This is a genomic window from Psychrobacter sp. CX5, assembly GCF_057621535.2.
In genome coordinates, this window is record NZ_JBYEIT020000002.1 from 1 (window position 1) to 54,886 (window position 54,886).

65 protein-coding genes and 2 CRISPR repeat arrays are annotated in these 54,886 nt (G+C 35.4%); of the genes, 38 read left to right on the top strand and 27 right to left on the bottom strand.

The window, feature by feature from the left end:
- Nucleotides 1–5 precede the first annotated feature (5 nt).
- The 15 genes from AC21OG_RS12305 to AC21OG_RS12375 all read left to right on the top strand — a co-directional run bounded on the left by AC21OG_RS12305 (nt 6) and on the right by AC21OG_RS12375 (nt 13,960).
- The gene (locus AC21OG_RS12305) at nt 6–536 is read left to right on the top strand and encodes a hypothetical protein (protein ID WP_491185095.1); all 531 of its coding nucleotides are present in this window, start codon (nt 6–8) and stop codon (nt 534–536) included.
- A gap of 46 nt (nt 537–582) precedes the next feature.
- Entirely contained in the window at nt 583–1,341 is a 759-nt protein-coding gene (locus tag AC21OG_RS12310) for a lytic transglycosylase domain-containing protein (protein WP_487378395.1), read from the top strand.
- 11 nt (nt 1,342–1,352) lie between these two features.
- On the top strand, nt 1,353–1,682 hold the full coding sequence (locus AC21OG_RS12315) for a TrbC/VirB2 family protein (RefSeq protein WP_487378394.1): 330 nt from the start codon (nt 1,353–1,355) through the stop codon (nt 1,680–1,682).
- A 34-nt stretch (nt 1,683–1,716) separates the two neighbouring features.
- Nucleotides 1,717–2,040, top strand: coding sequence for a VirB3 family type IV secretion system protein (locus AC21OG_RS12320; protein ID WP_487378393.1), 324 nt, complete (start codon nt 1,717–1,719; stop codon nt 2,038–2,040).
- A gap of 11 nt (nt 2,041–2,051) precedes the next feature.
- Entirely contained in the window at nt 2,052–4,511 is a 2,460-nt protein-coding gene (locus AC21OG_RS12325) for a VirB4 family type IV secretion/conjugal transfer ATPase (RefSeq protein ID WP_487378392.1), read from the top strand.
- A 39-nt stretch (nt 4,512–4,550) separates the two neighbouring features.
- Nucleotides 4,551–5,237: a type IV secretion system protein gene (locus AC21OG_RS12330; protein WP_487378391.1), complete on the top strand. Its 687-nt coding sequence runs from the start codon at nt 4,551–4,553 to the stop codon at nt 5,235–5,237.
- Nucleotides 5,228–5,467 carry an EexN family lipoprotein gene (locus AC21OG_RS12335; protein ID WP_487378390.1) on the top strand — a complete coding sequence of 80 codons (240 nt, stop codon included), beginning with the start codon at nt 5,228–5,230 and terminating at the stop codon, nt 5,465–5,467. The genes AC21OG_RS12330 and AC21OG_RS12335 overlap by 10 nt, the downstream gene beginning before the upstream one ends.
- Nucleotides 5,468–5,482: 15 nt before the next feature.
- Nucleotides 5,483–6,625 carry a TrbL/VirB6 family protein gene (locus tag AC21OG_RS12340; RefSeq protein WP_487378389.1) on the top strand — a complete coding sequence of 381 codons (1,143 nt, stop codon included), beginning with the start codon at nt 5,483–5,485 and terminating at the stop codon, nt 6,623–6,625.
- 40 nt (nt 6,626–6,665) lie between these two features.
- Nucleotides 6,666–6,896, top strand: coding sequence for a hypothetical protein (locus AC21OG_RS12345; RefSeq protein WP_487378388.1), 231 nt, complete (start codon nt 6,666–6,668; stop codon nt 6,894–6,896).
- Nucleotides 6,883–7,602, top strand: a complete 720-nt coding sequence (locus tag AC21OG_RS12350) for a VirB8 family type IV secretion system protein (RefSeq protein ID WP_487378387.1) — start codon at nt 6,883–6,885, stop codon at nt 7,600–7,602. Before AC21OG_RS12345 ends, AC21OG_RS12350 begins: the two co-directional genes overlap by 14 nt.
- On the top strand, nt 7,599–8,417 hold the full coding sequence (locus tag AC21OG_RS12355; protein WP_487378386.1) for a TrbG/VirB9 family P-type conjugative transfer protein: 819 nt from the start codon (nt 7,599–7,601) through the stop codon (nt 8,415–8,417). The genes AC21OG_RS12350 and AC21OG_RS12355 overlap by 4 nt, the downstream gene beginning before the upstream one ends.
- Nucleotides 8,418–9,794 carry a type IV secretion system protein VirB10 gene (gene virB10 / locus AC21OG_RS12360; RefSeq protein WP_487378385.1) on the top strand — a complete coding sequence of 459 codons (1,377 nt, stop codon included), beginning with the start codon at nt 8,418–8,420 and terminating at the stop codon, nt 9,792–9,794.
- 8 nt (nt 9,795–9,802) lie between these two features.
- Nucleotides 9,803–10,834, top strand: a complete 1,032-nt coding sequence (virB11, locus tag AC21OG_RS12365) for a P-type DNA transfer ATPase VirB11 (protein WP_487378384.1) — start codon at nt 9,803–9,805, stop codon at nt 10,832–10,834.
- A 10-nt stretch (nt 10,835–10,844) separates the two neighbouring features.
- Nucleotides 10,845–11,663: a hypothetical protein gene (locus AC21OG_RS12370; protein WP_487378383.1), complete on the top strand. Its 819-nt coding sequence runs from the start codon at nt 10,845–10,847 to the stop codon at nt 11,661–11,663.
- Between the two features lie 86 nt (nt 11,664–11,749).
- Complete coding sequence (locus AC21OG_RS12375) at nt 11,750–13,960, top strand: DNA topoisomerase 3 (RefSeq protein WP_487378382.1); 2,211 nt, start codon at nt 11,750–11,752, stop codon at nt 13,958–13,960.
- Between the two features lie 335 nt (nt 13,961–14,295).
- Nucleotides 14,296–14,923: a CRISPR direct-repeat array (repeat unit 28 nt; unit sequence TTTCTAAGCCACCTGTGCGGTGGTTAAC).
- A gap of 75 nt (nt 14,924–14,998) precedes the next feature.
- Here AC21OG_RS12375 and AC21OG_RS12380 read toward each other — a convergent pair.
- Complete coding sequence (locus AC21OG_RS12380) at nt 14,999–15,691, bottom strand: recombinase family protein (RefSeq protein WP_487378381.1); 693 nt, start codon at nt 15,689–15,691, stop codon at nt 14,999–15,001.
- Between the two features lie 182 nt (nt 15,692–15,873).
- On the opposite strand from AC21OG_RS12380, the gene AC21OG_RS12385 reads away from it, so the two are divergent.
- On the top strand, nt 15,874–16,134 hold the full coding sequence (locus AC21OG_RS12385; RefSeq protein ID WP_487378380.1) for a hypothetical protein: 261 nt from the start codon (nt 15,874–15,876) through the stop codon (nt 16,132–16,134).
- A 26-nt stretch (nt 16,135–16,160) separates the two neighbouring features.
- Complete coding sequence (locus AC21OG_RS12390; protein WP_487378379.1) at nt 16,161–16,436, top strand: HNH endonuclease; 276 nt, start codon at nt 16,161–16,163, stop codon at nt 16,434–16,436.
- A gap of 27 nt (nt 16,437–16,463) precedes the next feature.
- Here AC21OG_RS12390 and AC21OG_RS12395 read toward each other — a convergent pair whose 3' ends face one another.
- From AC21OG_RS12395 to AC21OG_RS12425, 7 genes are all read right to left on the bottom strand, one after another.
- The gene (locus tag AC21OG_RS12395) at nt 16,464–17,630 is read right to left on the bottom strand and encodes a zeta toxin family protein (RefSeq protein WP_487378378.1); all 1,167 of its coding nucleotides are present in this window, start codon (nt 17,628–17,630) and stop codon (nt 16,464–16,466) included.
- Between the two features lie 12 nt (nt 17,631–17,642).
- Nucleotides 17,643–17,891, bottom strand: a complete 249-nt coding sequence (locus AC21OG_RS12400; protein ID WP_487378377.1) for a hypothetical protein — start codon at nt 17,889–17,891, stop codon at nt 17,643–17,645.
- Nucleotides 17,892–17,947: 56 nt separating this feature from the next.
- Nucleotides 17,948–18,118 (bottom strand): hypothetical protein, encoded by a 171-nt coding sequence (locus tag AC21OG_RS12405; RefSeq protein WP_487378376.1) that lies wholly within the window; start codon nt 18,116–18,118, stop codon nt 17,948–17,950.
- Entirely contained in the window at nt 18,115–18,477 is a 363-nt protein-coding gene (locus tag AC21OG_RS12410; RefSeq protein WP_487378375.1) for a hypothetical protein, read from the bottom strand. The genes AC21OG_RS12405 and AC21OG_RS12410 overlap by 4 nt, the downstream gene beginning before the upstream one ends.
- A gap of 69 nt (nt 18,478–18,546) precedes the next feature.
- Complete coding sequence (gene mobF, locus AC21OG_RS12415) at nt 18,547–21,942, bottom strand: MobF family relaxase (RefSeq protein WP_487378374.1); 3,396 nt, start codon at nt 21,940–21,942, stop codon at nt 18,547–18,549.
- Nucleotides 21,939–23,519, bottom strand: a complete 1,581-nt coding sequence (locus AC21OG_RS12420; protein ID WP_487378373.1) for a type IV secretion system DNA-binding domain-containing protein — start codon at nt 23,517–23,519, stop codon at nt 21,939–21,941. Before AC21OG_RS12420 ends, mobF begins: the two co-directional genes overlap by 4 nt.
- 2 nt (nt 23,520–23,521) lie before the next feature.
- Nucleotides 23,522–23,896: a hypothetical protein gene (locus AC21OG_RS12425; protein ID WP_487378372.1), complete on the bottom strand. Its 375-nt coding sequence runs from the start codon at nt 23,894–23,896 to the stop codon at nt 23,522–23,524.
- Between the two features lie 467 nt (nt 23,897–24,363).
- Here AC21OG_RS12425 and AC21OG_RS12430 point away from each other — a divergent pair, with 467 nt between their 5' ends.
- From AC21OG_RS12430 to AC21OG_RS12440, 3 genes are all read left to right on the top strand, one after another.
- Complete coding sequence (locus AC21OG_RS12430; protein ID WP_487378371.1) at nt 24,364–24,753, top strand: hypothetical protein; 390 nt, start codon at nt 24,364–24,366, stop codon at nt 24,751–24,753.
- Nucleotides 24,754–24,764: 11 nt separating this feature from the next.
- Nucleotides 24,765–25,487, top strand: a complete 723-nt coding sequence (gene stbB / locus AC21OG_RS12435) for a StbB family protein (protein ID WP_487378370.1) — start codon at nt 24,765–24,767, stop codon at nt 25,485–25,487.
- 83 nt (nt 25,488–25,570) lie between these two features.
- A complete protein-coding gene (locus AC21OG_RS12440) occupies nt 25,571–25,960 on the top strand; it encodes a hypothetical protein (protein WP_487378369.1) in 390 nt (129 codons plus the stop codon).
- Between the two features lie 5 nt (nt 25,961–25,965).
- Here AC21OG_RS12440 and AC21OG_RS12445 read toward each other — a convergent pair whose 3' ends face one another.
- The 13 genes from AC21OG_RS12445 to AC21OG_RS12505 form a co-directional block, all read right to left on the bottom strand.
- Nucleotides 25,966–26,238, bottom strand: a complete 273-nt coding sequence (locus tag AC21OG_RS12445; RefSeq protein WP_487378368.1) for a CppA family protein — start codon at nt 26,236–26,238, stop codon at nt 25,966–25,968.
- A gap of 192 nt (nt 26,239–26,430) precedes the next feature.
- Nucleotides 26,431–26,949 carry a hypothetical protein gene (locus AC21OG_RS12450; RefSeq protein ID WP_487378367.1) on the bottom strand — a complete coding sequence of 173 codons (519 nt, stop codon included), beginning with the start codon at nt 26,947–26,949 and terminating at the stop codon, nt 26,431–26,433.
- A 9-nt stretch (nt 26,950–26,958) separates the two neighbouring features.
- The gene (locus AC21OG_RS12455) at nt 26,959–27,384 is read right to left on the bottom strand and encodes a hypothetical protein (RefSeq protein ID WP_487378366.1); all 426 of its coding nucleotides are present in this window, start codon (nt 27,382–27,384) and stop codon (nt 26,959–26,961) included.
- A gap of 2 nt (nt 27,385–27,386) precedes the next feature.
- Nucleotides 27,387–27,932: a helix-turn-helix domain-containing protein gene (locus tag AC21OG_RS12460; RefSeq protein WP_487378365.1), complete on the bottom strand. Its 546-nt coding sequence runs from the start codon at nt 27,930–27,932 to the stop codon at nt 27,387–27,389.
- Nucleotides 27,933–27,935: 3 nt separating this feature from the next.
- Nucleotides 27,936–28,202: a hypothetical protein gene (locus AC21OG_RS12465; protein ID WP_487378364.1), complete on the bottom strand. Its 267-nt coding sequence runs from the start codon at nt 28,200–28,202 to the stop codon at nt 27,936–27,938.
- An 81-nt stretch (nt 28,203–28,283) separates the two neighbouring features.
- A complete protein-coding gene (locus AC21OG_RS12470) occupies nt 28,284–28,805 on the bottom strand; it encodes an antirestriction protein (RefSeq protein WP_487378363.1) in 522 nt (173 codons plus the stop codon).
- 195 nt (nt 28,806–29,000) lie between these two features.
- The gene (locus tag AC21OG_RS12475) at nt 29,001–29,234 is read right to left on the bottom strand and encodes a hypothetical protein (protein WP_487378362.1); all 234 of its coding nucleotides are present in this window, start codon (nt 29,232–29,234) and stop codon (nt 29,001–29,003) included.
- Between the two features lie 17 nt (nt 29,235–29,251).
- Nucleotides 29,252–29,572, bottom strand: a complete 321-nt coding sequence (locus AC21OG_RS12480) for a hypothetical protein (protein WP_491185093.1) — start codon at nt 29,570–29,572, stop codon at nt 29,252–29,254.
- A 197-nt stretch (nt 29,573–29,769) separates the two neighbouring features.
- Nucleotides 29,770–29,946: a hypothetical protein gene (locus tag AC21OG_RS12485; RefSeq protein ID WP_487378360.1), complete on the bottom strand. Its 177-nt coding sequence runs from the start codon at nt 29,944–29,946 to the stop codon at nt 29,770–29,772.
- Nucleotides 29,947–30,028: 82 nt separating this feature from the next.
- Nucleotides 30,029–30,913 (bottom strand): hypothetical protein, encoded by an 885-nt coding sequence (locus tag AC21OG_RS12490; RefSeq protein ID WP_487378359.1) that lies wholly within the window; start codon nt 30,911–30,913, stop codon nt 30,029–30,031.
- Nucleotides 30,914–31,131: 218 nt separating this feature from the next.
- Nucleotides 31,132–31,677: an antirestriction protein ArdA gene (locus tag AC21OG_RS12495; protein WP_487378358.1), complete on the bottom strand. Its 546-nt coding sequence runs from the start codon at nt 31,675–31,677 to the stop codon at nt 31,132–31,134.
- A 197-nt stretch (nt 31,678–31,874) separates the two neighbouring features.
- Nucleotides 31,875–32,384: a molecular chaperone DnaJ gene (locus AC21OG_RS12500; protein WP_487378357.1), complete on the bottom strand. Its 510-nt coding sequence runs from the start codon at nt 32,382–32,384 to the stop codon at nt 31,875–31,877.
- Between the two features lie 1,005 nt (nt 32,385–33,389).
- A complete protein-coding gene (locus tag AC21OG_RS12505) occupies nt 33,390–34,337 on the bottom strand; it encodes a replication initiation protein (RefSeq protein WP_487378398.1) in 948 nt (315 codons plus the stop codon).
- Nucleotides 34,338–35,101: 764 nt separating this feature from the next.
- Between AC21OG_RS12505 and AC21OG_RS12510 the strand changes: the two genes are divergently transcribed.
- The 16 genes from AC21OG_RS12510 to AC21OG_RS12585 all read left to right on the top strand — a co-directional run bounded on the left by AC21OG_RS12510 (nt 35,102) and on the right by AC21OG_RS12585 (nt 49,465).
- The gene (locus tag AC21OG_RS12510; RefSeq protein ID WP_487378397.1) at nt 35,102–35,413 is read left to right on the top strand and encodes a hypothetical protein; all 312 of its coding nucleotides are present in this window, start codon (nt 35,102–35,104) and stop codon (nt 35,411–35,413) included.
- 10 nt (nt 35,414–35,423) lie between these two features.
- Complete coding sequence (locus AC21OG_RS12515; protein ID WP_487378396.1) at nt 35,424–36,041, top strand: hypothetical protein; 618 nt, start codon at nt 35,424–35,426, stop codon at nt 36,039–36,041.
- A gap of 46 nt (nt 36,042–36,087) precedes the next feature.
- On the top strand, nt 36,088–36,846 hold the full coding sequence (locus tag AC21OG_RS12520; protein ID WP_487378395.1) for a lytic transglycosylase domain-containing protein: 759 nt from the start codon (nt 36,088–36,090) through the stop codon (nt 36,844–36,846).
- Nucleotides 36,847–36,857: 11 nt separating this feature from the next.
- The gene (locus tag AC21OG_RS12525) at nt 36,858–37,187 is read left to right on the top strand and encodes a TrbC/VirB2 family protein (RefSeq protein WP_487378394.1); all 330 of its coding nucleotides are present in this window, start codon (nt 36,858–36,860) and stop codon (nt 37,185–37,187) included.
- 34 nt (nt 37,188–37,221) lie between these two features.
- Nucleotides 37,222–37,545, top strand: coding sequence for a VirB3 family type IV secretion system protein (locus tag AC21OG_RS12530; RefSeq protein WP_487378393.1), 324 nt, complete (start codon nt 37,222–37,224; stop codon nt 37,543–37,545).
- An 11-nt stretch (nt 37,546–37,556) separates the two neighbouring features.
- Complete coding sequence (locus AC21OG_RS12535) at nt 37,557–40,016, top strand: VirB4 family type IV secretion/conjugal transfer ATPase (RefSeq protein ID WP_487378392.1); 2,460 nt, start codon at nt 37,557–37,559, stop codon at nt 40,014–40,016.
- Nucleotides 40,017–40,055: 39 nt separating this feature from the next.
- Nucleotides 40,056–40,742, top strand: a complete 687-nt coding sequence (locus tag AC21OG_RS12540; RefSeq protein ID WP_487378391.1) for a type IV secretion system protein — start codon at nt 40,056–40,058, stop codon at nt 40,740–40,742.
- On the top strand, nt 40,733–40,972 hold the full coding sequence (locus AC21OG_RS12545) for an EexN family lipoprotein (protein WP_487378390.1): 240 nt from the start codon (nt 40,733–40,735) through the stop codon (nt 40,970–40,972). The genes AC21OG_RS12540 and AC21OG_RS12545 overlap by 10 nt, the downstream gene beginning before the upstream one ends.
- 15 nt (nt 40,973–40,987) lie before the next feature.
- Nucleotides 40,988–42,130 carry a TrbL/VirB6 family protein gene (locus tag AC21OG_RS12550; protein ID WP_487378389.1) on the top strand — a complete coding sequence of 381 codons (1,143 nt, stop codon included), beginning with the start codon at nt 40,988–40,990 and terminating at the stop codon, nt 42,128–42,130.
- Nucleotides 42,131–42,170: 40 nt separating this feature from the next.
- The gene (locus AC21OG_RS12555; RefSeq protein ID WP_487378388.1) at nt 42,171–42,401 is read left to right on the top strand and encodes a hypothetical protein; all 231 of its coding nucleotides are present in this window, start codon (nt 42,171–42,173) and stop codon (nt 42,399–42,401) included.
- Nucleotides 42,388–43,107, top strand: a complete 720-nt coding sequence (locus AC21OG_RS12560; RefSeq protein ID WP_487378387.1) for a VirB8 family type IV secretion system protein — start codon at nt 42,388–42,390, stop codon at nt 43,105–43,107. The genes AC21OG_RS12555 and AC21OG_RS12560 overlap by 14 nt, the downstream gene beginning before the upstream one ends.
- Nucleotides 43,104–43,922, top strand: a complete 819-nt coding sequence (locus AC21OG_RS12565) for a TrbG/VirB9 family P-type conjugative transfer protein (protein ID WP_487378386.1) — start codon at nt 43,104–43,106, stop codon at nt 43,920–43,922. Before AC21OG_RS12560 ends, AC21OG_RS12565 begins: the two co-directional genes overlap by 4 nt.
- Nucleotides 43,923–45,299, top strand: coding sequence for a type IV secretion system protein VirB10 (gene virB10 / locus AC21OG_RS12570; protein WP_487378385.1), 1,377 nt, complete (start codon nt 43,923–43,925; stop codon nt 45,297–45,299).
- 8 nt (nt 45,300–45,307) lie between these two features.
- Nucleotides 45,308–46,339, top strand: coding sequence for a P-type DNA transfer ATPase VirB11 (gene virB11, locus AC21OG_RS12575; RefSeq protein WP_487378384.1), 1,032 nt, complete (start codon nt 45,308–45,310; stop codon nt 46,337–46,339).
- 10 nt (nt 46,340–46,349) lie between these two features.
- Entirely contained in the window at nt 46,350–47,168 is an 819-nt protein-coding gene (locus AC21OG_RS12580) for a hypothetical protein (RefSeq protein WP_487378383.1), read from the top strand.
- An 86-nt stretch (nt 47,169–47,254) separates the two neighbouring features.
- A complete protein-coding gene (locus AC21OG_RS12585; RefSeq protein ID WP_487378382.1) occupies nt 47,255–49,465 on the top strand; it encodes a DNA topoisomerase 3 in 2,211 nt (736 codons plus the stop codon).
- A gap of 335 nt (nt 49,466–49,800) precedes the next feature.
- Nucleotides 49,801–50,428: a CRISPR direct-repeat array (repeat unit 28 nt; unit sequence TTTCTAAGCCACCTGTGCGGTGGTTAAC).
- 75 nt (nt 50,429–50,503) lie between these two features.
- Here the strand turns inward: AC21OG_RS12585 and AC21OG_RS12590 are convergent.
- A complete protein-coding gene (locus AC21OG_RS12590) occupies nt 50,504–51,196 on the bottom strand; it encodes a recombinase family protein (RefSeq protein ID WP_487378381.1) in 693 nt (230 codons plus the stop codon).
- Nucleotides 51,197–51,378: 182 nt separating this feature from the next.
- On the opposite strand from AC21OG_RS12590, the gene AC21OG_RS12595 reads away from it, so the two are divergent.
- A complete protein-coding gene (locus tag AC21OG_RS12595; protein ID WP_487378380.1) occupies nt 51,379–51,639 on the top strand; it encodes a hypothetical protein in 261 nt (86 codons plus the stop codon).
- A gap of 26 nt (nt 51,640–51,665) precedes the next feature.
- The gene (locus AC21OG_RS12600; RefSeq protein ID WP_487378379.1) at nt 51,666–51,941 is read left to right on the top strand and encodes an HNH endonuclease; all 276 of its coding nucleotides are present in this window, start codon (nt 51,666–51,668) and stop codon (nt 51,939–51,941) included.
- 27 nt (nt 51,942–51,968) lie between these two features.
- Here the strand turns inward: AC21OG_RS12600 and AC21OG_RS12605 are convergent, their stop codons facing one another.
- The 5 genes from AC21OG_RS12605 to AC21OG_RS12625 all read right to left on the bottom strand — a co-directional run bounded on the left by AC21OG_RS12605 (nt 51,969) and on the right by AC21OG_RS12625 (nt 54,747).
- Nucleotides 51,969–53,135 carry a zeta toxin family protein gene (locus AC21OG_RS12605; RefSeq protein ID WP_487378378.1) on the bottom strand — a complete coding sequence of 389 codons (1,167 nt, stop codon included), beginning with the start codon at nt 53,133–53,135 and terminating at the stop codon, nt 51,969–51,971.
- Nucleotides 53,136–53,147: 12 nt separating this feature from the next.
- Nucleotides 53,148–53,396, bottom strand: coding sequence for a hypothetical protein (locus AC21OG_RS12610; protein WP_487378377.1), 249 nt, complete (start codon nt 53,394–53,396; stop codon nt 53,148–53,150).
- A gap of 56 nt (nt 53,397–53,452) precedes the next feature.
- Nucleotides 53,453–53,623 carry a hypothetical protein gene (locus AC21OG_RS12615; protein ID WP_487378376.1) on the bottom strand — a complete coding sequence of 57 codons (171 nt, stop codon included), beginning with the start codon at nt 53,621–53,623 and terminating at the stop codon, nt 53,453–53,455.
- Nucleotides 53,620–53,982, bottom strand: coding sequence for a hypothetical protein (locus AC21OG_RS12620; protein WP_487378375.1), 363 nt, complete (start codon nt 53,980–53,982; stop codon nt 53,620–53,622). Before AC21OG_RS12620 ends, AC21OG_RS12615 begins: the two co-directional genes overlap by 4 nt.
- 69 nt (nt 53,983–54,051) lie before the next feature.
- Nucleotides 54,052–54,747, bottom strand: coding sequence for an ATP-binding domain-containing protein (locus tag AC21OG_RS12625; RefSeq protein WP_491185094.1), 696 nt, complete (start codon nt 54,745–54,747; stop codon nt 54,052–54,054).
- Between the last annotated feature and the right edge of the window lie 139 nt (nt 54,748–54,886).

Genomic DNA, 54,886 nt, shown 5'->3' on the forward strand with positions numbered 1-54,886 from the left:
TTTGTATGGGTGCTCCTAACCCAATGGGGATTAGTGAGTGTGCTCCAACTGTAAAAGAAGTTATGCGAGATTTAAGCAGAGGTAAAGGCTTGCCGACTTGTAAACTGTCGGATGGTCGAGACTCTAAAAGCGAAGGTAGTTTTGTTACATACCGCCGAGCAAATTTAACGCCTGATTGCCCTAGTGGTTATAGACAAGGACGTAACAATGTTCTTTATCATAATGGCGTAAAACCTGCCAATTTAAACAGAAGAGTACGGGTAAATGGTGGGGTCATGTCTGAATTAGTTGACGATGATGATAGAGGGTTTTTATTTCTTGGCGATCGTTACAAAGCTAGAGCCTGTGTAAAAGGTAACTCTAATGGTTCTATACCTGCTTATTCATACAGTAAAAGGGTAGGCGGTGAAATAGAAAGAATTAATGTACCTCGTCAAGAATGGTATGACAATACAATGTTGATGACACCTGACGGTGCTAAATATGAATTTACGATGCACATTGATAACGCACCATACTCTAAGCATCGTTTTTAAAGGGCTGTTTTTTAAAGAGCTATTTAATTAAATAAGGGGCGGTTAGATGATTGAATTTTATGCACTTGCACAACAATGTGCTCCCAATCTTGAAAAAGAGGTAGTAGCATCTATTGCACGTACTGAGTCGTCTTTTAATCCTTTCGCTATTGGTGTGGTTGATGGTTCTATACGGCAACCAACAAATCTAAATGAAGCGATCAGGGCAGTACGTAAATTAAAAAGCCAGGGCAAAAATTACAGTGTTGGCTTAATGCAAGTGAATAAAGTAAATTTCAATCATTACAACTTAAATGAAAGCAATATGTTTGATCCTTGTACTAACATTAGAGTTGGTGCAAGCATATTCAACAATTGTTTTAAACGTGCTAACGCTACTTTTGGACAAAAATATAGCTATGACGGTAAATTGCGATTAGCTATGTCTTGTTACTATTCAGGTAATTTCAAAACTGGCTTTAGAGCAGATTTTGTTGGTCAACCTCCTTATGTTACTAAAGTATTTAATCATCTGATTGGCTATCGCAATAGCCAATCCCCACTGCCTGTACCACGTCAATTACCGCTACCTGTACCACCAAGCAAAACTCAACCTATCATTGCACAGCAAGCATTGCCTCAAGATGGGTTGGCTTTAGCTGATTATGCAGAGTCGTTACAAGTAAAAGCGGTAAGTAGTGACATTCCAGTTAACGATTTAGCAGAAGCTAAATTGATAGAAAGATCCCAAGAGGATGTTCAACCCAAAGTGTTTAATGGCGATGTGTTTACACAGCCATTAACTGATGTTTTTAATTCAATATAGTGAGGTTTTAAATGTTAAATTCTGTTGCAACTTACGGTAACGTAAACCAGTTACAAATGAAAAAGTTTTTTTCTATTGCTTTGATGATAGCAGTTGCTATTACGCTTTTAATGATGCCAGATTTTGCCTATGCGGCAGGTGGGTTATCTAGAGCACAAAGTGGCATGGAAAAGTTTCAAGAAGCAATTTTACCAGTTCTACGTGTGGGTTGTGTAATCGCATTTATTTTAGCAGGTGCAGGTTACATGGCAGGGTTTCTTGATAAATCCTGGTTCGTTAAAGCGGTTGTAGGAATTATCATAATTGGTTCAGCCAACGAGATTGTAGGTTTGATTTGGTAATCAGTTATTAATAACTAATTTGAGGTATCTAAGGATGTATGATTTATACAAAGGTGCAACAAGACCGCCCATGTTATTTGGTGTACCTACAGTAGCTTTAATGTGGGCGTTCATTGGGGTAGGACTATTATCAACTCTAATTAGTATTTTTGTATGGATCATATTTCCTTTTGTTTTTGTAGTAATGCGAATGATTGCTAAAAAAGATGATCAAGCCTTTAGGCAATGGGGATTGTGGCTAGATACAAAGAAAAGATGTAATACCAAAGTTAAAAGATTTTGGGGGGGGACGAGTTATACACCCTTAAAGTTAAAAAACGAATGGAAGTCTTGGTCAAGTAAAACTATTAAAAAATAACGGGGTTTATTGTGGATTTAACTATACCTGATTTTATTAAAAAAGAACGTAGCATAGCCCAACAGATACCATTTTCGCATCATGTTACAGATAATATTATCGCAACAAAAAACGGTGATTACGTTTCTGTTATTAAATTAGTTGGTCGTGCTCATATATCGGCAGATATTGAGGAAGTTAACAGATGGGTGCGTGATCTTAATACCAATATGAGATCTATACCTGGTCAAGATATGGAACACGTTAGTTTTTGGACTCATGTTGTAAGGCGTAAAGAGCGTCAAGTTGATCCTAAACTGTATGATAATGTGTTTTGTAAGCAAGTATCTGATAAGTACTCCAATGTGTTTAAACGTACTAGCTTGATGGTAAACGAGATATATATCACTATTTGCTATCGTCCAATTATAGATAAAACAACTGGTTTTTTTGCCAGGTTTGAAAAAACAAAACTAAATGAGCGTATAGAGCAACAAGAAGCCTATATCCAAAAATTAGTAGATATTGTTGATTTGCTTATTTCAGGTTTGCGTATGTATGAGCCTACTCGTATAGGCGTTTATGAGCATAAAGGCAGACGCTTTTGTCAAATGCTAGAGCTTTTTTCTTACCTCGTAACTCACGAACAAAAAAGAGTACCAGTTACTAGAGAGAATTATTATAACTACCTATCAACTGAACGCTTGGTTTTTTCAGAACATGGTGAGATTGGTGAGATACGCCATACTCAAAATTCTGAATTTTTTGGCATGATAGAGATTAAAGAGTACGACAATATTACTGTACCAGGTCACTTTAATCTTTTATTACAAGCTGATTGTGAAATGGTTATTACTCAATCATTCACTATTTTATCAAAAGTAGCTTCACTCGGATTTTTGAAGCGTCATAAAAAGCATTTAATTGACTCTGAAGATGTGGCCGTTTCTCAAGTTGAGCAAATGGATCACGCCCTAGATCAATTGGCATCAGGTTCTTTTGTCATGGGTGAACACCACATGACAGTATGCCTTTACGATAAGTCGCCTAGTGCAGTTAGAAATAGCCTACAGTACATTTCTACGGATCTTACCGAAGTTGGGATCATTCCCACTTATGTTGATTTAGCATTAGAAGCAGGGTTTTTTGCACAGTTACCTGGTAACTTCTCTTATAGAACACGCCCTGCCCCTATCACTTCTTTGAATTTTTGGTCGTTTAATAGCTTGCATAATCACATGACAGGTAAGTTAGACGGTAATCCTTGGGGTCAAGCGATCACGATGTTTAAATCGCTTTCAGGGTCGCCTTATTTCTTCAATTTTCATTTAAGCCCAAAATACGAAAATTCACTATTTAAAAAATATGACGGTAATACCTTAGTGCTTGGTAAAACTGGTGCAGGTAAAACGACGTTATGTTCGTTTATGTTGGCACAAGCAATGAGCATACCTAATTTGCGTGTCGTTGCTTTTGATAAAGACTATGGTATGGAAGTGTTTGTTAGGGCAGTAGGGGGGTGCTATTTACCTCTTAAACTAGGTGAACCAACTGGCTTTAATCCTCTTAAATTAGAAGATACGGCTGAAAACCGTAAATTTATTAAGCGGTGGTTGTATAACTTACTTGAAGATGATGGGTATGGTATTAGTTTTAATGATGAACAGGAATTAAATAAAGCAATTACAATCATCTTTAATCATGAATATGAAAATAGACGTTTAGCTATTTTCAAGCAAGGCTTGCCTAATCCAATTACAGGTGATGATGAAAGACCAACGGTTAAACAGCGTCTTGATAAATGGTGTGAGGGTGGTGAGTATGGATGGGTTTTTGATAATCCTGAAGATACATTAGATGTTACTAAATACCGTGTTTATGGCTTTGATGTTACTGATTTTTTAGATGTTCCTGAATTAAGATCATCTATTGTCATGTATTTAACATACAGAACACAACAGCTATTAAATGGTGAACCGTTTATATATTTCTTCGATGAATTTTGGAAGTTAATACAGGATGAATACTTTCAAAACCTATTTAAAAACAAGTTAAAAACAATTCGTAAAGAGGGTGGGCTTTGTGTTTTTGCGTCACAAGAGCCACACGATGCTTTAAGTAGTCCAGTTGCTAAGACGATCGTTAGCCAATGTGCTACTAAGATTTTACTTGAAAATCCGACAGCAGATTATGAAGATTATGTGGACGGATTAAAATTAACTGAAACAGAATTTGAGTTAGTTAAAAACATTCCAGGTAAATCATATCAATTTTTAGTTAAGCAGGGTGGTAATGATGTTGATACTAATCAATCATCAATGCTTAAATTCCACTTGCCTAATTTTGATCGTGAAATGTTAGTGCTATCGGGAACGCCTGATAATGCTGAATTAGTTAGAGAAATAATTGAGCGTATCGGTTCTGATAATCCTAATGATTGGCTACCCATCTTTTATGAAGAGCATGGGTATAGTATGAGCGAAAGCGGTTAGCTAACCGTTAATTTTTAACTTAATCGAGAGGTGTAATTCATGAAAACTTTAAAAAATAAATTGCTTGTTGCTACGCTTTCATCAGCGTTACTTGCTCCAACTGCTTTAATCAGTACGGCAAGTTATGGGGCAGGTGTGCCAGTTTTTGATGCTTCTTCATTTGCTAGACAGCTACAACAGTTACAACAAGCTAAGCAACAATACGATCAAGCGGTAGCTCAATACAAACAATTCCGCGGTGATCGGGATATTGGCAGATTATTTAATCAGTACGGTAAATACCTACCTGCTGAAATGCAAGGCATGTATCAAGATTACCAAAGTGGTAACTGGGCAGGTATGGCAGACAAAATTGCTCAATTAGAGCAACAGCAACGTTTAACAGGCTCACAAAAGCAGATTTTAGAGCAGTTGGCTAATTCGCAACGTATGTCAACAATGCAAAATAAAATTAAGCTAGATGATATGTTTGCAAAAAGTACACAACGCTTTGAGCAAATTCAGCGAATGGCTAATTCTGTAGATTTGCAAAATGATCCAAAAGCGGCGGCCGATTTACTTAATCGTATTCAAGTTGAAAATGCGATGTTGCAGTTACAAACTAATCAGCTTCAGATGGTTAGCATGATGCGTCAAGCTGAAAAAGAAATGGAACAGCAACAAAGACTTGATCATGCTCGTAAATTTAATTCAACTGGTGGTAAACAAGTTCACCAATGGCAGTAATGGATATGAAAAAATTATTTTTATTGGGTTTGTTTGTTTTTTTAAGTGGATGCGACAACCAAGAGACTTATACAGTTGATTATCTGATTGAAAATCAAGAAACATTAGATCAAGTTCTTGAGCAGTGTAAAGAGAACGAACAATCAGTTATTAATTGTGAAAATGCTCATAAAGCCAGTTCGATTATCTTTAATTCAACTGGTGGTAAACAAGTTCACCAATGGCAATAGGTAGCAGGGGTAGTTATGGCAGGTTATAGCGGTGCAGTTCCAAAGTTTTTATCAAAAGCGTTTGAGCGTATAGATAATGCTTTGTCAATTTTCGCTGAAAATTTTTCAGCGAACATAGCTACTGAAATTGCTCCCCTGGTCGTGGGGGGGCTAACCTTAACTTTTATTGTCATGGGTATTATGGCAGTTTATGGGATGCTCGATAGACCATTCAAAGAATTAGCCTGGCGTATGTTATGGGCTTCTGTGATTATGTCAATGGCTTTAACGTCTGCAATGTATCAAACATATATCATAGATTCTTTACTAACGTTACCTGATGACCTTGTTGCATCTTTAATGAGTGGTGCGATACAAGGTAGTAATGTTGCAACTGGTCAAAATGCGGCCGAAGCTATCGAAAGTTTATTTAGCCTGGGAACATACAATGCAGGTCAATACTTTAATGAGGGTGAAGTTGGTTTAACTGGTGTAAATCTTGCTCCCTATATTTATGGTTCGCTTGTTTTTATTGGTACTTTACTTTGCTGTGTTGTAGGTACGATTTGGTTATTTGTCGCAAAAGTTGTTTTAGCTTTGATGCTTGGGGTCGGGCCGATCTTCATAGCGTGTTTAATTTGGAAGCCAACGCAACAATTCTTTTGGTCGTGGGTCGGTCAAATTATTAACACTATTTTAACTACCATTTTTGTACTTGCCGTTTTCTCAATCTTTGCAGGATTTTTTCAAGACAACCTTACTGCTTTGGAAATTACTCAAGAGAGCGAGGGTTTTATTGATAGTGCAACGTTTGCATTTATCGGTGTCTTATGTATGGCTGTATTGATCACTATACCTCAATATGTCTCACAGTTAACAGCGGGGGCAGGTGGTGCGGTTGGTACTGCTATGGGTAAAATTGCAGGCGCAGGTGCAGGGGCGGTTGCAGGTGGTGCTATTGGTGCAACAGCAGGTGTAGCAGGTGGTGCTAGAGCAGGTATAGCAGGTAAATCTGCGGTAGATAAATACAAACAGGCTCGTAGCGGTGGCCAGGGCAAAATTGCTTCTGCTAGAGGGGCAAGGCATGAATTTAATAAATCACGTCAAGAAATGAAACAGGGTTATCCAGACTATTACCGCCAACAATCATCTAACCATAGAAACCCTGATAAAAAATAGATAATCCATTTTAACTTAACATTTAATAAGGTAGAAGTTTATGAAAAATCTTCTAATAGGTTCGCTTTGCCTATCGTTTTTAGTTGGTTGCCAAACGTACCCAAAAAAACCTAATCAGGTGAGTAGTTGGTCTAAGCGTGTTGTGGTAAATAAATCAGTACCCATCGAGTTACAACCGTATGAATTACCTGAAGTGGTCGAGTATGTATCACAAAGCGAAGATGTACCAACGCTGATAATCGTAAAAAAAGGGGTCGATGATGCTAAATAAGATGAAAAAAAATAAATCTAGTGATGTATCTAGTCATGATAAGAATGAGTGGAACGCTTATTTAGCAGGTACTCGTGGGCTTGAACGTGATTATATGCAAGAGATTGTAAATTCACGTTCTACATGGCGTAAAGTTGGGCTTGTCTGTTTCACTTTTGCGATCTTAACTGTGTTGTATCATCAATTTATGCCCGTAACACACCAAGAGCCTTTTGTATTAAGAGTTGATAATACTACTGGTGCGGTTGAAACTGTATCAACGCTAAATGAGCAAGAGAAGTCTTACGGTGAGGTTGTCGATGAATACTTTATAGCACAGTATGTTAGAAGTTATGAAAGTTATAACTATCAAAATATTCAATCTGATTATGACAAAGTAACACTAATGAGTAGTGATCAGGTAGCTATGCAATATCAAGATATTTACGATCCGTCTAAAGGTACTGCTCGTGATGAATTGCTTGGCAGAACTGGGATGCGTGAAGTTAATATTATTTCGGTCGTGCCTGATATTGAAAATTCATTAGCTACTATACGTTTTGAGACTAGAACCACGGATAGCAATGGTTCATCTTTTGTTGAAAATTGGATAGCTACTTTAACCTATGAGTATGTTCAAGCCAGTATTGATGATGATATTCGTTTAATCAATCCTTTAGGTTTTGTCGTCACTTCATATCGAGTGGATAAGGAAAATATATCATGATAAAACGGACTTTTTTAATTGCAAGTTTATTTGCCCCTTGTGTCGGATATTCAGCCCAATTACCACTATCGGCAGGATTTGACGAAAGGATCACTACAGTTACTTATAATCAACATGATGTTGTTGAGTTGGCCGTTAAGCCAGGGGTAGTAACTCAAGTTGTATTCGGTGATGGTGAAGAGTATGAAGCTCATGCTATCGGTGATAGTGAAGCCTGGCATATCGGTCATTTTAAAAACTATTTGTTTTTAAAACCTGCTCAACCTTTGGGTACTACTAATTTAAGCGTTGTTACTAACAAGCATAATTATATGTTTAAGGTAAATTTCGTCGATGAAAGTGTCAACATAGAAGATATGTATCAAGTCGAGTTTACTTATCCAAATGAAGAGCATGAGCAAGAAAAAATTGCCAAAGCTAAAAAGGTTGTAGAAGAAAGATTAGATGGGGCTTATACCACTAAGATCTACAATCTTAATTACAGTATGAAAGGTGATTACACAATAGCACCTAACCATGTTTACGATGATGGAACATTCACATACTTTAAGTTTATGGGTAACGTAGATCTACCTGCTATTTATAATGTTAATCCTGATGGTTCTGATGGTTATGGTACAGAACAAATGGTTAATAAAACAATAGAGGGTAATGGTAACGGCACGGTTGTTATGCACAAAACAGGCTACCAGTGGCGTTTAAGATTAGGCGAACAAGTTTTAGATATTTATAACGATAGTGTGAGACGTGGTGCGACTAATACGACTGGAACAATTTCGCCAAACGTTGAACGTGTTGTAGTGGGGGAAGAGTAAATGAGTAATAATCGTGATAATGACAACTTTGTACCTTTTGACTCTGACGATGAAGTTTATCAAAGTGAATACGATGATACTATCGTACAACCTGAAGCTGATGAAGAGACGTTAGATGACGTTAGAGGTGAAAGCGAGTTATCTAAGCAAAAAAAGATAACTAAACGTGGTCAAAAAGCAATCGTTTTTGTACTGTTACTGTTTGGATCAATCGTAGCAACTGCTATGGTTGGTTACTTAATGTTTTTTAAAGATGCTGATGATACTGAAATAAAAGACGAGACACAAGCATCATTTCAACGACCTGAACAGCGTGATTTTGGTCGTGAATATGTGGAACAAGATGTAGGTGAATATGATCCTTTATCAACAATTAATGCTGATGATGATAGTTTGATTGTAGAAGATAATGAGCCTGATACTTCAGGTATAGCAGGAACATCTTCACCTGAACCCACATTTACTACGGTAGAGCCACCTCCTGAACCTTATGTTCAAGAAAGGGTTGTAGAGCCACCACCGTATGAACAACCTCAACAATCTTTTGGTATGACTCCCAATGAACCCATCGAAGTTGAAGAGCCTCCAACTCCTGAAGAGTTAAGAAAACAGCGGATTTATTCAGCAGGATTTAGTTTACCTGGTTCAAATATTGGTAGTAATTCAAGTAGTGATACTTCAGGTGTAGCAGGACGTTCTAATGATAATGGTAATGATAATAACGATCCATTAGCTACTAAATTATCCCCTGCAACCTTGTCTGCTTCTTCAGCGGTAAAAATGAATGATCGAGATATGATGCTTACCAAAGGTAATATGATAGATTGTGTCCTCGATACTAAATTTGATAGTACAGTAATTGGCATGATGAGTTGTACCGTTACTCGCAATATTTACAGTGCTACCGGTCGAGTGGTTTTAATTGATCGAGGCAGTAAAATTACTGGTGAGTATAAAGGTGGGTTGCAACAAGGTCAAAGTAGAGTGTTTGTATTGTGGAATAGAATTGAAACACCAAAGGGCGTTATTATTGACATAAATAGCCCTGGGGCAGGTTCTTTAGGTGAAGCAGGTCATACAGGGCGTGTCGATAGTAAGTTTTGGAAGCGTTTCGGTGGTGCTATGCTTATTTCATTAGTTGACGATCTAGGCGAAGCATTGAGTGAAAGAATTGCTAACAGAACCATTGGTGGTGACAATACTAACATTCAATTAGAAGAGACTTCTAAGTCGGCAAGCGAAGTAACAGCGTCAATTTTAGAAGAGACTATGAATATTAAACCGTCACTGATTAAACATCAGGGCGATAGAATTAGTATATATGTTGCTCGTGATGTTTATTTTGGCAATGTTTACGATCTTAAACCAACAGAATAGGCGATAGTATGTTAGATAGAAGTAATGATCATGAAGCATTAACAGTTAATTTAATGTTAAAGCCATTAACGCCTTATCTTGATGATAAAAACGTAACTGAAATTACCATTAATGAACCTGGTTATATATGGACTAAAGGTGCTGATAATTGGAAGCGATTTAGTGTAGATGAATTGACCCAAGAGCATATCAACTCATTAATCACTGCGGTTTTTGCTTTTAATAATATGAGAGAAGTACCTATCGGTTCATTGCTTATGCCTGATGGCAGTCGTTGCCAGGTACTAAGACAACCTGCAACTTTGGATCATCAAGTATCTTTTACTATTCGTAAGCATAGTGATACGGTTTTTACTTTAGAGCAGTTGGCTAACACAGGTTCATTTACTAATTGGGTTGACAAAAGTTTTAATACTAATCCTGCAAGTTATATAGATGTTGATGGAATAACCGATAAAGATAAAGAACTTGTGCAACTAAAAGCTGACGGTAAAATCGAAGAGTTTTTAGAAAAATGTGTGCTGTATCATAAGAATATTGTGATAGCAGGTAAAACAGGTTCAGGTAAGACTACTTTTGCAAAGGGTTTAATTCTAAAAATCCCAAGTGATGAACGTATTGTAACGATTGAAGATGTACATGAATTACATTTACCTAATCACCCAAACCATCTTCACATGATGTTTGGGGCATCTAAAGGCCGTATATCGCCTTTTGATGCGTTAATGGCATGTATGCGTATTAGTCCTGACAGAATACTCTTAGCAGAGCTTCGAGGGGCTGAAACGTGGGAATATTTAATGAGTTTAAACACTGGTCATCCAGGGGGAATAACGACAGTACACGCTAACAGTGCAGTACATACTTTTGATCGTATTTCAGGGCTTATTAAATCTTCTGAAGTTGGTAAAACGGTAGATCTTGAAGCTATTAAAATGATTTTATATTCCACCGTTGATGTTGTTCTTTACTTTGATCGTCGCAAACTCAAAGAGGTTTTTTTTGATCCTTTATATGTCAAAAATTTATTAAAAGTGTAAGAGGTTAATTATGAAAAATATGGATATTGGTAACGAAAAAAAATTAACTCGTGACGAGTGGGATAAGCAAAGACTTGAGTTTAAAGAAAGTTTATCTAAAGATTATGAATTGAGTGATAAACAAGTACATATCATTATGAAAAAAACTCCATCTAAATCAGATTGGGAAGCTGATATAGAGAGTTTTAAGGACGAACATTATACTGATAATGGTGTAGAAATTGAAAAAAAAGAAGTAGGTAAGATTTTGGGGCAATTGTCTGAAGAGTATGAAGATAGTATGAAGTTTGATAATGATCCTGATATGCCTGGTGATGAAATAAAACCTACTGGTTGGCAATTAGAAGAGCAGGTTAGAGGTAGAATTAAACATCAAGAGTTTGAGGCTGTTTCTTCTAACGCATCTCTTTATGTAGCTAACAATGATGGCAATGAAAAGGAAGCCGAAAAAGAGATTATTAAAGATCTCAATAAAATAATTGAAGAAAGAGGGTTGGGGGGGCAACCTGTGGTTTCAAATGAAGTTTATAAGAAGCATAAAGAATTATCTGAAGATGGTCAAACTGAGATAGCTAAACCTGGTCGCACGTATTCAGGCAATATTGTTGATGTTGGTGAAGATGTCACTATTCAAAAAACTAAAACTGGTAAATTTGTTATTCATGAAACTGAAAACCTACCAGGCATACAAGAAAACGACGAAAAGGGTTTTAGTAAGATTAGATATGATAGTGGTGGTAAAGGCGACATTCTGCAAAAGAGTAATGATCATGAAATCGGTAAACAGAAAGAACTTGAGAAAAAACAAGAAAACGAATTGAATTACTAGGTCTATCGTCGCACGTAATTATTTATTTAACATTACAACCGTATTGACCTTTCAATACGGTTTTTTTAACTTTATAAGGTATGAAGATGAGACTATTTATAGCTGAAAAACCTGAATTAGCCAGGGCAATATGTGAGGGTTTAGGGGGCGGATTTGACAAAAAAGATGGATACTATATTAAAGGTGATGACTGTGTAGCTTATTGTTTCGGTCACATGCTGACTCTTTATAATCCTAAAGATTATGATCCTAAGTATGCTACATGGTCATTATCTGACTTACCTTTTAATTTTAAACCTGTTAAATACAAATGTGATCCTGATAAGCAGAAGCAAGTTAATACAATAAAAGAGTTGCTTGATAAAGCAGATGAAGTTGTTAATGCAGGTGATCCAGATGATGAAGGTCAATATTTAGTTGATGAGTTGTTAAGGTATTTCAATAATACAAAGCCTGTTAAAAGGATTTTAATTAATGATAATACTACTAAACTTGTGCGAAAAGCACTCGATAATATGAAGCCAAACAGTGAATATGAACACTTGGGATTTAGAGCTGAAGCACGTTCTATAGCTGATCAGACTTTCGGTTATAATTTATCCAGGGCTTACACTATAAAATCTCAACAAAGCGGTGGGCAGGGGGTTCTTTCGATTGGTCGAGTTCAAACGCCTGTACTTGGTTTAATTGTTAGGCGTGATCGAGAAAATCAGGAACATAAAAAAACTTACTTCTATACTGTAACGGCTGATTTTACGATTGATGATGTTAAATTTACTGCTAAATATCAGCCTAGCGAGGCTGATACAGTTAATGATAAAGGTAATCTAAGTAGTGAAGAGGTAGCCAAAAGAATAGTTGAGGGATGCGAGGGTCAACAAGCTACGATTATAAATATCAAGACTTCTGAAAAATCTAAATCGCCTCCGTTGCCGTATAACCTAATTAAATTACAACAAGATGCCTCAAGAAAATTTGGTTTAAAATCTGATAAAACTCTAGCTATCACCCAAAGTTTGAGAGAGAAACATAAACTTATTACATACAATAGAAGTGATTGCCAATATTTAAGTGATGAACAGTTTGAAAATTCAGAAGAGGTTTTAAACGCAATTTCTTCTACTGCTGATATTCTAAAAGGTGCAATTAGTAATTGTGACGCTTCAATTAAAGGGCGTGTTTTTAATAGCAGTAAAGTAAGTGCTCACCATGCAATTATACCAACTGATACAATCGCTAATATTAATAACCTAAGCGAAGATGAAAAGAATATTTATCTTTTAATTGCTAGATCATACCTGGCACAGTTCTACCCTAATTATGTTTATGATAGTACCGTTATAGAATTAGATGTTAATGGTTATAAATTTAAAGTTTCCTCTAAGGTCGATAAAAATCAGGGTTGGAAGCCTTTATATAAAAATGATATTGGTAATGATGAAACTGAAGAGGATAAAGAAACAGTAAATTTAGATTTAAGGAATTTAAGCCAGTCTATGAATGGGCTATGTAGTAACGCATCTTATGCTACTAAAGAAACTAAGCCACCTAGTCTATACACTGAAGCTACCCTTTTACGTGAATTAACCAGGGTTGCCAATCATGTTAAAGATCCTCAATTGGCTAAAGTGTTACGTGCTAAAGATAAAGGTAAAGAAGATGAACATGGGGGTATTGGTACTTCAGCAACCAGGCACACGATTTTAAAAACGTTATTTGATAGAGGGTATATTACAGAACATAAAAAGAAAATCGTTAGTACGAAGCTAGGGCAAAATCTTTATGACACGCTCGATGATGTTATTCGTTATCCTGATATGACAGCGATTTGGCATGAAAAACAATTAGAAATTAAGACTATAGAGGATGTTTATAATTTTGTTGACCAGGTAGTTAAAGATGCCATAGCACCTGAAGTAGATAGATTGAAAAATACTACTCTTGAAATTGCTGAAGTACATAAATGCCCTAGTTGTAGTCGTCCATTAAGGCGTATTAAGGGGTCTAAAGGCTATTTTTGGGGGTGTAGTGGCTATAACGACGAAGATAATCCGTGTAAGCAGACAATGGCCGATAAAGGCGGTAAACCAGTTGCTAAGGGGGTGAGTAAGAAAAAACGCAATATGCAAACCAAAACAGATCATTCTTGTAAGTCGTGCGGTAAACCCCTGGTTCATCATAAAGGCACGTCGCCTAAGACAAAAAAGAAATATAGCTTTTTTGGGTGTAGCGATTACCCAAACTGTAAGCAAACATATCTTGAAAAAAACGGTAAGCCTGTATTTGATAAGGAGTAATAAAAATGCTTGGTTTTTTACTAATCTTACTGGTTGTAATTCTTGTCGTTTTAATTTCAGCTATCATGTTCCTTAATAATAATACTGATAGCAATGTTGTTGATAATAAGGGTGAGAAAAATGCTAAAATTAATAATTAAATATCAAGCTAACTTAATGTAAGGAATAGATTATGATAGTTAAATTAGTTTCTAATCAAGGGGCAGGATGGCCTAGCACGACTGGTAATCCATCTGGTGGTGGACGTGATAATAATCCGCCTGGAACTGGTGGTCGTAACAAATAGTTTTAATCAAAAATCCGATTGCTAAGTGATCGGATTTTTTGTTGTCGCTTTTCTAAGCCACCTGTGCGGTGGTTAACTCTAAGAACAATATAATATTTTTTGTTCAAAATTTCTAAGCCACCTGTGCGGTGGTTAACCGTTTTCAATCGCTTTAGCAGTTTCAGCATTATTTCTAAGCCACCTGTGCGGTGGTTAACTAATACGAGCAATAAAACCACCAACTATATATTTTCTAAGCCACCTGTGCGGTGGTTAACGGTGCTTTTTCTGATTTGTGGGAAGGTATTAATTTCTAAGCCACCTGTGCGGTGGTTAACAGCTTTTAGGGGATATATCGCAACGTGATGGTTTTCTAAGCCACCTGTGCGGTGGTTAACAAATGCCCCCAACGAAGGTTATTGTTGTATTTTTTCTAAGCCACCTGTGCGGTGGTTAACACTTATGAACCTAAGGATAAGATTCAGCTTTTTTTCTAAGCCACCTGTGCGGTGGTTAACGGCGAATACTATGCGAACATTGAGGGTTTAAATTTCTAAGCCACCTGTGCGGTGGTTAACCTAGCTAACTATGACGTTTTGACTACTTTGGCTTTCTAAGCCACCTGTGCGGTGGTTAACCCTATTTCAACCATAAGCGTATGCTCCAGTTTTTTCTAAGCCACCTGTGCGGTGGTTAACAAGACGGTTATTGTCTTAAAGCCTTATTTAAAAAGGGCTTTGGATGATTATAATCATAAAACCCTTTTTTCTCAATTACTCATTTAATATATCGTGATAGACTGGGAATTTTAAGGCAAGATCTTCGTTAAGTTTTTCTTGTTCCTGGGCTTCATTCCATTTCTTAGCTTTAGAAATTGTCCTCGAACTACATCCAAGTAACTCAATAATTTCTTTATAAGTATGCCCTGCCTTAGTTAACTTCACAATTGATTTATATAGCTTAACATCGGTTTTACGACCTTTAAATTTACCTTGTTTTTTTGCCTTTTTAATTCCTTGAGCTTGTCTTTCTCTTCTTTGTTCATAGTCTCGTCTTGCAAATGAAGCTAACATATCCAATAGTAAGTCATTAATAGCAGATAAGATTCTTTGGTCAAACTCATTACCACTTTGATTATAAGTTTGACTCCATGTTGTAGGTACGTTAACTGCGACAATGCGTAATTTTTTTTCACGTATTTTATCTTTTAGCTTTTGCCAATCAGAATTATTTAACCTGCTTAATCTGTCTATATCTTCAATCAACAGTATGTCATTTTCTTGACTATCATTTAACAATCTAACTAATTCAGGTCGGTCAAGTGTTGCCCCTGATTTATTTTCAGCATAAAAGGTACAGATATTTAGATTATGCTCTTCTGCAAATTTGATCAACGTTTCTCTTGCTCTATTAACATCTTGCTCATTTGTAGAGGCTCTTAAATAGGCTCGTGTGAAATAATTCATTATTTAATCCTATTTTAATTTGCTATATACTTTACTTTAACTATAATAAGTAAAGTGCTTTACTTTAAGTGCAAACTACAAGGTAAAGTATGTGTTATATAGTATATATAACACTTTACTATAAGGGTACTTAAAATAAAGCGGTCAAAATATAGATTGTTATTATAAAAAAAGGGTTAATTATGAGTAAGACTAAAAATAATGGATTTGTTAAATTGACAAATGAAGATTTAGAAACGGCCAAAATTAATGGTTTTCAGGACTACTTGTATGGTGCTGAAGTTGGCGATTATGTTTATGATGATAACGAGATGTTAGTAAGTTACTCTTGTGTTAATAATTGGCTAGCGACTACTTCGCCTGATTGTGATAGTTATAAAAAATGGGATAATGTATTGGATAGACTCGATGAGTTAAATAATACAACATACGGCTGTAAATAAAAAAGGTATATAAAAAGCAGGTATTAATGAAAACAAAGACACTATATTTGCGTGAGGGCGGTAAATGCTTTTACTGTAGAAATCAGATTAAACCAAGTAACGCATCAATTGAGCATATTATACCCAAAAGTAGCGGTGGTAATGACTCTTCAAGCAATCTAGTTTTAACCTGCAAAATGCTAAACAGTATATTAGGAAATTTAGGCGTAAAAGACAAAATGCAAATAATACTAAACCAGGTAGATCAAAACGGCGGTTTTAAATGCCCTATGAAAAGAAAGTTTACAGAACAAATTAAATAATTAAAAAAAAGGGTCGCAACCCTTTTTCTATTTTTCTAAGCCCATATCGTGAGTTTTGACTAATTTCTTATTATGTTCATTATTTAAGTGTGAGCTTAATAGCTCCACTTTCATATTGTTATCGTATTTAACTTTTAGATTTTGCCCTATTAAGTTTGTCTTTATCTTTTCATTAAGGTGTTCAGTTTGATGAACATATCCGCTACCGCTATTGTTTTGTTGTAAGGCTTTACCATTGTCACTAACGGCCGTAAATGTTCCTGAATACGTGCGACCAGGTTTGACTGCCTGAAGATCCTTTATTTTAAGATTGTGGTTTGCTTCAGCTTTTTTAATGCCCTCTTCTGCCACCTTAGCTATACCAGGTTCAGTTACGGTTGCCTCTCTTTGTTCCATCTTAAACTTAACTCTTTGCCACCCTTGGGCTAAATCTTTTTTTTCTAGGTGGCTAAGTTCTCGCTCTCTTTCGTTAATAAGTGTTTCATGTGCCTGGGGCTTGTTTTTCCATTCCCCATTTACTAATTTATTATCATAAATAGGCTCAACATATTTGTTGTATAAAACAATTCTATCTACTGTTTTTTCATCTTCGACAGACTTTACCGTATCAGCCAGACCTCTATAAGAATTTTCTTGAAAAGTATCATCAACATAGCGACCACCTTTTTCAGCCCCTCCTCCATCTTCATACCTTGAATGTACTCTCATTCTGCTTGTATCTAAATCACTGGCTAATACATGAAGTTCTATATTATAATCCTTACCCTCTTCGGCTACTCTGTTTTTAATTGCTCTGATGCCGTCGGGTGTCCTCGATGTTTGATCAAACAAGACGTTAGCGTTTTTTTCAAAAGCTGAATCTCTAACTTTGTTACCAATACGAGCACCTGCTTGATGGTTGAGACTACTTGCTATTTCAGGGTAACGCTCTTTAATTTCTTCATTTTTAGGGTGTTGGTGTCGATAACGGTCTGCATCGACTACAGCTATATCATTGTTAAAACGCTCTAATTGCTGTCTTGCTATACCGCCCTTACCTGCACCTGCTTGACCACCAGTAAAGATAATTGTGGGCTTATCGGGGCTACTAAGATGACTAATTTCTTTTTCAATAACGTCTTTAGCTATAACTTCAATTTCATCATCTGAAACTTTATATTTTTCTATCAGGTCTTGCTTTTGCTTCTCATTCATATTTTTGCCTTATTAAAGGTTGCTAATGAATTTGTCTATATCACTTTTAAGCGTTCCTGCTTGTTCCGCAAGTTCATTTAAAGAGAATTTATTGAGGTTATTTCTATTTGCTAATAACGTGTCTAATTTCTGATCAAGTTTATTAAAAGTATCACTTCCCTTTTTATGTTTACGACGTTCTGTATATAACTTGCCAATTACTGCGTTATAAACATCTTCGGTTGCCTCATATTCTGTAGATAATGTTCTTTGAGTTGACATAATATATATTACCTTTTGTGATTTAAATTGATTAGATGAAAATTGATTAGATGAATTTAATCGAATAATTTGCCCTGGCCGTTTTTTTTAACATAATCTCGCATGAAGTCTCTAACTAATACCGTCATTGTACGATCATTATCTTTGGCCGTTTTTTTAAAGGCTTCGTACAGATTAGGTTCTGTCGCTACAGTTAGCACCTTGTCTTTGTTTTTTTTCTTGCTCATAAGTTACCTCTATGTTTTGTCGTAAGATCATTAAAATGTTCAATTGCTGAAAAATGAACGCCTATACCAATTACAAAAGCAATAACTCCAATGACGATTTTAGGGGCGAGGCCTCCAAAAATAGATCCTATCAAAAATCCCATAAAGCCCCACCCTAAAACCATCAAAAAAGAAAATGCAATAGATAAGTAGGCATTAGATATAAATAAAGTTAAGAACAATAATACACCTCCCCCCACGTACCAGGATTTAAAATACACGCCCAAGAACATAGAGGTTATAATAATCTCTATGGATATTATGAAAAATGAGCCTGTATTTACTTGTGATTGGGCTATTCCCTGTCTAACTTTTGACATTTCACACCTCCTTACCTGTTTATATAGTACCAGTAAAAAACTATTAAATAAATAGTTTTTTACTGTAAATTACATTTCCAATTCTTGCTCCTTGCGTTCATATTGATGATTGTTACGTTTACTGTAATTTACATTTGTTTTATTCGATTTTTGATTAGGTGAGGTCAACTCATAAGCACTATGTTTTTCAGCACCTTTAGAAATTGCAGACGGCAATTTTTTTGTATTATCTGTCAATACAATAGCACTGTTTCTTGCCCTACTGACGGCCACATAGTAAAGCTCTTTTGATGTGGTTTTACTTTTCGTATCAATATTAATAAGTACGTTATTAACTGTCGTTCCCTGGCTACTATGAACAGTCGATGAATAATCATAATCAAGATGATTTTTATCTTTTGTATTGAATTGAAAAGCTTCACCAGTCTTATCATCTTTAGCTAAAATCGTATTTTTATTAACTTTCTCAACGATTAATTTATCCCCTGTTACTGTTCCCAATTCTTTATCACCTTTGGTTACTGTTAACTTATCACCTTTACTAACTTCAAATTGGCGAGACTCATAAGTAGCTAATTTCTCTCTTGTTGGATTGATTTTTACTTGTTTGCCGTTACTATCTTCGGCAAGAAGTTCATTTTTATCTTTGCCAATAACCGTATAAATCTGACCTTTTTTTAATTCTTTGCTTCTTGGGTTTGTTTGTATTTCAACTTGTTGACCCTCTTTATAGTATCGTGCGTGTTTCATTTCAGCTTGAGACATATCAACTCGTTTTAATTGCTCCGATATAACACCTTGACCTTTTAGCCCAATCCGATCTCTAATTTGATCATTGATATAATCTTTATCAGCGTTTGTACCAGTGACAATAAGCGTATTATCTCTTTCTGTTTGATCGTATTCCATATACTTATCTACAAGTCGATCAAGTCTCTTTGATTTGTCTCTTATTTCATATACGGATTTACCTAAAGTTTTTATGGATTTTTCAGCCTGGCTTAGTGATGCCTGGTGTACTGCTTTTTTTAGTTGTTCGTCTTTTTGTCGCTGAATTTCATCTATCGTAGCTGTCTGCATACCTTTAGCCTGCAATAGATCAAACGGTTTACCTGCGTTGATAGCTTTTGTTTGTTGCGTGTCACCTAATAGAACCACCTTACAGTTTTTATCTTCAGCAAGTTGAAGTATTTTCTCTGCATCTTTGTTAGCTAATACCCCTGCTTCATCAATGACAATTAGATCTTGTTCAGATATTTCATCTTGCAAGGATTGACTATTTAATAATTTAGCTACAGTATGAGCATCATGACCATCTTCACGTAACCCCTTAACTTGTTTGCCGTAAGGTGCAAATACATGAACGCCACTACCTGCTTTCTCTACTTGAGGTAATACCTGGGATAAGGTGTAGCTTTTACCAACCCCTGCATAACCTTGTATGCCAATTACCCTATCTTTAGTTGTCATGATTAAACTTGCTGACTCTTTTTGACCTTTATTTAAAGTCGTTTCTTCTAAAATTGCTTCAGCATTTTCTTGATCATAGTATGAGTTAGTAGCTTCTTTACCCTCGTTCATTATTCTAAGTATATTATTTTCACTTCTTAGATCATGCTTGGTTACATAGCGTTCCTCTAAGGCTATCAAACGACCCTCTTTAATACCTTTTTCAATAGTTTGTTGGGCTACCTCTTCAGATATTTTATTATCCTTATCTATTGAGTTAACCCACTCCTTAATAGTTTTGGCTGTGCCCTCCCCTCTATCATCAGCAGTTTTGTATAGAGGTTCTGCTTTGACAATATCACCTGTTTCTATGTATTTATCTAAAAGCGTTTCGGCATCATCTGATCCAATTTCACCCATTCCTTTTTTTAAGGCTTCCCTTATAATTTCATCCCTGGTTAAGTCAACTCTTTTATCAGTTAGATGACTAACAACATGAGACATGAGTTTATTACCATTAAATTCATTATTAGGTTCATTAAAAGTTTGTCCTGGTTCAAGATCTAAGCCTAATTGCTCGGCAACTTCCCCCCATCTTTCAGTTAGTTCAGTAGTTGGTGCTTCATACTCAAGCATATCTTTAAGGCTCTCTTTCTCTTTGCCTTTATTATCTTGTAGAGTGTCGTACTGACGCTCGTTGATTGTTTGAGTGTCATTTAAGTTTGTTATTTCATTTTGATGTTTGGGCTTATCACCAGGCTTACCAAACTGCTTGTCGAATTTATCTATTTCTGTTCCATCTGTTCTGCTATGTAAATTCCGTCGCAATCCAAAAATTGTAGAGGCTCTTTGCTTGTATAACTGAAGCTGTGCGTTATCCTGCAATAACATCTTACCTCGTCGGGCAATACTTGCCACATTGAAGCTAGACAATTCATGCAACTTGTCGTCTTTGGCATTTTCTCGCTGTCTAGTTCCTGAAGTGATGGGCTTATCGTTTGACTGACTTGCCCCATGATCTCTTGTTGCTCTTGTATATCTATTAATTCCTGTGTACTCTCTTTCTTGCTCATGGTCTAACTCCTTATCCTTTGTTTTTAGTACCTTTTCAGGCATTAATACATTTTCTAAACCTAGTTTTTTGGCCGTTATAGCCCATTTTTCTTGAATAGTGGATTTATCAATTAGCCTTTTTCTTTGTTTAGTAACAAAGTTAGCCATTTGTCGCTCTTCTTTGGTGGCAGTCTCACGACTTAACCCACGTTCAGCTAGAACCTTTTCAATTTGTTGAGAACGTGTGCTAAATTGCATAATTTGCTCACGGCTGATATGAGCAAGATCAAATGTGCCATTATCATTAATTCTAATATCGTAGCCTAGATCTTTAACTTTCTTAGCTAGATTTGTTTGGTAGGCTTGACTTGCTTCAGGGATTTTTTTTACTAGCTTATCGTTATGTAAAGCACGATAAGCCCCATCCCCTCTTTTGGTGATATTGAGTATTACTGAATGTGTATGTAAATGAGGATCATTGTTGCGATTAGTATCATGACGGAACATAGCAACCGCTATATTGTTAGTGTTTTCAACTCTAGTGCTACCTTTAACTTTTTTTCTCGCTTGAGCATTACCCTCAACCATAGCTAAAGACTCTCTAACGGCTTCATGGTGGGCTTCTATGAGTCGTTTATCCCCTGCTACTAATGCTTGTATGCTTACTGACTTTGGGGCATTAAAGGTAAGATCCATACCAAGACGATCATTAGCATTTTTCTTTTTAAAGCTAGAGTCTCTTAATGTATCGCCTTTATACTTACCCTCTAACAATTGCGTGAAATCGTCCTTTTCTACATGCCCCTCTAGCCCTAAATCAGTCGCCAGGCTACCATACCATTCAGATGGTTGCTTTTCTCTAGTATAGTAATCGTCCTTTTCTTCTTGATAATAGCTATCAATAGCTTTAGTTACACTAGCGTCACCTGCATCTTTGCGTGTAATCGGTTTGGGTGAAATCATAAATCAATATCTACAAACGGTTGATTGTATTCTTTATAAGACACGTATTTTGATTTAAAACGGCATAAAGGGTAATCACCTGCAAAAGATAAAATGCCCTCCAAGTTTGGTAATGATGATATTTCCGACGGCATGATGACTCTTTCACGTAATACTTGCTCACTCCTCGATGTACTCATACCGCCTTTATTACCGCCACTGGTTTTATTCTTGCTTTCTCTGATAACCTCATGTTCCCCTAACGCCTTACTCATTGCTTCAGAAGTTTCAGGATCAGCACTTGAGCCACCCATAACAATTAATGATCTAAAACAACTCATGATAATAGTTGCTCCCTCACGACCATATATTTTGATTAATTGTGAAACTGACTGAATACCTGCAACTACTCTTAATCCATTTTTACGACCTTTAGTTAAAGCATCTTCAAGGCTTGCAATGTTATCTAAACTGGCTAATTCGTCTAAAAATAGCCATATTCTGCGTTCCTTATCTTCAGGTAAAGATAAGATAGATGAACAAATAATATCAATCCATGCACTAATTATTGGTTTTAATGCCTCTTTTTGAGCCTCTTTCCAGGTGATATATATATTACCTGTACCGTTCTCTAAAAAATCCCTTAAAGAAAAATCCCCCTGGGGCATATCTTTAAAAATTGGCAGTCTTTTAGATAAAATAAATCTAGCTGATCCTAATGCTTTATCACTACCCTCTACAAACATACTTTCTGCGTCTGTTCCTGCTAAGAATTTTTTTAACTTGCCAACTTCTTCAACAGTTGCTAGGTGGGCTACCTCTTCCATAGTGGGATTTTCACCGCCACTATTTCTTTTAAGGGTTTTCATAATTGACTCAAGGATGACACGGCCGTAACCGTTCCATTCTTCGGATGACCCATCAGATGAACGAGGAACGATTGATAGTGTGTAATTTCTATAATCATAGTTATCTCTAATTTCATTAAAAACTGACCATCCTGTAGTACGTTTATCAAATGGGTTTAATAATATATCGCCCTTTTTACCAAACTTACTAAACATATCGCCATTAGGATCTACAATTACCATTCTATCCCCTGCTTTGGGTCTATCTTTAGCTATTGCTTTTTTTGCACGTTCAACAATACCGTTGATCATTTCACGTAATGTTACTGACTTACCTGCACCAGTTGAACCATTTAATAGAAAATGAAGATTTTCTATATCAGTTGGTATAGGCACTTCTGATATTGTTATTTGATCTTTTTTCCTATCTTTAGTCATGCCTATTAACTTATTTTTAGATACTATTTTTGTTCCCCTAAGAAACTTCTTAAAACTTTGCCCTTTAAAACCTTGTTCATCAAATAATCCTAGCAATTTACACAAAAGAAAAGTTAGCGGTATAGATAGGATAAATAACCCTAATAATCGCCAATCCGCCCCTTTTGCCGTTTCCATTACTGCATACTGAAAAAAACCTAATCTATTCTCTTCAGGTATGTGATGTAAGTTGCTTAATGCAATGAACCAAACTAAACACGGTAAGGTCATCATAAGTAAAATAAATATCAAAAATTTCTGTGGTTTCGTCATAGCTATCTTTCCCATGTTTTAAATATATCTAAACCTAAAGCACTTACTTTTTTCTGTGCTGAAGATAATTTACCAGGTTGTGCGATCTCTCTTAATATCATTAATATTTCAATAATTGCTGAATTATTGATGTTTGGTTGTGGGGTAACTTCTGATGAATTTGTCTGTTTGTTGTCCTGCTTTAGTTCGGTCAACATAACTATAATATCTGACAAATCAGACTGCATCATTTTTACGTCTGTTGTTAGTTGGTTTGCTTCATCCTCAATCTTATCTTTTAAATACAAGCCGACGCTAGTACCCTTTTCTGAAGCTAAAGCCTCCAATTTTAAGTAAGTTTCGGTATTAACTCTAAAAGATATTGTTTCGCTTGCCATAAAATCACCTGTTTACAGTTTGTAAACTAATTATATCAAGTAATTAGTAGCTTGTAATGCTTTTTTGTTTGCGTTTAGCAAACAGCACGAAAGCCCCAAAATACGACTGAATAGGCGTATTTTGGGGCTTTCGTGGCATCCCTTTAGGGTGCGTATGGTGTAGTCATAATTTGCTTTTTAATTATGACTGCTTTTAGTGGTTGAAAGGGCTTTATCTTTCAACCATAGTGGCTATTTTTTTAAAAAAATAGCCATAAGAGCGTTACAACTCACCGTTGTTAGCATAACGTTAGCATAACGTTAGCAAGTAGTTAGCAAGTAGTTAGCAAAAAGTTAGTAAAATAATTTGACTTGCCCTAAAATATGGCATAAGATAGCAAAAAGTTAGCAATTAGTTAGCAATTAGTTAGCAATATTATTTATTACGTGCTATTATCCGAATGAAGCACTAAGCGAGGTAAAAATGAATGATTAGAAAAAAGAAAATAGCAAGGTTTCGTGAATTGTATGACTACATTAGCGATCTGTTAGAGTCTTATAGTTATGATGACGTTTCCAAAATTTTACTAGATAAAAAGGGTTTAGATTTAACACCTGGTACGCTCAAAAATTATGTCTATCGTCATCGTCAAAAACTAGCAAAAACTCAATCGGTTGAAAATATCATCGACAATACGCACGACCAAACCGCATCAAATATTAGTAACTCAAACTTAAAAGTAGAGCCTAAAGATAGTTCTTTAGGTGATACGCAAAACGAAGATGACGACTCTAACCAGGATCTACAATCTATTGATTTAGATACTGCGTTAGAGAAACTAAAACGTAAAGAGTCAAATAAGACAATTCTTGATTAAGGATATTAAACATGACCAAAGCAAAAGAAAATAAAGCACCTGAACAATTAAAAATTGCCGTTTTAAATTATGCAGGTGGGGTTGGTAAAACAACTGTAGTCAATAACTTACTAAAACCACGTATGCAAGACACACCTGTTATTGCTATTGAAACTATTAACGACGGTGGCGATACCCAATTCAAAATTAAGGGTAAAGAATACGGTATGCTTCAGGATGAATTATTGATAAATGATAAGTTGATTATTGATATTGGGGCTTCTAACATTGAAGAGACAATGCGAATGATGGCACAGTATAAAGGTAGTCATGAAGATTTTAATTATTTTGTTTTGCCTGTCGTTCCCGATGGTAAAGAGCAGATTGATACAGCATCAGCTATTACCGCTTTATTAAAAATGGGCGTATCATCTAAAAAAATTAAGATAGTATTCAATAAGGTTGATGACATTGATACTATGGATGAAGATTTTGACTCAATTATTGAGTTTTTGCAGACTGTTAAGATACCTGTACCCAAAACTGGTATTGAAAAAAATGAAGTCTATGACGAATTAAGACACCGTAAACAATCTATATCTGAATTATTGGGTATGTCGGATTTACGAGATCAGTTACGCCAGGCTAAAGACCGTAGCGAGAAAAAATCAATTGCTAACCTTATCGGATTACAGCGATTGGCAGTTACTGCTAACGACAATCTAAATGATGTTTTTGAAGATCTAAATTTTTAATATCACGCCCTGCGGGGCGTGATATGCCCCAAGTTTTGCGAAACTTGGGGCGGTTCTCTTAATTTTTTATAGGAATAATAATTGTGGCAAACGACAAGACTTTAAAAGAAGCTATGATCTCTCACGCCTTAGAAGAAATAGACGCAACTTTGGTACGCATCGAAAAATTATCAAAAGAGGTTGGGGGTTTATCTGAAACCTTACCTACTTACTTTGAAGAGGCGAGTAATCAGGTGGCAGATAACATTCAACATGCCGTTACATCTGATATAACTAGGGCACAAGATAGGCTTAAAAGTGTTCATAAAGAGGTTAGTGATAACGTAGAGATACAACGTAAATTAAACGTGCATTTGTTGCGTTTAAATGAGTCGCTAAAGGATAGCGACCCAATGAAAAATAATCTGATTATGTTTGCTTCAGCTTTTTTGGGGGGTTTTATAGCAGTCATGTTAGGGATGCTACTCGGTTAATGCTTTCAATCTTTTCGTATTTTCATAACTTTAGCCAACATCTCTAACCCTTGCTCGATAGGCATTATATTTTGAGGATCAGGCAGATTTTTTGGTATCTCAATTTTTAATATTTTTGCAATATTTGATACATAAGGACGTTTACCATTTAATTTTTGTATAGCATACTCGATAGACTTTTCGCCCCGATGTTTAGCGATATAGTCATACTCGATGCGATCTCTATCAGTTATTATAATAACCCCTATTTCATTGGTATTAGGTTTGTCGTTACTCATGGTTTTAATTCCTAAAGTTGGCTAAATCCTATCTTTGCCAGTGAACCCCCTGGCTTTGGGGCAGTGATTACCTTAATCACTTTATGCTTATAATTATATTATATACGTTATATATTGTCAATAGTTTAAACCTAGTTTTTTAATAGTTTTTACATAGTTTTACAATTCACTAGGGAATAAAAAAGACCGTCCTTAGACAGCCTTTTTTATACAGTTAACACTTTTTATATGCACTTGGTAAGCCATCCCCTCTAATCGCTCTTTAAAATCGGCTTTGATAAATCCACTATCAAACATGGCATCTATATATCCGTAAAAGTAGTCTAACTCCTTATCTTCAAACTCTCTATGATTTTTAGATAGTAGCTCGATAACAGACAGGGCAGGGGAACATAGAATATTAGAAACATAATTGTAAACCGCCTCATACTGCTCTTGTTCTACCAATGCTCGAAGTATCGAGTTTTCACAATCAAAGCGTAAATGATAACAGTTAAGATTAATATCTTTAACGAATAATCCTACATAGTCATTTTTCTTGAACTGTAATTGCATCATAGCGGTAACAGGATGCAAATTTGCATCTAAAGAATAAAGCCAATGCTTTTTAAGACTTAGATCAATATTGCCGTTATCATGATTAATGATATTGGGTTCAAACTTGCACTCTTGTTCTACGCTATTTTTTGGGTATGTAAAAAAAAGTTTCATGTATCACCTCTAATTAATATTTTTAAGAACAGCTATCTCATAATTAAGTTTGGCAACCTTATATAATTCATAAAACTTATAACCTCCAAAACACAGAATAATTATAATTGTAAGCCTGGTGTATTCTTTAACATCACCTATACCTAATAGACCAAAAATAGCCATAACTTTAGCGATAACAAATAGACCAATGGCAACGGTAGAGTAAACTAATCGTTCACGGATGTAGTATTCACTGCCTTTAATGCCAGTAATACCAATATGCTTTAAATCAGTGATAGCTTTCTTCTGTTCGCTAGGTGAAAGAGAATTTAGCTTATTGAAATACAAAGCCAATTTTTTATGAAGATGACGGCTCTTTTGCTTTTTTTTATGAGCAAACCAACCAAAAAATACGGTTGCTATAACCAGTACGATTTGTAATAAGACTTGCATAATCAATCCTTATTAAACAGTGTAATTAATGGCGTATTGACCTGAAGAGGTGAAAATACTGCTTGAGACAAAAAGTAGTTTGCTCTCATTTCTAACGAAAAATAAGGATGATTATTAGTTATTAACAAGAAAAGCGTATAAGTTTGGGTACTAGGGTTCTGCCGTTCCTTTTCATACCAACTAATCAAATTACCGCTTGTCAACTTTAGATGATTAGCTACGCTACGCTGTGTCATGCCTGATTGCTTACGAATAGTTTTAAAAGTATCACCCCCCTGATGTTCAATAGGTAGTTTATAAAGCGACTCTTTGCCTTTAAGCCTATACTTAGGATGGTTGCCACTTAAAAGTAAAAACAAGCTATATGTTCGTGGATCTATATCGCAACCTGTGGTTTCAATACGGCTAATCGTTTCTTGGTCACTTAGACCTAAAAAATTAGCAACGTTTTCTTGCGTATCAAATTCTTTACGTAAACCAATGAATTGATTAGTATCAGGCGTAACAACAATATCACGATACGCTTTAAATTTAGTTGGCTTTTTCATAATTTATATCCTTTTGAAAATAATTTTAGTGACTCTCATTTCTTCTAAAGTAAAATTCATCTTTTTTGCTAATAGAGGTAAATGAGTTGAGTCCAGGCATCGACAAGCCCAATCTAAAGATTCATACTTATTTTTATGATTGCTTAACTCTTCGAGTTTGTCATAAACGTAAGCCCTATCCATGCCTGTCTCTTCAAACCCTTGTATGATGAAGTAAGCAATGTAATTAAGTTTACTTTTCATTTTATCCATTTTGTCATCTATAGCCATGATGCACCTAATTTTTGTATTGGTTGAATGTTAGATAAATGCGGTGAAGCATTTATCTAACCTAAGTAAATAACTTAACTATCAATCAGTTAAATTAAAAAATGCTAATCTAACTTTACTAACATCGGCTTTTAGTGCTTCATCTTCTGTATCAGCTAATTTGCCTAAAGTGTTGTAAAAATACTCTATCATTCCATGATACGACGATGAAAATTTTTGTACTGCCTTGCTGTCTTTAACGCTCCAACATAAGCTATTTAAGGCAAACGTGGTGACAATAAAACCAAACAAACGATTATTAACTAATTCACTGCTGTAATTGCCAGGGTTTTCAATTAAATAGGGTTTCTCTGTGCTAGGATAAAGATAAAAATAGTTGCCGTTATCAATGGTCGCAAACTCCCAATAATCGCCTTTATAATCAGCACATAATGCACTGGCAAACTGATATATAAGGTTTTCAAATTGAATAGTATGTAATCCCATTTGCATCGGCAAGAAATTTAATCTATCTTGCATTGGTACGATCTCGCCTTTTAACATGCCAGGCATCTTTGCAACTTCTAAAGCCTTTTGATTAGTTTGAATAGTTTGAATATCCATGATTTTAAATCCTATCTTTGCCAGTGAACCCCCTGGCTTTGGGGTAGTGATTACCTTAATCACTTTATGCTTATAATTATATTATATACGTTATATATTGTCAATAGTTTAAACCTAGTTTTTTAATAGTTTTTACATAGTTTTACAATTCACTAGGGAATAAAAAAGACCGTCCTTAGACAGCCTTTTTTATAATTATTTGCTTTTAGCATCATCTTCATAATTAGCCCTTAAATACTTCAAAACTTCATCAAAATTTTGATTGTCTTTAAGTTTGAAAAAATCCTCTTCACTGACAAAATAAACTTCAGGTTTGGCATAAACATGACGGTAATACTGTATATTGAATTTATCTTTTAACTGGTCGTTAAATAAAAGCCTTTCAGTTTTTTGCCATTGGTTAAACTCTTCATCATCATGAATGTTCATAATAAAAAATCCTTATATTAAATATGTTCCTTAATAGCGTCTTGATAATCCTCAATGCTTAAAATCTCAATACCATCAACCCAAAAGGTGCTATCGAGGGCATTAATACTGTATTCTATATCAGCTTCAGGGTAACGCTCCAGGATCGCCCCACCTAATCGCCTGGCGGTTACTTCCATGATAATATTACCCATGTGAGGTATTTCTTGTGATGCCCTTGCCACTTGCCAGGCTTCATCATGAATACCATCTAAGCCATTATAGCCCTTTAATTTGCGTAATAATAAGTTCCATACTTGAACATTATTAGATATATCGCTCACATAAAATAAATCCATGATTTTAAATCCTATCTTTGCCAGTGAACCCCCTGGCTTTGGGGCAGTGATTACCTTAATCACTTTATGCTTATAATTATATTATATACGTTATATATTGTCAATAGTTTAAACCTAGTTTTTTAATAGTTTTTACATAGTTTTACAATTCACTAGGGAATAAAAAAGACCGTCCTTAGACAGCCTTTTTTATTGGGTTACTCGATGCCTGGGAATTTAGCGATTAACTCTTCCATGCGTTCAGCTTTTTCGTCATTCAAAATAAACATAGTTGAGTTATTGGCAAACGCTAAAGCCTGATACAGTAACTCATAATCAGCACAGGTAAGCGTTACGTTTTCATCATCTTTATAATCTTCAACTTTGATTTTCATAATTTAATCCTTATAGTTAATTGGCGGTAAATAAAGAGGTTTTAACCTCTTTATTTACTTTTTAGTTAATATTAAATGAACCTTATCTTACTAGGCTGTAAACGCCTATTTCTTCACGTTTGAAATAACGCTCGTCTTGCAATACTTGTCTTACTTTGGCTTTCCAATTTTTGTTATCTCTTGTTTGTGCGTATGGCTCAACCTGGGCGTAAACCTCTTTTAACTGCCATTTTTGCTTAGTTTGCAAAATACGTCTAACTGTTGACTTCCAGGTCATACGGCTACAGTTTGCCATTTTTTGAAAATTTTTAGTGATGTAAAAAAGAGAAACGGCTATTTTCTTAAATACTAAAAGTTTTTCATGAGCAATACGCACAATTTTACCCTTATAACGTCTTTTATCACTCATACAATTATGTTGAATTTTTATAATTTCATCGACCAAATTAGCAGGGGTTGCCCTTTCGACCAATGAAGATAAATTATAATATTTGCCGTCTCTTCTTAAATTACCCATTAATACGCCATAATAGCCATTGGTAACAGTTGCATCATGAATATTCATTAAAGCTAGTATTAAGGCTTCTGTGAAGTCTGATAGGCTCATTTGAGACATATCCCAACAATTAGCCTCTTCACCCCATTGATGACCTGAATATTTAATCATATCCCAATAGGGCGGATGCCACCAAACCGCATCAGCTTGAGTACCAACAAAAGAGGCTAAATCATCAGTTAACAAATTAAACCCCTGGCTTAAATCAGTACCAACAAAATTAATACCTAACTCTTGTGCAACCTCGCCACTTGTATTGCTTCCTACGCTTGGGTCAACCAACAAACCGCCTTTTTTTAAATACGTTTCGCAAAAATCACGAACAATATAACCTGAACAGTTGCCACGATATTTATTATCGCCATAACTGCCACGACTCGGATAACTCACAACTGAAGATGAAAAAGCCATAATCTTAAATCCTATCTTTGCCAGTGAACCCCCTGGCTTTGGGGCAGTGATTACCTTAATCACTTTATGCTTATAATTATATTATATACGTTATATATTGTCAATAGTTTAAACCTAGTTTTTTAATAGTTTTTACATAGTTTTACAATTCACTAGGGAATAAAAAAGACCGTCCTTAGACAGCCTTTTTTATTGGGTTACTCGATGCCTGGGAATGTTTAGACGTGCGACCAAAAATAATAACCATTATGGCTTATATAATTTTGGGCGTAATACTCACCTAAATACTCCCAATCTAAAGCGTTTTCAATTACACAAGGTAGGCTTTCAAGTGTTCCATCTTCTGATAACAACTCAAAAGCCAATTCTACATCATCTTCATATTGCCCTCTGTAACGCTCTTTAGCTTGATTTTTAATTTCCTCTATATCTTCTAAGCTATCAACGCCAAAACCGCCAATATAAGCCTCTATGATAGCCAGTTCATCCGTATCTAACTCTAATAAATCCCATACGAGACTACTAACACCATATTCACTTATTAACCCATTAATATCAAAAGATAATTCATAATCTGAAAAGCATAATTCAGGGTCATTGTCACCTAAAACGTTTTGAGCGTAGCTAGTGGCTTCAGCTAAAAACTCCTCTTTATCGTTAAACTCGGTTAAGTCAAACCATTTACCAGTAGCAAAACCATATTTGTTACCGATGCCGTAGGTAGTTACAAAAGCCTTAGCGAAAACAGATGTTGTAATATCCATGATTTTAAATCCTATCTTTGCCAGTGAACCCCCTGGCTTTGGGGTAGTGATTACCTTAATCACTTTATGCTTATAATTATATTATATACGTTATATATTGTCAATAGTTTAAACCTAGTTTTTTAATAGTTTTTACATAGTTTTACAATTCACTAGGGAATAAAAAAGACCGTCCTTAGACAGCCTTTTTTATTGGGTTACGCCATTTCAATTGCTTTTTTTAATCTTTCCTTTTTAACTGTTTGTGAACCGTATTTGCTTCTTACTTCATCCATGCTCATTTTTCCTCTACCTTTAGACTTTTTACCTGCAAACGCCCATTTTTTCTTTTTCCTAAACCATCTATAACCTGCCTCTTTTAATGCTTCTTTATGTTGCTTCGTGTCACCATCAACCCAAACCCAAACGCCTACAATCTCGATTATAAGACCATCTAAAGAAATAATTTTCTCTACTGCTTCACGCACCTTTTTTTCAACCTCTGTACGCTCTTGGCGGTTTTCCCAAAAACTATACCCATGCTCGTTTTTAGTATAATGGCTATCATCATCAGCATTAATAAATGCCTCCATTACTTTGTCATATTCTGCGTTGATAGCTTGGCAAGTGGCAGTATCACCGCCTTTATCGGGATGATGTTTAGCAATTAAACGCTTGAATTGTTTTTTAAGTTCATCAATGCTAGAAACGTTATCAAAGTAAGCCATGATTTTAAATCCTATCTTTGCCAGTGAACCCCCTGGCTTTGGGGCAGTGATTACCTTAATCACTTTATGCTTATAATTATATTATATACGTTATATATTGTCAATAGTTTAAACCTAGTTTTTTAATAGTTTTTACATAGTTTTACAATTCACTAGGGAATAAAAAAGACCGTCCTTAGACAGCCTTTTTTATAATTATTTGCTTTGTTTTTTGTAAATCTTTACTCACTTTTGCCACTATTGAATTGCAACTTAGTTAACCAGGTATTTTAAAATAAAGAAAAAAATTAATAAAACTTGTTGAAATGCTTTTAGCGGAATTATCCACAAGGTTATGCACACTGTTATCAATAGGCTTTTCCACAACTGCTTTATCGTTGTGGTAAAGCCTGTTGGTAACTCTGTGTGTAACCTTGTGGATAAACCGCAACGATGTTTGTATATACCCTCAACCATTACCCAAAAGACTAATTTAACAATATTTGCTTTTGTTTTTTCTGGCAGGATTGAAGCGGTATACTTTTTAGATTGTCGATTACTGTAGGTTGCCTGGGGCGTTCTCTCGGTAGAAGGAACGCCCACAGGCTTACCTACAGTCCGACAAGATAAAAAGATATAGCTGAAAGCCGTTAAGCCAGCCACCTAATAAAAAATATTTCTGAATAATATGAGACTTCAAACATTTAACAAACTCCTTGCATAAAATTTAAAGCTTGATCTTCAGTATCAAACCAGTTAATCACGTCTTGTTTAATTTGGTCATAAACCAGGTACTTATTATCTTTAAATTTAACAAGTCGTTGACTACCATTACCTGCGATCCAATCTATTAAAGACAAATTAAATTTCCTGTCACAGATAGTTAGAATATTTTCACCTTTCACATTTCTCATAATAAAAAACTCATACGAATACGGGTTTATTTACCACCGCACAGGTGGCTTAAAACACTATATATAGTGTCACCATCAGCTGTGGTAGGCACTATATATAGTGTTAATAGGTTTATTTTAAAAACTTAGCATAATCAGGGAAGTGCTTTTTAGGATCTTCTAATAACATTTTTTTAGAATTAGCTAAAAATGCTCCAACTCCACCTTTATCTTTATATTCATCGTGATTGTAATAAGCATTAAAAAAATCAGGACTATTAACAATTTTGTTAACCTGGCTTTCTTCTAATATTTGCTTGAATTGCTTCTCTGCTTCTATCCAATGAGGCTTTATGGTGAAAGACAACTCAATATGAGAAATAGTTCTGCCTTGTTTAAGGTATCGGACATTTAAGGCTACATCAGTTTCTTTGTTAATCTGTTCGATAGCAGGTTCAACCACTCTTTTTTTAAGCATATTAACGCTTTTCTTATATGACTTGTTGCCATTGGCAACGAGGTCAATGAATTCATTGATCTCTAATTTTTTAATATTATCTTTACCGTAACGCTGACCGTTCCACATTACAAGCAACTCATAAAGCCTAATTGCATACTTACTCTTTAAACTGCCAACGTGCATTATTCGGTAAGTTGTGAATTGACTATGTAGTTCCGATAGGTAGGGGATAATACCAGTAGAAAAATAGATAGTCATAGTTTTAGTAGAGTGATCATAACTAGCGGTTTGAGCAAAAGTAAAATCTTGCCAATTCTTATCTTGATTATTTTCAACTATTTTAGTCATCAAGTTACGAGATGCACGTCTAAACTTCGCTACCATACCAGTATTATCAGTATCGACCCCCAAAACCGATTTAGCTTCTTCCATACTGAAGCGAAAAGGGGTGTCTGAAGTAATTCCCTCAAATGAGTTAATTTTACAAATACATCCAAGTAGTAATTTCTTCTCAATAACAGTTAAAGAATAACTAGCAGTGATCAAGTCATTATGTTGAGCGACAAGGTTAGACCCAAAATCACCTCTTATAAGTGTATTACCTGGTTCTTTCTTACTCATTAATTACCTCAAAACGATTAACTTATATTTCTATATCTTACTATTTTTATTAATAAAAAACAACAAAAAATATTTATGTTGTTTATAAATACTTTTTGTTGTTTATAGAATAAACTTATATGTGGATAACTCTGTGGATAACTTCATCATCAAAAATACTTTTTGTTGTTTAAGAATACTTTTTGTTGTTTAAGAATACTTTTTGTTGTTTAAGAATACTTTATGTTGTTTTAAAATACTTTATGTTGTTTTTAAACGTTTTTTATTTAATAAAATCAATAACTTACAGCTCTATAAACAAGACTACTAAACAAGACTACTAAACAAGATTACTAAATATCTTTAAAACAACAAAAATTTCAAAAATCTTGATAGGTTAAAGGTCATATTTTATTCAAAACTCCGCTTATGGTAGCGATTGCGATCGCTACCATTTTTTATTAATTATTAAAACGAAATAAAGAACAATTGACTGTTAATAAACGCCATTGTTTATAAAAAATTCATAAAAATATTAACCAAAGTAGATTTTTATTTGGTAAACTTCATTATGTTAACTGGTATTCTAAGTTATTAATCTAGTTAACGAGGAATATTTCTTTAAAAAACTAAAAGTTTTCAGTTAAATTGTATTTTTTATAAAAAAATTTTCCTAGTTTGTTGTTAAACTAGGAAAATAAGGATATAATATACTTATTACTGAACAAACTTATTTATAAATCAGGCAAAATATGAGGAATTTATTAATGGTTAGTGAGAACAATATGATCACGCAAGAAGAACTTTCGATCCTAAATAAATTTCAGCCTGGTAAATATGTAGTAGTTATAAACGTTGAGTTGGTAGATGGTGAAGAGATTTACTCATTGGCTTTTAACTCACAAAATACTAAGTCTAAACAATTAAATGATGAAGTTCTATTTAGTCAAAATGGCCGTCGTCGTGAATTTAAAAGTTTAGATACGGTTAAAAATTACCTCTACAGGCATTGTAATAATGCCAATAAGGTTGAAGTTAGACTACCAAGCCCTGAAAACTTTCCGTATTTAAAGGATGTAACTATCACTTTGAAATGAGGATGTAGCTATGAAAAAAGCACTATTAGCAGTTGCGATTTTTGGTGGAAGTATATCAACGGCAATGGCGGCCGATGGTTGTAAATTTCTACTTTGTATGGGTGCTCCTAACCCAATGGGGATTAGTGAGTGTGCTCCAACTGTAAAAGAAGTTATGCGAGATTTAAGCAGAGGTAAAGGCTTGCCGACTTGTAAACTGTCGGATGGTCGAGACTCTAAAAGCGAAGGTAGTTTTGTTACATACCGCCGAGCAAATTTAACGCCTGATTGCCCTAGTGGTTATAGACAAGGACGTAACAATGTTCTTTATCATAATGGCGTAAAACCTGCCAATTTAAACAGAAGAGTACGGGTAAATGGTGGGGTCATGTCTGAATTAGTTGACGATGATGATAGAGGGTTTTTATTTCTTGGCGATCGTTACAAAGCTAGAGCCTGTGTAAAAGGTAACTCTAATGGTTCTATACCTGCTTATTCATACAGTAAAAGGGTAGGCGGTGAAATAGAAAGAATTAATGTACCTCGTCAAGAATGGTATGACAATACAATGTTGATGACACCTGACGGTGCTAAATATGAATTTACGATGCACATTGATAACGCACCATACTCTAAGCATCGTTTTTAAAGGGCTGTTTTTTAAAGAGCTATTTAATTAAATAAGGGGCGGTTAGATGATTGAATTTTATGCACTTGCACAACAATGTGCTCCCAATCTTGAAAAAGAGGTAGTAGCATCTATTGCACGTACTGAGTCGTCTTTTAATCCTTTCGCTATTGGTGTGGTTGATGGTTCTATACGGCAACCAACAAATCTAAATGAAGCGATCAGGGCAGTACGTAAATTAAAAAGCCAGGGCAAAAATTACAGTGTTGGCTTAATGCAAGTGAATAAAGTAAATTTCAATCATTACAACTTAAATGAAAGCAATATGTTTGATCCTTGTACTAACATTAGAGTTGGTGCAAGCATATTCAACAATTGTTTTAAACGTGCTAACGCTACTTTTGGACAAAAATATAGCTATGACGGTAAATTGCGATTAGCTATGTCTTGTTACTATTCAGGTAATTTCAAAACTGGCTTTAGAGCAGATTTTGTTGGTCAACCTCCTTATGTTACTAAAGTATTTAATCATCTGATTGGCTATCGCAATAGCCAATCCCCACTGCCTGTACCACGTCAATTACCGCTACCTGTACCACCAAGCAAAACTCAACCTATCATTGCACAGCAAGCATTGCCTCAAGATGGGTTGGCTTTAGCTGATTATGCAGAGTCGTTACAAGTAAAAGCGGTAAGTAGTGACATTCCAGTTAACGATTTAGCAGAAGCTAAATTGATAGAAAGATCCCAAGAGGATGTTCAACCCAAAGTGTTTAATGGCGATGTGTTTACACAGCCATTAACTGATGTTTTTAATTCAATATAGTGAGGTTTTAAATGTTAAATTCTGTTGCAACTTACGGTAACGTAAACCAGTTACAAATGAAAAAGTTTTTTTCTATTGCTTTGATGATAGCAGTTGCTATTACGCTTTTAATGATGCCAGATTTTGCCTATGCGGCAGGTGGGTTATCTAGAGCACAAAGTGGCATGGAAAAGTTTCAAGAAGCAATTTTACCAGTTCTACGTGTGGGTTGTGTAATCGCATTTATTTTAGCAGGTGCAGGTTACATGGCAGGGTTTCTTGATAAATCCTGGTTCGTTAAAGCGGTTGTAGGAATTATCATAATTGGTTCAGCCAACGAGATTGTAGGTTTGATTTGGTAATCAGTTATTAATAACTAATTTGAGGTATCTAAGGATGTATGATTTATACAAAGGTGCAACAAGACCGCCCATGTTATTTGGTGTACCTACAGTAGCTTTAATGTGGGCGTTCATTGGGGTAGGACTATTATCAACTCTAATTAGTATTTTTGTATGGATCATATTTCCTTTTGTTTTTGTAGTAATGCGAATGATTGCTAAAAAAGATGATCAAGCCTTTAGGCAATGGGGATTGTGGCTAGATACAAAGAAAAGATGTAATACCAAAGTTAAAAGATTTTGGGGGGGGACGAGTTATACACCCTTAAAGTTAAAAAACGAATGGAAGTCTTGGTCAAGTAAAACTATTAAAAAATAACGGGGTTTATTGTGGATTTAACTATACCTGATTTTATTAAAAAAGAACGTAGCATAGCCCAACAGATACCATTTTCGCATCATGTTACAGATAATATTATCGCAACAAAAAACGGTGATTACGTTTCTGTTATTAAATTAGTTGGTCGTGCTCATATATCGGCAGATATTGAGGAAGTTAACAGATGGGTGCGTGATCTTAATACCAATATGAGATCTATACCTGGTCAAGATATGGAACACGTTAGTTTTTGGACTCATGTTGTAAGGCGTAAAGAGCGTCAAGTTGATCCTAAACTGTATGATAATGTGTTTTGTAAGCAAGTATCTGATAAGTACTCCAATGTGTTTAAACGTACTAGCTTGATGGTAAACGAGATATATATCACTATTTGCTATCGTCCAATTATAGATAAAACAACTGGTTTTTTTGCCAGGTTTGAAAAAACAAAACTAAATGAGCGTATAGAGCAACAAGAAGCCTATATCCAAAAATTAGTAGATATTGTTGATTTGCTTATTTCAGGTTTGCGTATGTATGAGCCTACTCGTATAGGCGTTTATGAGCATAAAGGCAGACGCTTTTGTCAAATGCTAGAGCTTTTTTCTTACCTCGTAACTCACGAACAAAAAAGAGTACCAGTTACTAGAGAGAATTATTATAACTACCTATCAACTGAACGCTTGGTTTTTTCAGAACATGGTGAGATTGGTGAGATACGCCATACTCAAAATTCTGAATTTTTTGGCATGATAGAGATTAAAGAGTACGACAATATTACTGTACCAGGTCACTTTAATCTTTTATTACAAGCTGATTGTGAAATGGTTATTACTCAATCATTCACTATTTTATCAAAAGTAGCTTCACTCGGATTTTTGAAGCGTCATAAAAAGCATTTAATTGACTCTGAAGATGTGGCCGTTTCTCAAGTTGAGCAAATGGATCACGCCCTAGATCAATTGGCATCAGGTTCTTTTGTCATGGGTGAACACCACATGACAGTATGCCTTTACGATAAGTCGCCTAGTGCAGTTAGAAATAGCCTACAGTACATTTCTACGGATCTTACCGAAGTTGGGATCATTCCCACTTATGTTGATTTAGCATTAGAAGCAGGGTTTTTTGCACAGTTACCTGGTAACTTCTCTTATAGAACACGCCCTGCCCCTATCACTTCTTTGAATTTTTGGTCGTTTAATAGCTTGCATAATCACATGACAGGTAAGTTAGACGGTAATCCTTGGGGTCAAGCGATCACGATGTTTAAATCGCTTTCAGGGTCGCCTTATTTCTTCAATTTTCATTTAAGCCCAAAATACGAAAATTCACTATTTAAAAAATATGACGGTAATACCTTAGTGCTTGGTAAAACTGGTGCAGGTAAAACGACGTTATGTTCGTTTATGTTGGCACAAGCAATGAGCATACCTAATTTGCGTGTCGTTGCTTTTGATAAAGACTATGGTATGGAAGTGTTTGTTAGGGCAGTAGGGGGGTGCTATTTACCTCTTAAACTAGGTGAACCAACTGGCTTTAATCCTCTTAAATTAGAAGATACGGCTGAAAACCGTAAATTTATTAAGCGGTGGTTGTATAACTTACTTGAAGATGATGGGTATGGTATTAGTTTTAATGATGAACAGGAATTAAATAAAGCAATTACAATCATCTTTAATCATGAATATGAAAATAGACGTTTAGCTATTTTCAAGCAAGGCTTGCCTAATCCAATTACAGGTGATGATGAAAGACCAACGGTTAAACAGCGTCTTGATAAATGGTGTGAGGGTGGTGAGTATGGATGGGTTTTTGATAATCCTGAAGATACATTAGATGTTACTAAATACCGTGTTTATGGCTTTGATGTTACTGATTTTTTAGATGTTCCTGAATTAAGATCATCTATTGTCATGTATTTAACATACAGAACACAACAGCTATTAAATGGTGAACCGTTTATATATTTCTTCGATGAATTTTGGAAGTTAATACAGGATGAATACTTTCAAAACCTATTTAAAAACAAGTTAAAAACAATTCGTAAAGAGGGTGGGCTTTGTGTTTTTGCGTCACAAGAGCCACACGATGCTTTAAGTAGTCCAGTTGCTAAGACGATCGTTAGCCAATGTGCTACTAAGATTTTACTTGAAAATCCGACAGCAGATTATGAAGATTATGTGGACGGATTAAAATTAACTGAAACAGAATTTGAGTTAGTTAAAAACATTCCAGGTAAATCATATCAATTTTTAGTTAAGCAGGGTGGTAATGATGTTGATACTAATCAATCATCAATGCTTAAATTCCACTTGCCTAATTTTGATCGTGAAATGTTAGTGCTATCGGGAACGCCTGATAATGCTGAATTAGTTAGAGAAATAATTGAGCGTATCGGTTCTGATAATCCTAATGATTGGCTACCCATCTTTTATGAAGAGCATGGGTATAGTATGAGCGAAAGCGGTTAGCTAACCGTTAATTTTTAACTTAATCGAGAGGTGTAATTCATGAAAACTTTAAAAAATAAATTGCTTGTTGCTACGCTTTCATCAGCGTTACTTGCTCCAACTGCTTTAATCAGTACGGCAAGTTATGGGGCAGGTGTGCCAGTTTTTGATGCTTCTTCATTTGCTAGACAGCTACAACAGTTACAACAAGCTAAGCAACAATACGATCAAGCGGTAGCTCAATACAAACAATTCCGCGGTGATCGGGATATTGGCAGATTATTTAATCAGTACGGTAAATACCTACCTGCTGAAATGCAAGGCATGTATCAAGATTACCAAAGTGGTAACTGGGCAGGTATGGCAGACAAAATTGCTCAATTAGAGCAACAGCAACGTTTAACAGGCTCACAAAAGCAGATTTTAGAGCAGTTGGCTAATTCGCAACGTATGTCAACAATGCAAAATAAAATTAAGCTAGATGATATGTTTGCAAAAAGTACACAACGCTTTGAGCAAATTCAGCGAATGGCTAATTCTGTAGATTTGCAAAATGATCCAAAAGCGGCGGCCGATTTACTTAATCGTATTCAAGTTGAAAATGCGATGTTGCAGTTACAAACTAATCAGCTTCAGATGGTTAGCATGATGCGTCAAGCTGAAAAAGAAATGGAACAGCAACAAAGACTTGATCATGCTCGTAAATTTAATTCAACTGGTGGTAAACAAGTTCACCAATGGCAGTAATGGATATGAAAAAATTATTTTTATTGGGTTTGTTTGTTTTTTTAAGTGGATGCGACAACCAAGAGACTTATACAGTTGATTATCTGATTGAAAATCAAGAAACATTAGATCAAGTTCTTGAGCAGTGTAAAGAGAACGAACAATCAGTTATTAATTGTGAAAATGCTCATAAAGCCAGTTCGATTATCTTTAATTCAACTGGTGGTAAACAAGTTCACCAATGGCAATAGGTAGCAGGGGTAGTTATGGCAGGTTATAGCGGTGCAGTTCCAAAGTTTTTATCAAAAGCGTTTGAGCGTATAGATAATGCTTTGTCAATTTTCGCTGAAAATTTTTCAGCGAACATAGCTACTGAAATTGCTCCCCTGGTCGTGGGGGGGCTAACCTTAACTTTTATTGTCATGGGTATTATGGCAGTTTATGGGATGCTCGATAGACCATTCAAAGAATTAGCCTGGCGTATGTTATGGGCTTCTGTGATTATGTCAATGGCTTTAACGTCTGCAATGTATCAAACATATATCATAGATTCTTTACTAACGTTACCTGATGACCTTGTTGCATCTTTAATGAGTGGTGCGATACAAGGTAGTAATGTTGCAACTGGTCAAAATGCGGCCGAAGCTATCGAAAGTTTATTTAGCCTGGGAACATACAATGCAGGTCAATACTTTAATGAGGGTGAAGTTGGTTTAACTGGTGTAAATCTTGCTCCCTATATTTATGGTTCGCTTGTTTTTATTGGTACTTTACTTTGCTGTGTTGTAGGTACGATTTGGTTATTTGTCGCAAAAGTTGTTTTAGCTTTGATGCTTGGGGTCGGGCCGATCTTCATAGCGTGTTTAATTTGGAAGCCAACGCAACAATTCTTTTGGTCGTGGGTCGGTCAAATTATTAACACTATTTTAACTACCATTTTTGTACTTGCCGTTTTCTCAATCTTTGCAGGATTTTTTCAAGACAACCTTACTGCTTTGGAAATTACTCAAGAGAGCGAGGGTTTTATTGATAGTGCAACGTTTGCATTTATCGGTGTCTTATGTATGGCTGTATTGATCACTATACCTCAATATGTCTCACAGTTAACAGCGGGGGCAGGTGGTGCGGTTGGTACTGCTATGGGTAAAATTGCAGGCGCAGGTGCAGGGGCGGTTGCAGGTGGTGCTATTGGTGCAACAGCAGGTGTAGCAGGTGGTGCTAGAGCAGGTATAGCAGGTAAATCTGCGGTAGATAAATACAAACAGGCTCGTAGCGGTGGCCAGGGCAAAATTGCTTCTGCTAGAGGGGCAAGGCATGAATTTAATAAATCACGTCAAGAAATGAAACAGGGTTATCCAGACTATTACCGCCAACAATCATCTAACCATAGAAACCCTGATAAAAAATAGATAATCCATTTTAACTTAACATTTAATAAGGTAGAAGTTTATGAAAAATCTTCTAATAGGTTCGCTTTGCCTATCGTTTTTAGTTGGTTGCCAAACGTACCCAAAAAAACCTAATCAGGTGAGTAGTTGGTCTAAGCGTGTTGTGGTAAATAAATCAGTACCCATCGAGTTACAACCGTATGAATTACCTGAAGTGGTCGAGTATGTATCACAAAGCGAAGATGTACCAACGCTGATAATCGTAAAAAAAGGGGTCGATGATGCTAAATAAGATGAAAAAAAATAAATCTAGTGATGTATCTAGTCATGATAAGAATGAGTGGAACGCTTATTTAGCAGGTACTCGTGGGCTTGAACGTGATTATATGCAAGAGATTGTAAATTCACGTTCTACATGGCGTAAAGTTGGGCTTGTCTGTTTCACTTTTGCGATCTTAACTGTGTTGTATCATCAATTTATGCCCGTAACACACCAAGAGCCTTTTGTATTAAGAGTTGATAATACTACTGGTGCGGTTGAAACTGTATCAACGCTAAATGAGCAAGAGAAGTCTTACGGTGAGGTTGTCGATGAATACTTTATAGCACAGTATGTTAGAAGTTATGAAAGTTATAACTATCAAAATATTCAATCTGATTATGACAAAGTAACACTAATGAGTAGTGATCAGGTAGCTATGCAATATCAAGATATTTACGATCCGTCTAAAGGTACTGCTCGTGATGAATTGCTTGGCAGAACTGGGATGCGTGAAGTTAATATTATTTCGGTCGTGCCTGATATTGAAAATTCATTAGCTACTATACGTTTTGAGACTAGAACCACGGATAGCAATGGTTCATCTTTTGTTGAAAATTGGATAGCTACTTTAACCTATGAGTATGTTCAAGCCAGTATTGATGATGATATTCGTTTAATCAATCCTTTAGGTTTTGTCGTCACTTCATATCGAGTGGATAAGGAAAATATATCATGATAAAACGGACTTTTTTAATTGCAAGTTTATTTGCCCCTTGTGTCGGATATTCAGCCCAATTACCACTATCGGCAGGATTTGACGAAAGGATCACTACAGTTACTTATAATCAACATGATGTTGTTGAGTTGGCCGTTAAGCCAGGGGTAGTAACTCAAGTTGTATTCGGTGATGGTGAAGAGTATGAAGCTCATGCTATCGGTGATAGTGAAGCCTGGCATATCGGTCATTTTAAAAACTATTTGTTTTTAAAACCTGCTCAACCTTTGGGTACTACTAATTTAAGCGTTGTTACTAACAAGCATAATTATATGTTTAAGGTAAATTTCGTCGATGAAAGTGTCAACATAGAAGATATGTATCAAGTCGAGTTTACTTATCCAAATGAAGAGCATGAGCAAGAAAAAATTGCCAAAGCTAAAAAGGTTGTAGAAGAAAGATTAGATGGGGCTTATACCACTAAGATCTACAATCTTAATTACAGTATGAAAGGTGATTACACAATAGCACCTAACCATGTTTACGATGATGGAACATTCACATACTTTAAGTTTATGGGTAACGTAGATCTACCTGCTATTTATAATGTTAATCCTGATGGTTCTGATGGTTATGGTACAGAACAAATGGTTAATAAAACAATAGAGGGTAATGGTAACGGCACGGTTGTTATGCACAAAACAGGCTACCAGTGGCGTTTAAGATTAGGCGAACAAGTTTTAGATATTTATAACGATAGTGTGAGACGTGGTGCGACTAATACGACTGGAACAATTTCGCCAAACGTTGAACGTGTTGTAGTGGGGGAAGAGTAAATGAGTAATAATCGTGATAATGACAACTTTGTACCTTTTGACTCTGACGATGAAGTTTATCAAAGTGAATACGATGATACTATCGTACAACCTGAAGCTGATGAAGAGACGTTAGATGACGTTAGAGGTGAAAGCGAGTTATCTAAGCAAAAAAAGATAACTAAACGTGGTCAAAAAGCAATCGTTTTTGTACTGTTACTGTTTGGATCAATCGTAGCAACTGCTATGGTTGGTTACTTAATGTTTTTTAAAGATGCTGATGATACTGAAATAAAAGACGAGACACAAGCATCATTTCAACGACCTGAACAGCGTGATTTTGGTCGTGAATATGTGGAACAAGATGTAGGTGAATATGATCCTTTATCAACAATTAATGCTGATGATGATAGTTTGATTGTAGAAGATAATGAGCCTGATACTTCAGGTATAGCAGGAACATCTTCACCTGAACCCACATTTACTACGGTAGAGCCACCTCCTGAACCTTATGTTCAAGAAAGGGTTGTAGAGCCACCACCGTATGAACAACCTCAACAATCTTTTGGTATGACTCCCAATGAACCCATCGAAGTTGAAGAGCCTCCAACTCCTGAAGAGTTAAGAAAACAGCGGATTTATTCAGCAGGATTTAGTTTACCTGGTTCAAATATTGGTAGTAATTCAAGTAGTGATACTTCAGGTGTAGCAGGACGTTCTAATGATAATGGTAATGATAATAACGATCCATTAGCTACTAAATTATCCCCTGCAACCTTGTCTGCTTCTTCAGCGGTAAAAATGAATGATCGAGATATGATGCTTACCAAAGGTAATATGATAGATTGTGTCCTCGATACTAAATTTGATAGTACAGTAATTGGCATGATGAGTTGTACCGTTACTCGCAATATTTACAGTGCTACCGGTCGAGTGGTTTTAATTGATCGAGGCAGTAAAATTACTGGTGAGTATAAAGGTGGGTTGCAACAAGGTCAAAGTAGAGTGTTTGTATTGTGGAATAGAATTGAAACACCAAAGGGCGTTATTATTGACATAAATAGCCCTGGGGCAGGTTCTTTAGGTGAAGCAGGTCATACAGGGCGTGTCGATAGTAAGTTTTGGAAGCGTTTCGGTGGTGCTATGCTTATTTCATTAGTTGACGATCTAGGCGAAGCATTGAGTGAAAGAATTGCTAACAGAACCATTGGTGGTGACAATACTAACATTCAATTAGAAGAGACTTCTAAGTCGGCAAGCGAAGTAACAGCGTCAATTTTAGAAGAGACTATGAATATTAAACCGTCACTGATTAAACATCAGGGCGATAGAATTAGTATATATGTTGCTCGTGATGTTTATTTTGGCAATGTTTACGATCTTAAACCAACAGAATAGGCGATAGTATGTTAGATAGAAGTAATGATCATGAAGCATTAACAGTTAATTTAATGTTAAAGCCATTAACGCCTTATCTTGATGATAAAAACGTAACTGAAATTACCATTAATGAACCTGGTTATATATGGACTAAAGGTGCTGATAATTGGAAGCGATTTAGTGTAGATGAATTGACCCAAGAGCATATCAACTCATTAATCACTGCGGTTTTTGCTTTTAATAATATGAGAGAAGTACCTATCGGTTCATTGCTTATGCCTGATGGCAGTCGTTGCCAGGTACTAAGACAACCTGCAACTTTGGATCATCAAGTATCTTTTACTATTCGTAAGCATAGTGATACGGTTTTTACTTTAGAGCAGTTGGCTAACACAGGTTCATTTACTAATTGGGTTGACAAAAGTTTTAATACTAATCCTGCAAGTTATATAGATGTTGATGGAATAACCGATAAAGATAAAGAACTTGTGCAACTAAAAGCTGACGGTAAAATCGAAGAGTTTTTAGAAAAATGTGTGCTGTATCATAAGAATATTGTGATAGCAGGTAAAACAGGTTCAGGTAAGACTACTTTTGCAAAGGGTTTAATTCTAAAAATCCCAAGTGATGAACGTATTGTAACGATTGAAGATGTACATGAATTACATTTACCTAATCACCCAAACCATCTTCACATGATGTTTGGGGCATCTAAAGGCCGTATATCGCCTTTTGATGCGTTAATGGCATGTATGCGTATTAGTCCTGACAGAATACTCTTAGCAGAGCTTCGAGGGGCTGAAACGTGGGAATATTTAATGAGTTTAAACACTGGTCATCCAGGGGGAATAACGACAGTACACGCTAACAGTGCAGTACATACTTTTGATCGTATTTCAGGGCTTATTAAATCTTCTGAAGTTGGTAAAACGGTAGATCTTGAAGCTATTAAAATGATTTTATATTCCACCGTTGATGTTGTTCTTTACTTTGATCGTCGCAAACTCAAAGAGGTTTTTTTTGATCCTTTATATGTCAAAAATTTATTAAAAGTGTAAGAGGTTAATTATGAAAAATATGGATATTGGTAACGAAAAAAAATTAACTCGTGACGAGTGGGATAAGCAAAGACTTGAGTTTAAAGAAAGTTTATCTAAAGATTATGAATTGAGTGATAAACAAGTACATATCATTATGAAAAAAACTCCATCTAAATCAGATTGGGAAGCTGATATAGAGAGTTTTAAGGACGAACATTATACTGATAATGGTGTAGAAATTGAAAAAAAAGAAGTAGGTAAGATTTTGGGGCAATTGTCTGAAGAGTATGAAGATAGTATGAAGTTTGATAATGATCCTGATATGCCTGGTGATGAAATAAAACCTACTGGTTGGCAATTAGAAGAGCAGGTTAGAGGTAGAATTAAACATCAAGAGTTTGAGGCTGTTTCTTCTAACGCATCTCTTTATGTAGCTAACAATGATGGCAATGAAAAGGAAGCCGAAAAAGAGATTATTAAAGATCTCAATAAAATAATTGAAGAAAGAGGGTTGGGGGGGCAACCTGTGGTTTCAAATGAAGTTTATAAGAAGCATAAAGAATTATCTGAAGATGGTCAAACTGAGATAGCTAAACCTGGTCGCACGTATTCAGGCAATATTGTTGATGTTGGTGAAGATGTCACTATTCAAAAAACTAAAACTGGTAAATTTGTTATTCATGAAACTGAAAACCTACCAGGCATACAAGAAAACGACGAAAAGGGTTTTAGTAAGATTAGATATGATAGTGGTGGTAAAGGCGACATTCTGCAAAAGAGTAATGATCATGAAATCGGTAAACAGAAAGAACTTGAGAAAAAACAAGAAAACGAATTGAATTACTAGGTCTATCGTCGCACGTAATTATTTATTTAACATTACAACCGTATTGACCTTTCAATACGGTTTTTTTAACTTTATAAGGTATGAAGATGAGACTATTTATAGCTGAAAAACCTGAATTAGCCAGGGCAATATGTGAGGGTTTAGGGGGCGGATTTGACAAAAAAGATGGATACTATATTAAAGGTGATGACTGTGTAGCTTATTGTTTCGGTCACATGCTGACTCTTTATAATCCTAAAGATTATGATCCTAAGTATGCTACATGGTCATTATCTGACTTACCTTTTAATTTTAAACCTGTTAAATACAAATGTGATCCTGATAAGCAGAAGCAAGTTAATACAATAAAAGAGTTGCTTGATAAAGCAGATGAAGTTGTTAATGCAGGTGATCCAGATGATGAAGGTCAATATTTAGTTGATGAGTTGTTAAGGTATTTCAATAATACAAAGCCTGTTAAAAGGATTTTAATTAATGATAATACTACTAAACTTGTGCGAAAAGCACTCGATAATATGAAGCCAAACAGTGAATATGAACACTTGGGATTTAGAGCTGAAGCACGTTCTATAGCTGATCAGACTTTCGGTTATAATTTATCCAGGGCTTACACTATAAAATCTCAACAAAGCGGTGGGCAGGGGGTTCTTTCGATTGGTCGAGTTCAAACGCCTGTACTTGGTTTAATTGTTAGGCGTGATCGAGAAAATCAGGAACATAAAAAAACTTACTTCTATACTGTAACGGCTGATTTTACGATTGATGATGTTAAATTTACTGCTAAATATCAGCCTAGCGAGGCTGATACAGTTAATGATAAAGGTAATCTAAGTAGTGAAGAGGTAGCCAAAAGAATAGTTGAGGGATGCGAGGGTCAACAAGCTACGATTATAAATATCAAGACTTCTGAAAAATCTAAATCGCCTCCGTTGCCGTATAACCTAATTAAATTACAACAAGATGCCTCAAGAAAATTTGGTTTAAAATCTGATAAAACTCTAGCTATCACCCAAAGTTTGAGAGAGAAACATAAACTTATTACATACAATAGAAGTGATTGCCAATATTTAAGTGATGAACAGTTTGAAAATTCAGAAGAGGTTTTAAACGCAATTTCTTCTACTGCTGATATTCTAAAAGGTGCAATTAGTAATTGTGACGCTTCAATTAAAGGGCGTGTTTTTAATAGCAGTAAAGTAAGTGCTCACCATGCAATTATACCAACTGATACAATCGCTAATATTAATAACCTAAGCGAAGATGAAAAGAATATTTATCTTTTAATTGCTAGATCATACCTGGCACAGTTCTACCCTAATTATGTTTATGATAGTACCGTTATAGAATTAGATGTTAATGGTTATAAATTTAAAGTTTCCTCTAAGGTCGATAAAAATCAGGGTTGGAAGCCTTTATATAAAAATGATATTGGTAATGATGAAACTGAAGAGGATAAAGAAACAGTAAATTTAGATTTAAGGAATTTAAGCCAGTCTATGAATGGGCTATGTAGTAACGCATCTTATGCTACTAAAGAAACTAAGCCACCTAGTCTATACACTGAAGCTACCCTTTTACGTGAATTAACCAGGGTTGCCAATCATGTTAAAGATCCTCAATTGGCTAAAGTGTTACGTGCTAAAGATAAAGGTAAAGAAGATGAACATGGGGGTATTGGTACTTCAGCAACCAGGCACACGATTTTAAAAACGTTATTTGATAGAGGGTATATTACAGAACATAAAAAGAAAATCGTTAGTACGAAGCTAGGGCAAAATCTTTATGACACGCTCGATGATGTTATTCGTTATCCTGATATGACAGCGATTTGGCATGAAAAACAATTAGAAATTAAGACTATAGAGGATGTTTATAATTTTGTTGACCAGGTAGTTAAAGATGCCATAGCACCTGAAGTAGATAGATTGAAAAATACTACTCTTGAAATTGCTGAAGTACATAAATGCCCTAGTTGTAGTCGTCCATTAAGGCGTATTAAGGGGTCTAAAGGCTATTTTTGGGGGTGTAGTGGCTATAACGACGAAGATAATCCGTGTAAGCAGACAATGGCCGATAAAGGCGGTAAACCAGTTGCTAAGGGGGTGAGTAAGAAAAAACGCAATATGCAAACCAAAACAGATCATTCTTGTAAGTCGTGCGGTAAACCCCTGGTTCATCATAAAGGCACGTCGCCTAAGACAAAAAAGAAATATAGCTTTTTTGGGTGTAGCGATTACCCAAACTGTAAGCAAACATATCTTGAAAAAAACGGTAAGCCTGTATTTGATAAGGAGTAATAAAAATGCTTGGTTTTTTACTAATCTTACTGGTTGTAATTCTTGTCGTTTTAATTTCAGCTATCATGTTCCTTAATAATAATACTGATAGCAATGTTGTTGATAATAAGGGTGAGAAAAATGCTAAAATTAATAATTAAATATCAAGCTAACTTAATGTAAGGAATAGATTATGATAGTTAAATTAGTTTCTAATCAAGGGGCAGGATGGCCTAGCACGACTGGTAATCCATCTGGTGGTGGACGTGATAATAATCCGCCTGGAACTGGTGGTCGTAACAAATAGTTTTAATCAAAAATCCGATTGCTAAGTGATCGGATTTTTTGTTGTCGCTTTTCTAAGCCACCTGTGCGGTGGTTAACTCTAAGAACAATATAATATTTTTTGTTCAAAATTTCTAAGCCACCTGTGCGGTGGTTAACCGTTTTCAATCGCTTTAGCAGTTTCAGCATTATTTCTAAGCCACCTGTGCGGTGGTTAACTAATACGAGCAATAAAACCACCAACTATATATTTTCTAAGCCACCTGTGCGGTGGTTAACGGTGCTTTTTCTGATTTGTGGGAAGGTATTAATTTCTAAGCCACCTGTGCGGTGGTTAACAGCTTTTAGGGGATATATCGCAACGTGATGGTTTTCTAAGCCACCTGTGCGGTGGTTAACAAATGCCCCCAACGAAGGTTATTGTTGTATTTTTTCTAAGCCACCTGTGCGGTGGTTAACACTTATGAACCTAAGGATAAGATTCAGCTTTTTTTCTAAGCCACCTGTGCGGTGGTTAACGGCGAATACTATGCGAACATTGAGGGTTTAAATTTCTAAGCCACCTGTGCGGTGGTTAACCTAGCTAACTATGACGTTTTGACTACTTTGGCTTTCTAAGCCACCTGTGCGGTGGTTAACCCTATTTCAACCATAAGCGTATGCTCCAGTTTTTTCTAAGCCACCTGTGCGGTGGTTAACAAGACGGTTATTGTCTTAAAGCCTTATTTAAAAAGGGCTTTGGATGATTATAATCATAAAACCCTTTTTTCTCAATTACTCATTTAATATATCGTGATAGACTGGGAATTTTAAGGCAAGATCTTCGTTAAGTTTTTCTTGTTCCTGGGCTTCATTCCATTTCTTAGCTTTAGAAATTGTCCTCGAACTACATCCAAGTAACTCAATAATTTCTTTATAAGTATGCCCTGCCTTAGTTAACTTCACAATTGATTTATATAGCTTAACATCGGTTTTACGACCTTTAAATTTACCTTGTTTTTTTGCCTTTTTAATTCCTTGAGCTTGTCTTTCTCTTCTTTGTTCATAGTCTCGTCTTGCAAATGAAGCTAACATATCCAATAGTAAGTCATTAATAGCAGATAAGATTCTTTGGTCAAACTCATTACCACTTTGATTATAAGTTTGACTCCATGTTGTAGGTACGTTAACTGCGACAATGCGTAATTTTTTTTCACGTATTTTATCTTTTAGCTTTTGCCAATCAGAATTATTTAACCTGCTTAATCTGTCTATATCTTCAATCAACAGTATGTCATTTTCTTGACTATCATTTAACAATCTAACTAATTCAGGTCGGTCAAGTGTTGCCCCTGATTTATTTTCAGCATAAAAGGTACAGATATTTAGATTATGCTCTTCTGCAAATTTGATCAACGTTTCTCTTGCTCTATTAACATCTTGCTCATTTGTAGAGGCTCTTAAATAGGCTCGTGTGAAATAATTCATTATTTAATCCTATTTTAATTTGCTATATACTTTACTTTAACTATAATAAGTAAAGTGCTTTACTTTAAGTGCAAACTACAAGGTAAAGTATGTGTTATATAGTATATATAACACTTTACTATAAGGGTACTTAAAATAAAGCGGTCAAAATATAGATTGTTATTATAAAAAAAGGGTTAATTATGAGTAAGACTAAAAATAATGGATTTGTTAAATTGACAAATGAAGATTTAGAAACGGCCAAAATTAATGGTTTTCAGGACTACTTGTATGGTGCTGAAGTTGGCGATTATGTTTATGATGATAACGAGATGTTAGTAAGTTACTCTTGTGTTAATAATTGGCTAGCGACTACTTCGCCTGATTGTGATAGTTATAAAAAATGGGATAATGTATTGGATAGACTCGATGAGTTAAATAATACAACATACGGCTGTAAATAAAAAAGGTATATAAAAAGCAGGTATTAATGAAAACAAAGACACTATATTTGCGTGAGGGCGGTAAATGCTTTTACTGTAGAAATCAGATTAAACCAAGTAACGCATCAATTGAGCATATTATACCCAAAAGTAGCGGTGGTAATGACTCTTCAAGCAATCTAGTTTTAACCTGCAAAATGCTAAACAGTATATTAGGAAATTTAGGCGTAAAAGACAAAATGCAAATAATACTAAACCAGGTAGATCAAAACGGCGGTTTTAAATGCCCTATGAAAAGAAAGTTTACAGAACAAATTAAATAATTAAAAAAAAGGGTCGCAACCCTTTTTCTATTTTTCTAAGCCCATATCGTGAGTTTTGACTAATTTCTTATTATGTTCATTATTTAAGTGTGAGCTTAATAGCTCCACTTTCATATTGTTATCGTATTTAACTTTTAGATTTTGCCCTATTAAGTTTGTCTTTATCTTTTCATTAAGGTGTTCAGTTTGATGAACATATCCGCTACCGCTATTGTTTTGTTGTAAGGCTTTACCATTGTCACTAACGGCCGTAAATGTTCCTGAATACGTGCGACCAGGTTTGACTGCCTGAAGATCCTTTATTTTAAGATTGTGGTTTGCTTCAGCTTTTTTAATGCCCTCTTCTGCCACCTTAGCTATACCAGGTTCAGTTACGGTTGCCTCTCTTTGTTCCATCTTAAACTTAACTCTTTGCCACCCTTGGGCTAAATCTTTTTTTTCTAGGTGGCTAAGTTCTCGCTCTCTTTCGTTAATAAGTGTTTCATGTGCCTGGGGCTTGTTTTTCCATTCCCCATTTACTAATTTATTATCATAAATAGGCTCAACATATTTGTTGTATAAAACAATTCTATCTACTGTTTTTTCATCTTCGACAGACTTTACCGTATCAGCCAGACCTCTATAAGAATTTTCTTGAAAAGTATCATCAACATAGCGACCACCTTTTTCAGCCCCTCCTCCATCTTCATACCTTGAATGTACTCTCATTCTGCTTGTATCTAAATCACTGGCTAATACATGAAGTTCTATATTATAATCCTTACCCTCTTCGGCTACTCTGTTTTTAATTGCTCTGATGCCGTCGGGTGTCCTCGATGTTTGATCAAACAAGACGTTAGCGTTTTTTTCAAAAGCTGAATCTCTAACTTTGTTACCAATACGAGCACCTGCTTGATGGTTGAGACTACTTGCTATTTCAGGGTAACGCTCTTTAATTTCTTCATTTTTAGGGTGTTGGTGTCGATAACGGTCTGCATCGACTACAGCTATATCATTGTTAAAACGCTCTAATTGCTGTCTTGCTATACCGCCCTTACCTGCACCTGCTTGACCACCAGTAAAGATAATTGTGGGCTTATCGGGGCTACTAAGATGACTAATTTCTTTTTCAATAACGTCTTTAGCTATAACTTCAATTTCATCATCTGAAACTTTATATTTTTCTATCAGGTCTTGCTTTTGCTTCTCATTCATATTTTTGCCTTATTAAAGGTTGCTAATGAATTTGTCTATATCACTTTTAAGCGTTCCTGCTTGTTCCGCAAGTTCATTTAAAGAGAATTTATTGAGGTTATTTCTATTTGCTAATAACGTGTCTAATTTCTGATCAAGTTTATTAAAAGTATCACTTCCCTTTTTATGTTTACGACGTTCTGTATATAACTTGCCAATTACTGCGTTATAAACATCTTCGGTTGCCTCATATTCTGTAGATAATGTTCTTTGAGTTGACATAATATATATTACCTTTTGTGATTTAAATTGATTAGATGAAAATTGATTAGATGAATTTAATCGAATAATTTGCCCTGGCCGTTTTTTTTAACATAATCTCGCATGAAGTCTCTAACTAATACCGTCATTGTACGATCATTATCTTTGGCCGTTTTTTTAAAGGCTTCGTACAGATTAGGTTCTGTCGCTACAGTTAGCACCTTGTCTTTGTTTTTTTTCTTGCTCATAAGTTACCTCTATGTTTTGTCGTAAGATCATTAAAATGTTCAATTGCTGAAAAATGAACGCCTATACCAATTACAAAAGCAATAACTCCAATGACGATTTTAGGGGCGAGGCCTCCAAAAATAGATCCTATCAAAAATCCCATAAAGCCCCACCCTAAAACCATCAAAAAAGAAAATGCAATAGATAAGTAGGCATTAGATATAAATAAAGTTAAGAACAATAATACACCTCCCCCCACGTACCAGGATTTAAAATACACGCCCAAGAACATAGAGGTTATAATAATCTCTATGGATATTATGAAAAATGAGCCTGTATTTACTTGTGATTGGGCTATTCCCTGTCTAACTTTTGACATTTCACACCTCCTTACCTGTTTATATAGTACCAGTAAAAAACTATTAAATAAATAGTTTTTTACTGTAAATTACATTTCCAATTCTTGCTCCTTGCGTTCATATTGATGATTGTTACGTTTACTGTAATTTACATTTGTTTTATTCGATTTTTGATTAGGTGAGGTCAACTCATAAGCACTATGTTTTTCAGCACCTTTAGAAATTGCAGACGGCAATTTTTTTGTATTATCTGTCAATACAATAGCACTGTTTCTTGCCCTACTGACGGCCACATAGTAAAGCTCTTTTGATGTGGTTTTACTTTTCGTATCAATATTAATAAGTACGTTATTAACTGTCGTTCCCTGGCTACTATGAACAGTCGATGAATAATCATAATCAAGATGATTTTTATCTTTTGTATTGAATTGAAAAGCTTCACCAGTCTTATCATCTTTAGCTAAAATCGTATTTTTATTAACTTTCTCAACGATTAATTTATCCCCTGTTACTGTTCCCAATTCTTTATCACCTTTGGTTACTGTTAACTTATCACCTTTACTAACTTCAAATTGGCGAGACTCATAAGTAGCTAATTTCTCTCTTGTTGGATTGATTTTTACTTGTTTGCCGTTACTATCTTCGGCAAGAAGTTCATTTTTATCTTTGCCAATAACCGTATAAATCTGACCTTTTTTTAATTCTTTGCTTCTTGGGTTTGTTTGTATTTCAACTTGTTGACCCTCTTTATAGTATCGTGCGTGTTTCATTTCAGCTTGAGACATATCAACTCGTTTTAATTGCTCCGATATAACACCTTGACCTTTTAGCCCAATCCGATCTCTAATTTGATCATTGATATAATCTTTATCAGCGTTTGTACCAGTGACAATAAGCGTATTATCTCTTTCTGTTTGATCGTAT

Coding starts and splice junctions, on each gene's coding strand:
- AC21OG_RS12515 (WP_487378396.1), top strand. CDS start 35,424: ATGAAAAAAGCACTATTAGCAGTTGCGATTTTTGGTGGAAGTATATCA.
- AC21OG_RS12490 (WP_487378359.1), bottom strand. CDS start 30,913: ATGGCTTTTTCATCTTCAGTTGTGAGTTATCCGAGTCGTGGCAGTTAT.
- AC21OG_RS12480 (WP_491185093.1), bottom strand. CDS start 29,572: ATGGATTTATTTTATGTGAGCGATATATCTAATAATGTTCAAGTATGG.
- AC21OG_RS12595 (WP_487378380.1), top strand. CDS start 51,379: ATGAGTAAGACTAAAAATAATGGATTTGTTAAATTGACAAATGAAGAT.
- AC21OG_RS12585 (WP_487378382.1), top strand. CDS start 47,255: ATGAGACTATTTATAGCTGAAAAACCTGAATTAGCCAGGGCAATATGT.
- AC21OG_RS12625 (WP_491185094.1), bottom strand. CDS start 54,747: ATGTCTCAAGCTGAAATGAAACACGCACGATACTATAAAGAGGGTCAA.
- AC21OG_RS12620 (WP_487378375.1), bottom strand. CDS start 53,982: ATGTCAAAAGTTAGACAGGGAATAGCCCAATCACAAGTAAATACAGGC.
- AC21OG_RS12350 (WP_487378387.1), top strand. CDS start 6,883: ATGATGCTAAATAAGATGAAAAAAAATAAATCTAGTGATGTATCTAGT.
- virB10 (WP_487378385.1), top strand. CDS start 8,418: ATGAGTAATAATCGTGATAATGACAACTTTGTACCTTTTGACTCTGAC.
- AC21OG_RS12385 (WP_487378380.1), top strand. CDS start 15,874: ATGAGTAAGACTAAAAATAATGGATTTGTTAAATTGACAAATGAAGAT.
- AC21OG_RS12485 (WP_487378360.1), bottom strand. CDS start 29,946: ATGAAAATCAAAGTTGAAGATTATAAAGATGATGAAAACGTAACGCTT.
- stbB (WP_487378370.1), top strand. CDS start 24,765: ATGACCAAAGCAAAAGAAAATAAAGCACCTGAACAATTAAAAATTGCC.
- AC21OG_RS12600 (WP_487378379.1), top strand. CDS start 51,666: ATGAAAACAAAGACACTATATTTGCGTGAGGGCGGTAAATGCTTTTAC.
- virB11 (WP_487378384.1), top strand. CDS start 45,308: ATGTTAGATAGAAGTAATGATCATGAAGCATTAACAGTTAATTTAATG.
- AC21OG_RS12500 (WP_487378357.1), bottom strand. CDS start 32,384: ATGGCTTACTTTGATAACGTTTCTAGCATTGATGAACTTAAAAAACAA.
- AC21OG_RS12540 (WP_487378391.1), top strand. CDS start 40,056: ATGAAAACTTTAAAAAATAAATTGCTTGTTGCTACGCTTTCATCAGCG.
- AC21OG_RS12405 (WP_487378376.1), bottom strand. CDS start 18,118: ATGAGCAAGAAAAAAAACAAAGACAAGGTGCTAACTGTAGCGACAGAA.
- AC21OG_RS12330 (WP_487378391.1), top strand. CDS start 4,551: ATGAAAACTTTAAAAAATAAATTGCTTGTTGCTACGCTTTCATCAGCG.
- AC21OG_RS12455 (WP_487378366.1), bottom strand. CDS start 27,384: ATGCAAGTCTTATTACAAATCGTACTGGTTATAGCAACCGTATTTTTT.
- AC21OG_RS12470 (WP_487378363.1), bottom strand. CDS start 28,805: ATGGATATTCAAACTATTCAAACTAATCAAAAGGCTTTAGAAGTTGCA.
- AC21OG_RS12505 (WP_487378398.1), bottom strand. CDS start 34,337: ATGAGTAAGAAAGAACCAGGTAATACACTTATAAGAGGTGATTTTGGG.
- AC21OG_RS12430 (WP_487378371.1), top strand. CDS start 24,364: ATGATTAGAAAAAAGAAAATAGCAAGGTTTCGTGAATTGTATGACTAC.
- AC21OG_RS12305 (WP_491185095.1), top strand. CDS start 6: ATGGGTGCTCCTAACCCAATGGGGATTAGTGAGTGTGCTCCAACTGTA.
- AC21OG_RS12310 (WP_487378395.1), top strand. CDS start 583: ATGATTGAATTTTATGCACTTGCACAACAATGTGCTCCCAATCTTGAA.
- AC21OG_RS12580 (WP_487378383.1), top strand. CDS start 46,350: ATGAAAAATATGGATATTGGTAACGAAAAAAAATTAACTCGTGACGAG.
- AC21OG_RS12475 (WP_487378362.1), bottom strand. CDS start 29,234: ATGAACATTCATGATGATGAAGAGTTTAACCAATGGCAAAAAACTGAA.
- mobF (WP_487378374.1), bottom strand. CDS start 21,942: ATGATTTCACCCAAACCGATTACACGCAAAGATGCAGGTGACGCTAGT.
- AC21OG_RS12335 (WP_487378390.1), top strand. CDS start 5,228: ATGGCAGTAATGGATATGAAAAAATTATTTTTATTGGGTTTGTTTGTT.
- AC21OG_RS12375 (WP_487378382.1), top strand. CDS start 11,750: ATGAGACTATTTATAGCTGAAAAACCTGAATTAGCCAGGGCAATATGT.
- AC21OG_RS12465 (WP_487378364.1), bottom strand. CDS start 28,202: ATGGCTATAGATGACAAAATGGATAAAATGAAAAGTAAACTTAATTAC.
- AC21OG_RS12340 (WP_487378389.1), top strand. CDS start 5,483: ATGGCAGGTTATAGCGGTGCAGTTCCAAAGTTTTTATCAAAAGCGTTT.
- AC21OG_RS12395 (WP_487378378.1), bottom strand. CDS start 17,630: ATGAATGAGAAGCAAAAGCAAGACCTGATAGAAAAATATAAAGTTTCA.
- AC21OG_RS12520 (WP_487378395.1), top strand. CDS start 36,088: ATGATTGAATTTTATGCACTTGCACAACAATGTGCTCCCAATCTTGAA.
- AC21OG_RS12555 (WP_487378388.1), top strand. CDS start 42,171: ATGAAAAATCTTCTAATAGGTTCGCTTTGCCTATCGTTTTTAGTTGGT.
- AC21OG_RS12495 (WP_487378358.1), bottom strand. CDS start 31,677: ATGGATATTACAACATCTGTTTTCGCTAAGGCTTTTGTAACTACCTAC.
- AC21OG_RS12315 (WP_487378394.1), top strand. CDS start 1,353: ATGTTAAATTCTGTTGCAACTTACGGTAACGTAAACCAGTTACAAATG.
- AC21OG_RS12345 (WP_487378388.1), top strand. CDS start 6,666: ATGAAAAATCTTCTAATAGGTTCGCTTTGCCTATCGTTTTTAGTTGGT.
- AC21OG_RS12390 (WP_487378379.1), top strand. CDS start 16,161: ATGAAAACAAAGACACTATATTTGCGTGAGGGCGGTAAATGCTTTTAC.
- AC21OG_RS12425 (WP_487378372.1), bottom strand. CDS start 23,896: ATGGCAAGCGAAACAATATCTTTTAGAGTTAATACCGAAACTTACTTA.
- AC21OG_RS12605 (WP_487378378.1), bottom strand. CDS start 53,135: ATGAATGAGAAGCAAAAGCAAGACCTGATAGAAAAATATAAAGTTTCA.
- AC21OG_RS12510 (WP_487378397.1), top strand. CDS start 35,102: ATGATCACGCAAGAAGAACTTTCGATCCTAAATAAATTTCAGCCTGGT.
- AC21OG_RS12400 (WP_487378377.1), bottom strand. CDS start 17,891: ATGTCAACTCAAAGAACATTATCTACAGAATATGAGGCAACCGAAGAT.
- AC21OG_RS12615 (WP_487378376.1), bottom strand. CDS start 53,623: ATGAGCAAGAAAAAAAACAAAGACAAGGTGCTAACTGTAGCGACAGAA.
- AC21OG_RS12525 (WP_487378394.1), top strand. CDS start 36,858: ATGTTAAATTCTGTTGCAACTTACGGTAACGTAAACCAGTTACAAATG.
- AC21OG_RS12550 (WP_487378389.1), top strand. CDS start 40,988: ATGGCAGGTTATAGCGGTGCAGTTCCAAAGTTTTTATCAAAAGCGTTT.
- AC21OG_RS12450 (WP_487378367.1), bottom strand. CDS start 26,949: ATGAAACTTTTTTTTACATACCCAAAAAATAGCGTAGAACAAGAGTGC.
- AC21OG_RS12410 (WP_487378375.1), bottom strand. CDS start 18,477: ATGTCAAAAGTTAGACAGGGAATAGCCCAATCACAAGTAAATACAGGC.
- AC21OG_RS12590 (WP_487378381.1), bottom strand. CDS start 51,196: ATGAATTATTTCACACGAGCCTATTTAAGAGCCTCTACAAATGAGCAA.
- AC21OG_RS12445 (WP_487378368.1), bottom strand. CDS start 26,238: ATGAGTAACGACAAACCTAATACCAATGAAATAGGGGTTATTATAATA.
- virB10 (WP_487378385.1), top strand. CDS start 43,923: ATGAGTAATAATCGTGATAATGACAACTTTGTACCTTTTGACTCTGAC.
- AC21OG_RS12370 (WP_487378383.1), top strand. CDS start 10,845: ATGAAAAATATGGATATTGGTAACGAAAAAAAATTAACTCGTGACGAG.
- virB11 (WP_487378384.1), top strand. CDS start 9,803: ATGTTAGATAGAAGTAATGATCATGAAGCATTAACAGTTAATTTAATG.
- AC21OG_RS12460 (WP_487378365.1), bottom strand. CDS start 27,932: ATGAAAAAGCCAACTAAATTTAAAGCGTATCGTGATATTGTTGTTACG.
- AC21OG_RS12355 (WP_487378386.1), top strand. CDS start 7,599: ATGATAAAACGGACTTTTTTAATTGCAAGTTTATTTGCCCCTTGTGTC.
- AC21OG_RS12610 (WP_487378377.1), bottom strand. CDS start 53,396: ATGTCAACTCAAAGAACATTATCTACAGAATATGAGGCAACCGAAGAT.
- AC21OG_RS12320 (WP_487378393.1), top strand. CDS start 1,717: ATGTATGATTTATACAAAGGTGCAACAAGACCGCCCATGTTATTTGGT.
- AC21OG_RS12530 (WP_487378393.1), top strand. CDS start 37,222: ATGTATGATTTATACAAAGGTGCAACAAGACCGCCCATGTTATTTGGT.
- AC21OG_RS12380 (WP_487378381.1), bottom strand. CDS start 15,691: ATGAATTATTTCACACGAGCCTATTTAAGAGCCTCTACAAATGAGCAA.
- AC21OG_RS12560 (WP_487378387.1), top strand. CDS start 42,388: ATGATGCTAAATAAGATGAAAAAAAATAAATCTAGTGATGTATCTAGT.
- AC21OG_RS12565 (WP_487378386.1), top strand. CDS start 43,104: ATGATAAAACGGACTTTTTTAATTGCAAGTTTATTTGCCCCTTGTGTC.
- AC21OG_RS12420 (WP_487378373.1), bottom strand. CDS start 23,519: ATGACGAAACCACAGAAATTTTTGATATTTATTTTACTTATGATGACC.
- AC21OG_RS12545 (WP_487378390.1), top strand. CDS start 40,733: ATGGCAGTAATGGATATGAAAAAATTATTTTTATTGGGTTTGTTTGTT.